This is a genomic window from Cellulomonas fimi ATCC 484 (assembly GCF_000212695.1).
GTDB lineage: Bacteria > Actinomycetota > Actinomycetes > Actinomycetales > Cellulomonadaceae > Cellulomonas > Cellulomonas fimi.
In genome coordinates this window covers 689,440-745,619 of the sequence record NC_015514.1, presented here as the reverse complement: position 1 = coordinate 745,619, position 56,180 = coordinate 689,440, and the positions used below count along the sequence as shown (strand labels likewise).

General features: G+C 75.4%; 56 protein-coding genes and 1 tRNA gene (2 of these 57 only partly in view). 23 read left to right on the top strand and 34 right to left on the bottom strand.

The window, feature by feature from the left end; all coding sequences use genetic code 11:
* From CELF_RS03370 to CELF_RS21355, 13 genes are all read right to left on the bottom strand, one after another.
* On the bottom strand, nt 1–422 hold the 5' portion of the coding sequence (locus CELF_RS03370; protein ID WP_013769844.1) for a flagellar FliJ family protein. It extends 4 nt beyond the left edge of the window; 422 of the gene's 426 nt are visible here — the first part of the coding sequence; the start codon lies at nt 420–422; its stop codon lies off the left edge, out of view.
* Nucleotides 419–1,753, bottom strand: coding sequence for a FliI/YscN family ATPase (locus CELF_RS03365; RefSeq protein ID WP_013769843.1), 1,335 nt, complete (start codon nt 1,751–1,753; stop codon nt 419–421). The genes CELF_RS03370 and CELF_RS03365 overlap by 4 nt, the downstream gene beginning before the upstream one ends.
* On the bottom strand, nt 1,750–2,592 hold the full coding sequence (locus tag CELF_RS03360) for a FliH/SctL family protein (RefSeq protein ID WP_013769842.1): 843 nt from the start codon (nt 2,590–2,592) through the stop codon (nt 1,750–1,752). Before CELF_RS03360 ends, CELF_RS03365 begins: the two co-directional genes overlap by 4 nt.
* The gene (fliG, locus tag CELF_RS03355) at nt 2,585–3,586 is read right to left on the bottom strand and encodes a flagellar motor switch protein FliG (protein ID WP_013769841.1); all 1,002 of its coding nucleotides are present in this window, start codon (nt 3,584–3,586) and stop codon (nt 2,585–2,587) included. Before fliG ends, CELF_RS03360 begins: the two co-directional genes overlap by 8 nt.
* On the bottom strand, nt 3,586–5,193 hold the full coding sequence (gene fliF, locus CELF_RS03350; protein WP_013769840.1) for a flagellar basal-body MS-ring/collar protein FliF: 1,608 nt from the start codon (nt 5,191–5,193) through the stop codon (nt 3,586–3,588). Before fliF ends, fliG begins: the two co-directional genes overlap by 1 nt.
* Nucleotides 5,193–5,501: a flagellar hook-basal body complex protein FliE gene (fliE, locus tag CELF_RS03345; protein WP_013769839.1), complete on the bottom strand. Its 309-nt coding sequence runs from the start codon at nt 5,499–5,501 to the stop codon at nt 5,193–5,195. Before fliE ends, fliF begins: the two co-directional genes overlap by 1 nt.
* Complete coding sequence (flgC, locus tag CELF_RS03340; protein WP_013769838.1) at nt 5,501–5,899, bottom strand: flagellar basal body rod protein FlgC; 399 nt, start codon at nt 5,897–5,899, stop codon at nt 5,501–5,503. The genes fliE and flgC overlap by 1 nt, the downstream gene beginning before the upstream one ends.
* The gene (locus CELF_RS03335; protein ID WP_041553754.1) at nt 5,899–6,240 is read right to left on the bottom strand and encodes a flagellar basal body rod protein FlgB; all 342 of its coding nucleotides are present in this window, start codon (nt 6,238–6,240) and stop codon (nt 5,899–5,901) included. The genes flgC and CELF_RS03335 overlap by 1 nt, the downstream gene beginning before the upstream one ends.
* Nucleotides 6,241–6,378: 138 nt before the next feature.
* Nucleotides 6,379–6,741, bottom strand: a complete 363-nt coding sequence (locus tag CELF_RS03330; protein WP_013769836.1) for a hypothetical protein — start codon at nt 6,739–6,741, stop codon at nt 6,379–6,381.
* A gap of 1 nt (nt 6,742) precedes the next feature.
* A complete protein-coding gene (locus CELF_RS03325) occupies nt 6,743–7,189 on the bottom strand; it encodes a flagellar export chaperone FliS (RefSeq protein ID WP_013769835.1) in 447 nt (148 codons plus the stop codon).
* Between the two features lie 23 nt (nt 7,190–7,212).
* On the bottom strand, nt 7,213–8,553 hold the full coding sequence (fliD, locus tag CELF_RS03320) for a flagellar filament capping protein FliD (protein ID WP_013769834.1): 1,341 nt from the start codon (nt 8,551–8,553) through the stop codon (nt 7,213–7,215).
* Between the two features lie 129 nt (nt 8,554–8,682).
* Nucleotides 8,683–9,858 carry a flagellin N-terminal helical domain-containing protein gene (locus CELF_RS03315; protein WP_013769833.1) on the bottom strand — a complete coding sequence of 392 codons (1,176 nt, stop codon included), beginning with the start codon at nt 9,856–9,858 and terminating at the stop codon, nt 8,683–8,685.
* Between the two features lie 117 nt (nt 9,859–9,975).
* The gene (locus CELF_RS21355; protein WP_013769832.1) at nt 9,976–10,866 is read right to left on the bottom strand and encodes a sigma-70 family RNA polymerase sigma factor; all 891 of its coding nucleotides are present in this window, start codon (nt 10,864–10,866) and stop codon (nt 9,976–9,978) included.
* 384 nt (nt 10,867–11,250) lie between these two features.
* Here CELF_RS21355 and flgN point away from each other — a divergent pair, with 384 nt between their 5' ends.
* The 5 genes from flgN (at nt 11,251) to CELF_RS03285 (ending at nt 15,846) form a co-directional block, all read left to right on the top strand.
* Nucleotides 11,251–11,730, top strand: a complete 480-nt coding sequence (flgN, locus tag CELF_RS03305; protein WP_013769831.1) for a flagellar export chaperone FlgN — start codon at nt 11,251–11,253, stop codon at nt 11,728–11,730.
* Between the two features lie 14 nt (nt 11,731–11,744).
* The gene (gene flgK, locus CELF_RS03300; RefSeq protein ID WP_013769830.1) at nt 11,745–13,187 is read left to right on the top strand and encodes a flagellar hook-associated protein FlgK; all 1,443 of its coding nucleotides are present in this window, start codon (nt 11,745–11,747) and stop codon (nt 13,185–13,187) included.
* Nucleotides 13,188–13,191: 4 nt separating this feature from the next.
* Nucleotides 13,192–14,103: a flagellar hook-associated protein FlgL gene (gene flgL, locus CELF_RS03295; RefSeq protein ID WP_013769829.1), complete on the top strand. Its 912-nt coding sequence runs from the start codon at nt 13,192–13,194 to the stop codon at nt 14,101–14,103.
* Nucleotides 14,100–14,531 (top strand): flagellar assembly protein FliW, encoded by a 432-nt coding sequence (locus CELF_RS03290; RefSeq protein ID WP_013769828.1) that lies wholly within the window; start codon nt 14,100–14,102, stop codon nt 14,529–14,531. The genes flgL and CELF_RS03290 overlap by 4 nt, the downstream gene beginning before the upstream one ends.
* Before the next feature lie 100 nt (nt 14,532–14,631).
* Nucleotides 14,632–15,846, top strand: coding sequence for an EAL and HDOD domain-containing protein (locus CELF_RS03285; protein ID WP_013769827.1), 1,215 nt, complete (start codon nt 14,632–14,634; stop codon nt 15,844–15,846).
* Between the two features lie 45 nt (nt 15,847–15,891).
* Here the strand turns inward: CELF_RS03285 and CELF_RS03280 are convergent, their stop codons facing one another.
* The 4 genes from CELF_RS03280 to CELF_RS03265 form a co-directional block, all read right to left on the bottom strand.
* Entirely contained in the window at nt 15,892–19,020 is a 3,129-nt protein-coding gene (locus tag CELF_RS03280) for a sacsin N-terminal ATP-binding-like domain-containing protein (protein ID WP_013769826.1), read from the bottom strand.
* Nucleotides 19,017–19,973: a DUF3027 domain-containing protein gene (locus tag CELF_RS03275; RefSeq protein WP_013769825.1), complete on the bottom strand. Its 957-nt coding sequence runs from the start codon at nt 19,971–19,973 to the stop codon at nt 19,017–19,019. Before CELF_RS03275 ends, CELF_RS03280 begins: the two co-directional genes overlap by 4 nt.
* 1 nt (nt 19,974) lies before the next feature.
* Nucleotides 19,975–20,355, bottom strand: coding sequence for a cold-shock protein (locus tag CELF_RS03270; RefSeq protein ID WP_013769824.1), 381 nt, complete (start codon nt 20,353–20,355; stop codon nt 19,975–19,977).
* A 156-nt stretch (nt 20,356–20,511) separates the two neighbouring features.
* Nucleotides 20,512–21,753, bottom strand: a complete 1,242-nt coding sequence (locus CELF_RS03265; RefSeq protein ID WP_013769823.1) for a M20 metallopeptidase family protein — start codon at nt 21,751–21,753, stop codon at nt 20,512–20,514.
* Nucleotides 21,754–21,889: 136 nt separating this feature from the next.
* On the opposite strand from CELF_RS03265, the gene CELF_RS03260 reads away from it, so the two are divergent.
* Both CELF_RS03260 and CELF_RS03255 read left to right on the top strand, forming a co-directional pair.
* Nucleotides 21,890–24,580 carry a helicase-associated domain-containing protein gene (locus CELF_RS03260; RefSeq protein WP_013769822.1) on the top strand — a complete coding sequence of 897 codons (2,691 nt, stop codon included), beginning with the start codon at nt 21,890–21,892 and terminating at the stop codon, nt 24,578–24,580.
* Nucleotides 24,577–26,223, top strand: coding sequence for a DNA repair helicase XPB (locus CELF_RS03255; RefSeq protein ID WP_013769821.1), 1,647 nt, complete (start codon nt 24,577–24,579; stop codon nt 26,221–26,223). Before CELF_RS03260 ends, CELF_RS03255 begins: the two co-directional genes overlap by 4 nt.
* 369 nt (nt 26,224–26,592) lie before the next feature.
* On the opposite strand, the gene CELF_RS03250 is transcribed toward CELF_RS03255, so the two are convergent.
* On the bottom strand, nt 26,593–27,081 hold the full coding sequence (locus CELF_RS03250; protein ID WP_126297657.1) for a hypothetical protein: 489 nt from the start codon (nt 27,079–27,081) through the stop codon (nt 26,593–26,595).
* Between the two features lie 366 nt (nt 27,082–27,447).
* Between CELF_RS03250 and CELF_RS03245 the strand changes: the two genes are divergently transcribed.
* The 3 genes from CELF_RS03245 to CELF_RS03235 all read left to right on the top strand — a co-directional run bounded on the left by CELF_RS03245 (nt 27,448) and on the right by CELF_RS03235 (nt 31,921).
* Nucleotides 27,448–28,929: an Ig-like domain-containing protein gene (locus CELF_RS03245; RefSeq protein ID WP_013769820.1), complete on the top strand. Its 1,482-nt coding sequence runs from the start codon at nt 27,448–27,450 to the stop codon at nt 28,927–28,929.
* A 138-nt stretch (nt 28,930–29,067) separates the two neighbouring features.
* Complete coding sequence (locus tag CELF_RS03240; RefSeq protein ID WP_013769819.1) at nt 29,068–31,059, top strand: TPM domain-containing protein; 1,992 nt, start codon at nt 29,068–29,070, stop codon at nt 31,057–31,059.
* An 85-nt stretch (nt 31,060–31,144) separates the two neighbouring features.
* Nucleotides 31,145–31,921, top strand: a complete 777-nt coding sequence (locus CELF_RS03235; protein ID WP_013769818.1) for a PspA/IM30 family protein — start codon at nt 31,145–31,147, stop codon at nt 31,919–31,921.
* 189 nt (nt 31,922–32,110) lie between these two features.
* Here CELF_RS03235 and CELF_RS03230 read toward each other — a convergent pair whose 3' ends face one another.
* Nucleotides 32,111–32,860 carry a type 1 glutamine amidotransferase gene (locus CELF_RS03230; RefSeq protein WP_013769817.1) on the bottom strand — a complete coding sequence of 250 codons (750 nt, stop codon included), beginning with the start codon at nt 32,858–32,860 and terminating at the stop codon, nt 32,111–32,113.
* A 117-nt stretch (nt 32,861–32,977) separates the two neighbouring features.
* On the opposite strand from CELF_RS03230, the gene CELF_RS03225 reads away from it, so the two are divergent.
* The 4 genes from CELF_RS03225 (at nt 32,978) to CELF_RS03210 (ending at nt 36,685) form a co-directional block, all read left to right on the top strand.
* Complete coding sequence (locus CELF_RS03225; protein WP_013769816.1) at nt 32,978–33,706, top strand: response regulator transcription factor; 729 nt, start codon at nt 32,978–32,980, stop codon at nt 33,704–33,706.
* A complete protein-coding gene (locus CELF_RS03220; RefSeq protein ID WP_013769815.1) occupies nt 33,703–35,328 on the top strand; it encodes a sensor histidine kinase in 1,626 nt (541 codons plus the stop codon). The genes CELF_RS03225 and CELF_RS03220 overlap by 4 nt, the downstream gene beginning before the upstream one ends.
* Nucleotides 35,329–35,331: 3 nt before the next feature.
* Nucleotides 35,332–36,123: an HD domain-containing protein gene (locus CELF_RS03215; RefSeq protein WP_013769814.1), complete on the top strand. Its 792-nt coding sequence runs from the start codon at nt 35,332–35,334 to the stop codon at nt 36,121–36,123.
* A gap of 271 nt (nt 36,124–36,394) precedes the next feature.
* A complete protein-coding gene (locus CELF_RS03210; protein ID WP_013769813.1) occupies nt 36,395–36,685 on the top strand; it encodes a WXG100 family type VII secretion target in 291 nt (96 codons plus the stop codon).
* Nucleotides 36,686–36,924: 239 nt separating this feature from the next.
* Here CELF_RS03210 and CELF_RS03205 read toward each other — a convergent pair whose 3' ends face one another.
* A complete protein-coding gene (locus CELF_RS03205; protein ID WP_013769812.1) occupies nt 36,925–37,509 on the bottom strand; it encodes a hypothetical protein in 585 nt (194 codons plus the stop codon).
* A 307-nt stretch (nt 37,510–37,816) separates the two neighbouring features.
* On the opposite strand from CELF_RS03205, the gene CELF_RS03200 reads away from it, so the two are divergent.
* Together CELF_RS03200 and CELF_RS03195 are read left to right on the top strand one after the other, a co-directional pair.
* Nucleotides 37,817–38,098, top strand: coding sequence for a DUF4031 domain-containing protein (locus CELF_RS03200; RefSeq protein ID WP_041553323.1), 282 nt, complete (start codon nt 37,817–37,819; stop codon nt 38,096–38,098).
* 42 nt (nt 38,099–38,140) lie between these two features.
* Nucleotides 38,141–39,364 carry a pyridoxal phosphate-dependent aminotransferase gene (locus CELF_RS03195; protein WP_013769810.1) on the top strand — a complete coding sequence of 408 codons (1,224 nt, stop codon included), beginning with the start codon at nt 38,141–38,143 and terminating at the stop codon, nt 39,362–39,364.
* Nucleotides 39,365–39,377: 13 nt separating this feature from the next.
* On the opposite strand, the gene CELF_RS03190 is transcribed toward CELF_RS03195, so the two are convergent.
* Both CELF_RS03190 and CELF_RS03185 read right to left on the bottom strand, forming a co-directional pair.
* Nucleotides 39,378–39,629: a hypothetical protein gene (locus CELF_RS03190; RefSeq protein ID WP_013769809.1), complete on the bottom strand. Its 252-nt coding sequence runs from the start codon at nt 39,627–39,629 to the stop codon at nt 39,378–39,380.
* 31 nt (nt 39,630–39,660) lie between these two features.
* Nucleotides 39,661–40,326: an SIMPL domain-containing protein gene (locus tag CELF_RS03185; protein ID WP_013769808.1), complete on the bottom strand. Its 666-nt coding sequence runs from the start codon at nt 40,324–40,326 to the stop codon at nt 39,661–39,663.
* 82 nt (nt 40,327–40,408) lie between these two features.
* Between CELF_RS03185 and CELF_RS03180 the strand changes: the two genes are divergently transcribed.
* A complete protein-coding gene (locus CELF_RS03180; protein ID WP_013769807.1) occupies nt 40,409–41,431 on the top strand; it encodes a S66 family peptidase in 1,023 nt (340 codons plus the stop codon).
* On the opposite strand, the gene CELF_RS03175 is transcribed toward CELF_RS03180, so the two are convergent.
* Both CELF_RS03175 and groL read right to left on the bottom strand, forming a co-directional pair.
* Complete coding sequence (locus CELF_RS03175; protein ID WP_212758471.1) at nt 41,432–42,169, bottom strand: hypothetical protein; 738 nt, start codon at nt 42,167–42,169, stop codon at nt 41,432–41,434.
* A 175-nt stretch (nt 42,170–42,344) separates the two neighbouring features.
* Nucleotides 42,345–43,970, bottom strand: a complete 1,626-nt coding sequence (gene groL / locus CELF_RS03170; RefSeq protein WP_013769805.1) for a chaperonin GroEL — start codon at nt 43,968–43,970, stop codon at nt 42,345–42,347.
* A gap of 309 nt (nt 43,971–44,279) precedes the next feature.
* On the opposite strand from groL, the gene CELF_RS03165 reads away from it, so the two are divergent.
* On the top strand, nt 44,280–45,773 hold the full coding sequence (locus CELF_RS03165; RefSeq protein WP_174302267.1) for a glycoside hydrolase family 15 protein: 1,494 nt from the start codon (nt 44,280–44,282) through the stop codon (nt 45,771–45,773).
* A 172-nt stretch (nt 45,774–45,945) separates the two neighbouring features.
* Here the strand turns inward: CELF_RS03165 and CELF_RS03160 are convergent, their stop codons facing one another.
* From CELF_RS03160 to CELF_RS03150, 3 genes are all read right to left on the bottom strand, one after another.
* Nucleotides 45,946–46,149 carry a cold-shock protein gene (locus tag CELF_RS03160; protein WP_013769803.1) on the bottom strand — a complete coding sequence of 68 codons (204 nt, stop codon included), beginning with the start codon at nt 46,147–46,149 and terminating at the stop codon, nt 45,946–45,948.
* A 134-nt stretch (nt 46,150–46,283) separates the two neighbouring features.
* Nucleotides 46,284–46,901, bottom strand: a complete 618-nt coding sequence (locus CELF_RS03155; protein WP_013769802.1) for a LytR C-terminal domain-containing protein — start codon at nt 46,899–46,901, stop codon at nt 46,284–46,286.
* 29 nt (nt 46,902–46,930) lie between these two features.
* Nucleotides 46,931–47,245: a DUF3263 domain-containing protein gene (locus CELF_RS03150; RefSeq protein ID WP_013769801.1), complete on the bottom strand. Its 315-nt coding sequence runs from the start codon at nt 47,243–47,245 to the stop codon at nt 46,931–46,933.
* A 235-nt stretch (nt 47,246–47,480) separates the two neighbouring features.
* Between CELF_RS03150 and CELF_RS03145 the strand changes: the two genes are divergently transcribed.
* On the top strand, nt 47,481–48,158 hold the full coding sequence (locus tag CELF_RS03145; RefSeq protein ID WP_013769800.1) for a uracil-DNA glycosylase: 678 nt from the start codon (nt 47,481–47,483) through the stop codon (nt 48,156–48,158).
* Between the two features lie 25 nt (nt 48,159–48,183).
* Nucleotides 48,184–48,996, top strand: a complete 813-nt coding sequence (locus CELF_RS03140) for an SGNH/GDSL hydrolase family protein (protein WP_013769799.1) — start codon at nt 48,184–48,186, stop codon at nt 48,994–48,996.
* Nucleotides 48,997–49,005: 9 nt separating this feature from the next.
* Here CELF_RS03140 and CELF_RS03135 read toward each other — a convergent pair whose 3' ends face one another.
* The 4 genes from CELF_RS03135 to CELF_RS03120 all read right to left on the bottom strand — a co-directional run bounded on the left by CELF_RS03135 (nt 49,006) and on the right by CELF_RS03120 (nt 52,580).
* Nucleotides 49,006–50,127 (bottom strand): hypothetical protein, encoded by a 1,122-nt coding sequence (locus CELF_RS03135; RefSeq protein WP_013769798.1) that lies wholly within the window; start codon nt 50,125–50,127, stop codon nt 49,006–49,008.
* 4 nt (nt 50,128–50,131) lie between these two features.
* Nucleotides 50,132–50,698, bottom strand: coding sequence for a signal peptidase I (locus tag CELF_RS03130; protein WP_013769797.1), 567 nt, complete (start codon nt 50,696–50,698; stop codon nt 50,132–50,134).
* Nucleotides 50,699–50,703: 5 nt separating this feature from the next.
* Complete coding sequence (locus tag CELF_RS03125; RefSeq protein WP_013769796.1) at nt 50,704–51,138, bottom strand: hypothetical protein; 435 nt, start codon at nt 51,136–51,138, stop codon at nt 50,704–50,706.
* Between the two features lie 224 nt (nt 51,139–51,362).
* Nucleotides 51,363–52,580, bottom strand: coding sequence for a sensor histidine kinase (locus CELF_RS03120; protein WP_013769795.1), 1,218 nt, complete (start codon nt 52,578–52,580; stop codon nt 51,363–51,365).
* Between the two features lie 103 nt (nt 52,581–52,683).
* Between CELF_RS03120 and CELF_RS03115 the strand changes: the two genes are divergently transcribed.
* The 3 genes from CELF_RS03115 (at nt 52,684) to CELF_RS03105 (ending at nt 54,834) form a co-directional block, all read left to right on the top strand.
* Nucleotides 52,684–53,352 carry a response regulator gene (locus tag CELF_RS03115; protein WP_013769794.1) on the top strand — a complete coding sequence of 223 codons (669 nt, stop codon included), beginning with the start codon at nt 52,684–52,686 and terminating at the stop codon, nt 53,350–53,352.
* A gap of 100 nt (nt 53,353–53,452) precedes the next feature.
* A complete protein-coding gene (locus CELF_RS03110) occupies nt 53,453–53,671 on the top strand; it encodes a hypothetical protein (protein WP_013769793.1) in 219 nt (72 codons plus the stop codon).
* 119 nt (nt 53,672–53,790) lie between these two features.
* Complete coding sequence (locus CELF_RS03105; protein WP_041553745.1) at nt 53,791–54,834, top strand: LacI family DNA-binding transcriptional regulator; 1,044 nt, start codon at nt 53,791–53,793, stop codon at nt 54,832–54,834.
* Nucleotides 54,835–54,882: 48 nt separating this feature from the next.
* Here the strand turns inward: CELF_RS03105 and CELF_RS03100 are convergent, their stop codons facing one another.
* The 3 genes from CELF_RS03100 to CELF_RS03090 form a co-directional block, all read right to left on the bottom strand.
* Nucleotides 54,883–55,449 carry a GNAT family N-acetyltransferase gene (locus tag CELF_RS03100; protein WP_013769791.1) on the bottom strand — a complete coding sequence of 189 codons (567 nt, stop codon included), beginning with the start codon at nt 55,447–55,449 and terminating at the stop codon, nt 54,883–54,885.
* A 61-nt stretch (nt 55,450–55,510) separates the two neighbouring features.
* A tRNA-Thr gene (locus tag CELF_RS03095) sits at nt 55,511–55,587 on the bottom strand.
* Between the two features lie 136 nt (nt 55,588–55,723).
* On the bottom strand, nt 55,724–56,180 hold the 3' portion of the coding sequence (locus tag CELF_RS03090; RefSeq protein ID WP_013769790.1) for a DsbA family protein. Its footprint extends 464 nt past the window's final position; 457 of the gene's 921 nt are visible here — the last part of the coding sequence; its start codon lies off the right edge, out of view; it ends in the stop codon at nt 55,724–55,726.

Sequence of the window (56,180 nt, the reverse complement as noted above, 5' to 3'; positions counted from 1 at the left end):
GCGTCCTCCCGCGCGGCGCGGCGGCCGCCGACCTCGTCGAGCACGACCTGCTCGGCGTGCAGCTCCTCGGCCCGGACGGTCGCGTCGTGCCGCTCCTCGAGCCGCTCGACGGCACGCGCCTCGCGGCGGGCCGCGGTCCACGCGCCGGTGCGGTCCTCGGTACGGGACTGCGCGACCTGCACGTCGGCGTCGTGCTCGTGCAGCAGCGCGGCGAGCGTCGCGCGGCTCGCGACGGAGGCGCGGAACGCGAGGTCGTCGGCGACGTCGGGCATCGACGCGCCCGCCAGGCGCTCCCTCGTCTCGCGGGCGCGCTCGGCGGCGGCCCGCTCGGCGCGGCGCGCGGCGGCGAGCTCGCCCGCGGCGCGCTCCTCGGCGAGCGCGCGCACGCGCAGCAGCCCGGCGAGCGGGAACTGTCGGGTCACGGCACCTCCCCCAAGGTCTGGACGAGCGCGGCGAGGTGCGCCCACGCCTGCGCGGACGGCACGACGTCCTCGATGTCCTGCCGCAGGAACGCGTCGATCGCGCGCCCGTGCGTGACGGCGGCGTCGACGAGCGGGTTCGAGCCCGCGACGTACGCGCCGACGTCGAGCAGGTCCTGCGCCTGCCGGCGCGCGGCCATGACGGCGCGCAGCCGGCGGGCGGCGTCGCGCTGCTCGGGGGTCGTCACGCGGGATGCGACGCGGCTGATCGAGCCCAGCGCGTCGACGCTCGGGAAGTGACCGGCGACCGCGAGCCGGCGGTCGAGGACGACGTGCCCGTCGAGGATCGACCGGGCGGCGTCCGCGATCGGCTCGTTGTGGTCGTCGCCGTCGACGAGGACGGTGTACAGGCCGGTCACCGACCCGGTCGCGCCCGTCCCGGCCCGCTCGAGCAGCTGCGCGAGCAGCGCGAACGTCGAGGGCGGGTACCCGCGGGTCGCGGGCGGCTCGCCGACGGACAGGCCGATCTCGCGCTGCGCCATGGCGACGCGGGTGAGCGAGTCCATCATGAGGACCGCGTGCCGGCCCTCATCGCGCAGCGCCTCCGCGATCCGGGTCGCGAGGAACGCGGACCGCAGGCGCACGAGCGGCGGCTCGTCGGACGTGGCGATGACGACGACGCTGCGCGCGAGCCCCTCGGGCCCCAGGTCGTCCTCGAGGAACTCGCGGACCTCGCGCCCGCGCTCACCGACGAGCGCGATGACCGACACCTCCGCGTCGGTGCCGCGCGCGACCATCGACAGCAGGCTCGACTTGCCGACGCCGGACCCGGCGAACAGCCCGAGCCGCTGGCCTCGGCCGACCGTGACGAGCGTGTCGAGGACGCGGACGCCCAGGTCGAGCGGCTCGTCGACGCGCGCCCGCTCGAGCGGGTGGGGTGCACGCGAGTCGAGCGGGACCCACGCACGGGCGCGCAGCGGGCCCTTGCCGTCGATGGGCCGGCCCAGCCCGTCGAGGACCCGACCGAGCAGGCCGGGTCCGACGGGCACGCGCAGCGGCTCGCGCAGCGGCCGCGCGGGCATCCCGGCGCGCAGGCCGGACGTCGGACCGAGCGGCATGCAGCGCGCGGTGGCGCCGGCGGTCGCGACGACCTCGGCCAGCACGTCGTCGCCCACGCGCACGAGCTCGCCGACCGCGGCGCCGGTACCGACGACCTCGATCGTGAGCCCGACGACCGCGCGGACCGTGCCGACACGCTCAGGCGCGGTCGCGGCGAGGGCGCGCGCCCAGGCCGCGGGCGAGGGCGCCGGAGCAGCGGGCGCGAGGGTCGTCACGCGTCCCCCCGCAGCGCGGCACGGGCACGCGCGACCGCACCGTCGAGGCGCGCGTCGAGGAAGCCGTCGGGCAGGTCGGCGACGGCGTCGCCGGGCGCCAGGGTCGGGTCGGCGACGAGCGTGACGCCGTCCGGGACGGTCGGGGCCACACCCGTCGCGTCGGCGGCCGCGGGCAGCGCGGCGAGGTCGGCGGGGTGCAGGCGGACCGTGACGGGCTCGGTCCCGTCGACGTGCGCGAGGACGCGCGCGAGCGCCGCGCGGGCGCCGAGCCCGTGGTCGGCGAGCTCGACGCCGAGCACCGCGGTCGCGAGGTCGAGCGCAGCCTCGTGCAGCCGGGCCTCGACGTCGTGCACGACGGGCACGGTCCGCGCCGCGGCCGCCGCGGCGGCCGTCGCCAGCACGGCGAGCGCGCGGTCGAGCGCGTCCTGCGCGGCGGCCCGGCGGGCCTCCTGGGCGGCGCGGGCCCGGGCGGCCTCCTCCTGCGCGACACGGGCGGCCTCACGCGCGCCGGCCGCGTAGCCGGCGGCGAAGCCCTCGGCGCGGCCCGCGTCGTACGCACCCTTGTCGGGCGTCACGACGGTCGCGAGCGGCGACGGACGGAACGCGACGGCCTCGCCCGTCACCGGGGCGGGTGCGGCGAGCGCGGGAGCGGCGGACGCGGTCGCAGGTGCGGGTGCCTGTGCGGCCGGGAGGCCGGGGGTCGTGACGGCGCCGGTCGCGACGAACGCGGACGGGGCCGCAGCGGTGCGCACGCCCGCCGTCGCGAGGACGGGCGCGGGGTCGGCGCTCGCGGCGCCCGGGGCGGGGCGCTGCGCGGGGACGAATCCGAGGTCAGGCAACGAGCTCGTCCTCCGAGTCGCGCCGGATCACGATCTGACCCGACTCCTCCAGGCGGCGGATGACCTGCACGATCGCCGCGCGCGCGTCCTCGACGAGCGACAGCCGCACGGGGCCGAGCAGCTCGATCTCCTCGACGAGGTTCTCGCGCGCCCGCTCCGACAGGTTGCGCATCACGGTCTCGCGCACGCCGTCGCTGACGCCCTTGAGCGCGACGGACAGCTGCGCGGTCTCGACCTGCCGCAGCACGAGCTGCATGGCGCGGTCCTCGAGCAGCGTGATGTCCGCGAAGACGAACATCCGGCTGCGGACCTCCTCGGCGAGCTCCTCGTCGCGGCTGGCGAGCCCCTCGAGAATGACCTTCTCGGTGCTCGGGTCGGCGCGGTTGATGATCTCGACGAGGGGCTGGACGCCGCCGACGGCGGCGAGCTCGCTCGACGCGAGCACGCTCGACGCCTTGCGCTGCAGGTTCTCGGCGATCATCTGCACGACGTCCGGGGACGCACGCTCCATGAGCGCGATGCGGTGCGCGATGTCGGCCTGGAGCTCGGGGTCGAGGCCCGCGATGATCGCGCCCGCGTGGTCGGGCTTGAGGTGCGCGAGGACGAGCGCGATGGCCTGCGGGTGCTCGCTCGACAGGAGCGAGACGACCTGACGGGCGTCGGCGTGCTGCAGGAACTCGAACGGCTGGCCCTGCAGGCTGGTCTGCAGCCGCTCCATGACGCCCGCGGCCTGCTCGGCGCCGAGCGACGCGACGAGCAGGTGCTGCGCGAGGCCCATGCCGCCGCCGACGCCGGGGCCGACGACGGAGACCGCGTGGAACTCCTCGAGGACCTCGTCGGCGAGCCGCTGGTCGACGCGCTCGAGCCGCAGGATCTCGGCCGTGAGCTCCTCGATCTCGTGCACCTCGAGCTGTGCCATGACGCGCGCGGCGCGGTCGCGACCGAGCTGCAGCAGCAGCATCGCGGCCTTCTGCGTCCCGGTGAGGGCGGCCATCAGCGACGTCCCGCCGGGGTGGCCGTGCCGAGCCAGCCGCGCAGGAGGTCCGCGACCTCCTGCGGCTGGTCGTCGGCCAGGGCGGTGATCTCGGCGCGCTTGCGGGCGACCGGGTCGGGCTCGCCGGGCAGCGGGCCCGGCGGGAGCTCGGGCAGCGCGTCCTCGGGCAGGCCCTCCAGGGCGCGCTGCTCGTCGGTGAGGACGGGCTGCAGCTCACCGAGGTCGATGGCCGTGCGACGGGCCTTGCGGGAGCGCCGGGTCATGGCGATCGCGATGGCGAGCAGCAGGGCGAGCACGACGCCGCCGATCGCGGCCTGACGGATGAGCGAGGTCTGCTGCGCGGCCTTCTCGGCCTCCTCGGCGGCGGCGAGCGCCGCACCGGCCTCCTCGGCCTGCGTGGTGTCGAACGGCACGGCCTGCACGGCGATGGTGTCGCCGCGCTCCGGGTCGATGCCGGCGGCGGCGGCGATCGTCTCGCGCAGCTGGGCGAGGTCGATCGGGGCGGCGGCCTTCTCGTCGAGGACGACCGCGACGGACTGGCGCTGGATCGCGCCGGGGCCCTGCGTGGTCCGCTCGGTGCTCTTGTTGACGGCGTTCGTGACGTCCTCGGTGGTCGACTCGTACGAGCCCTCGCCCGTCGTCCCGTCTCCGTTCGGCACCTGGATGTTGTCGGGGCCGAGGACACCCGCGGCGCCGGAGGCCGCGCCGCCGGTGTACGTCTCGGTCGTGGTGGACGACGCGAGCGGCGGCGTGTCGGGGGTCGCGGTGAACTCCTCGACGGTGCGGTCCGTCTGGCTCTGGTCGATCTCGGCGGTCACCGTGACGGCGGACCGGCCGGGGCCGACGAGCGGGTCGAGCAGCGCCTGCACGGACGCGGCGACGCGCGCCTCGTAGTCGCTGGCCTGCTGCCCGGCGACGCCGCCGGTCGTGCCGGTGCCGACGGCGGACAGCACCTCGCCGGTCGCGTCGACGACGGCGACGTCGGTGGGCGTCATGCCGTCGATGCCCGCGGAGACGAGGTGCACGATCGCCTGGACCTGGTCGAGGGACAGCGACGTGCCGGGCCGGGTGCGGATGAACACCGAGGCCGTCGGGTCGGCCTTCTCGGAGACGAAGACGCTCTCCTCGGGCAGCGCGAGCTTGACGCTCGCGGACTCGACGCCGTCGATCGCGCCGACGGTCCGGGCGAGCTCGCCCTCCAGCGCGCGCTGGTACGTCGTCTGCTGCTGGAACTCGCTCGAGGTCATGGGCATCTCGTCGAGCAGCGAGTAGCCGCCGCCATCCGCGTTGGTCGGCAGACCGGCCGCCGCGAGGCGGATCCGCTGGTCGTAGAGCTGCGCGTCCGGGACGAGGACCGTCGAGCCGCCGTCGGCGAGCTGGTACTGCACGCCCGCGGCGGTGAGCTCGTCGACGACCGCGCTCGCGTCGGCACCGGACAGGCCCGAGAACAGCGGGCTCATCGTCGGCCGGGACAGGTAGGTGGACAGCGCGAACGCGCCGAGGAGGAGCACCGCGACCCCGATGAGGCCGAGCGTGCGCTGCGCGATCGAGAACTGGCGGACGGCGCCGGTGAGCCGGTCGACCGCGGCCTGGACCTGGGCGGGCATCAGGCCTGCATCCGCATGATCTCGGTGAACGCGTCCACGGCCTTGTTGCGGACGGCCGCGGTCAGCTCGAGCGCGGTCGACGCCTGCGCGGAGGCGATCGTGTAGTCGTGCACGTCGTCGAGGTCACCGGTCACGGCGCGGACCGCGAGCTCGTTCGACGTCGACTGCATCTGCTGCAGGTTCTCGACGGCGCCGAGCACGGACGCGAACTGGGCGCCCGCGGCGGGGTCCGCGGCCTGCGTCGGGAGGGCGGCGCCGAGGGCGCCGGTGGGCAGGACCCCGGTCACGGGGGTCACGGCGAACGTCATCACGACCGTCCGATCTGCAGCGCGGCGTTGTAGGTCTCACGGGCCCGGTCGACGACGGCGGCGTTGGCCTGGTAGCCGCGCTGCGCCATCATCAGCTGGGTCATCTGGCTGGACATGTCGATGTCGGGGTAGCGCACGTAGCCGTCCTCGTCAGCCAGCGGGTGCCCGGGCTCGTAGACGAGCCGGCCCTCGGCGCTGCCCTCGACGATCCCGGCGACCTGCACGCCCTGGTTCTCCCCCGCGCTCTCCGCGGCGACGACGTACTTCGCGCGGAACGCCTCCTCGGAGGTCGGGCGCACGGTGCTGAGGTTGGACAGGTTGTCGCTCACGGCGTCGAGCCACTTGCGGTGGACGGTGAGGCCGGTGGAGGCGATCCCGATCGCTCCGAAGATCGTCATCAGCTGGTCCTCATGGCGGTGCGGACGGACGCGAACTGGCCCGAGACCGCCTGGGTCGCGAGCTGGTAGCGCAGGTTCGTGTCGATGTTGAGCAGCGTCTCGGCGTCGAGGTTGACGTTGTTGCCGTTCTCGCGCGTCGGCTCCAGCGACCGGGAGGTGCTCGCCTGCACGGCGCCGTCGCCGTGCGCGACGGCACGCGTCAGCTCGTCCTCGAACCGGACGCGGCGGGCGTGGAAGCCGGGGGTCTGGATGTTCGCGACGTTGTCCGCGATGGAGCGCTGGCGCAGCGCGAGGCCGTCGAGCGCGCTGTTGAGCGCGACGAAGCTCACGGAGTCGAACATGCCCATGGGCGGGTACACCTCTCCCTTGCGGGACGGGGCGGCCGATCCGTGGCCTGTTGCGCGAGCGATCCGTGCTCAGCCCTCCCATCGACCACGGCAGCGGGGCGATGAGAGGTTTCGGGGACGACGTGTGCGCCGTTACGCCTCTTGGTCGACGTAGACGGGCAGGTCGGACACGGGAGGGCGCATCGCGTCCGTCGCGGCGAGGTGCCGCCGGTTGGTCACGAGCGCCTCGGCCGTGCGGCGCGCGACCGCGAGCTGCCGGTCGAGCAGCGCCTGGCCGCGCACCTGCAGCGACAGGGGCAGCGGTCCGAGGTCACGCGGCGGCGCCCAGACGGCGGCTCGGGCCACCTCGGCGACGGGGGCGAGGTGCGCGGTGCGCAGCAGCTCCTCGGCGGCCGCGACGTCGACCTCGAGCGCGTCGAGCGCGTGCACCCAGGCGTCGTGGAACGCGGCCGGACCGGCCGGGGCACCGGCTGCGACGCCGGCCACGGCGGGCATGTCAGCCGACGCCGAGCAGGCCGACCGCCGTCGCGCTCTCCAGCGCGGGGGCGTCCGCCGGGGTGACGGGGGTCGGGACCTGCGCGAGGGAGCGGGCCGCCTCGTGCCAGGCCTCGGCGAGCGGCTCGACGAGCGACCGGCAGGCCCGCGTCAGCTCCACGTCGCCGCGCGAGCCGGCGCTGATGAGCTCGCCGAGCAGGTACCGGTAGATCGCCATGAGCTGCGGGCCGCCGGACCACGCCTGCTCGTCGAGGCTCACGATGAGCTCGGCGATGATCTCCTGCGCGTGCTGCAGGTGGCCGCGGCCCGTGACGACCTCGCCGGCCTCGAACGCCTCGACCGCGCGGTCGACGTCGAGGAGCATCCGGTCGTAGAGCATCGTGAGCAGACGCGCGGGGCCGACGGTGGCGACCGCGTCGGCGACGTACCGCGAGCGGATGTCAGACATGGGATGCGACCTTCCGGTGGGCGTCAGCTCGACGCGGACAGGGACGAGAGCTGGCCCGCGAGCCAGCTCGACTGCGAGTTGAGGTTGGAGAGCGTGACCTCGAGGGCCGAGTAGGTGCGCTGCAGGCTCTCCTTGCGGATCGCGAGGCGGCGGTCCCAGTCGTCGATCTGGACGCCGAGGTCCTTCACGAGCTTCTGCTGACCCGTGATCTTGAGCGTGAGCGTGCCCTCGACCGGGTCGGAGGCGCCGGTCGCGACGTCGGCGACGCGCTGCGCGAGCCCGGAGACGACCTTCTGCACCTGTCCCGGGTCGGCTGCGAGCGCGGCGGTGAACTTCGCCTGGTCGAACGTGAAGCTGCCGTCCTTGCCGATGACGATGCCGACCGTGGACGGCGAGACCCCGTCGACCCCGTAGGAGGCCGCCGACTGGAGCTGGAACTTGAGGTCACGCACGGCCGAGTCGCCGGACAGCAGCCCGCCGGTCACGACGGTCCCGCCGTCGGCGGCGGTCGAGGTGGTGGAGGCGGTCCGCGACGCGATGTCCGAGAGCACGACGTTGAGCGCGCCGACCAGGCCGGACGCGAGCGACGTGAGCGCCGCGGTGTCGGTCTCCACGGTGAGCCGGACGGCCTCGGTCTCGACCTTCGACACCGTGATCGACGTGCCGTCGAGGACGTCCGAGAACGTGTTGCTCGACGACGTCGCCGTCTGCTGGGCGGCGGTGCCCTTCCAGAGGGTGATGTGCGCGTCGCTCGCGTCGCGGATCGTCGCGGGGACGACCGCGGTCGCGGTCCCGGCCTCGACCTGCGCCTTGGTCCCCCGGAAGACCTCGAACGCGTGCGCCTCGCCGGAGGTCTTGCCGGTGAGCTGCAGGTAGGTCGTGCCGTTCGCGGTGACGACGGTGGCGTCGACGCCCGCGCCCGACGCGGACACGGCGCGGGCGGTCGCTGCGGCGTCGGTGCCGATCGCGACCTCGGTGACCTTGCCGTCGACGCGGAACGCCAGCGTGCCCGCGGCGGTGAGGTCGGAGTAGGTGGCGAGCGAGACCTGGCTCGCGGCGAGCGTGTCGACGGTGAACGAGAGCTGCGTCGGGGTGCTCGTGGCGGACGTCGTCGCGCTGACCGACGTGGCCGAGGACGTGGCCTTCGTCGCGGTCCAGGACGCGGGCGTGGTCGCCTTCGTCGCGGCCTCGGCGAGCGAGGCCACCTTGGTGTTGAGCGACTGCAGGGCCGTGGCGAGGTTGGTCGTCGCGGTCTGCTTGCTCTTGAGCAGAGTCTGCGGGGCCGACTCGACCTGCATGAGCTGCGCGATGAGGTCGGTGGTCTTGAGCCCCGAGATGAGGCCGTCGATGCCCAACGCAGCCATGCGCGCCGTCTCCGTTCGTGGAAGGTCGTCCGAGGGTGAGGCGCCGGTGGCGGGCGGCTGGTGGGCCGCCCGCCACCGGCGCGCTCTAGGTGGTGGCCGCCCCCGGTCGGGGGGACGTCACCGGGAGGATCACCGCAGGAGGGACAGGACGCCCTGGGGGATCTGGTTGGCCTGCGCGAGCATCGCCGTGCCGGCCTGCGACAGGATCTGCGCGCGGGTGAACGACACCATCTCGGAGGCCATGTCCGTGTCGCGGATGCGGGACTCCGAGGCCGAGAGGTTCTCGACCGAGACGTTGATGTTCTTGATGGTGTGCTCGAGGCGGTTCTGCATGGCACCGAGACCCGCACGAGCCGTCGAGACGGCCTCGATCTGCGCGTCGATCCGGCCGATGGACGTCTGCGCGGCGTCGGCCGTGCTGAAGTCCAGACCGGTGGTGCCCGGCACCAGCGCCACGGAGGCGGCGGCACCCGTACCGGCGGAGGCGTGCGTGCCGGCCGTGTTGCCGCCGAAGACCGCCGCGCCGTCCTTGGCGGTGACGACGAGCTGGTTGTCGGAGTTGACCGAGGCCGCGAGGTTCTTCGAGAAGTTCGTGTCCTTGTTCAGCGCGGCGGCCAGGTCGTCGACCGTCTTGATGGAGCCGGCGGCGCCGACGGAGGCCGTCGTGATGGTGGTGTCGACGTTGTTGCCGCCGACCGTCTCACGCGTGGTGAAGGTGAACGCACCCGTGACGTTCGTCGGGGTGAGGACGTCCATCGTCGAGCCGGTCGTCGCCGCGCCGAGCTGGTCGGCGATCGACGTGACGTTGGCGCCCGACAGGTCGACCGAGATGCGGCTGTTGCCGTCGCCGTCGGCACCCACCTGGAAGTGGAGCGTGCCGGCGGAGCCGTCGAGCAGCTTGGTCCCGTTGAAGTTGGTCGAGTTGCCGATGCGGCCGAGCTCCTTGACCAGGCTGTCGGCCTCGGTCTTGATGTTGGCGCGCGCCTTGTCGTTGTTCGAGTCGTTGGCGCCCTGGACGCTCAGGTCACGCAGACGCTGCAGGATCGCGTGCGTCTCGGTGAGGGCACCCTCAGCGGTCTGCACGACCGAGATGCCGTCCTGGGCGTTGCGGGCGGCGACCTTGAGGCCACCGACCTGCGAACGCAGACCCTCGGAGATGGCCAGACCGGCCGCGTCGTCCGCCGCACGGTTGATGCGGAAGCCCGACGACAGCTTCTCGAGCGACTTGCTCAGGTCGTTCTGGGTGTTCGAGAGGTTGCGGTACGAGTTGACCGCGGCGATGTTCTGGTTGATCGAGAGACCCATCGTTCTCTTCCTCCTTGAGTCGGGTCGAGGTGGCCCATCCGTGGGCGCACCCTTCACATCGGCAGCCGCCGACGGGTCTGAGAGGTTCCGTCGAAGATTTCTGCGACGGGTGGCGCGTCAGGCGCCGCGGGTCCGCGCGTAGGCGGGTGCGGCGTCGGCGGCGCCGGTCACGCCGCGCTGGCGCGGGACGGTGCCGAGCCGGTCGGCGGTGGGCACGGAGGTGACCAGGGCGGCCCGTGCGGCGACGGCGGCGAAGTACGACTGCCGGCGGCGCTCGGCGACGCCCTCGGCCCGCTCGGGCGTGGGCACGAGGTCGGGGTCGAGGCCGGCGTTCATGCCGTCGCGCAGCAGGCCGAGGGCCTCGGTGCGCAGCTGGCTGATGCGGGACTGCGTGACGCCCAGCTCGGCGGCGAGCTCCGCGACGGAGCGGTCGAGCAGGAACAGGCCGACGACGACGGTGCGCAGCCGGTCGGGCAGCGTCTCGACGGCGGCGCGCAGCCAGCGGTGCCGCTCGTCGTTCAGCAGGCTCTCCTCGGGCGTGGGCTCGGCGTCGACGACGAGGTCGGCGACCGTTCCCTCGGTGGCGTCCATGGACAGGACGCGGCGCTCGGCGTCGCGGGCGGCGTCGTCGACGGCGCGGACGTCGACGCCCATCGCCTCGGCGAGCTCGTCGCGCGTGGGCTTGCGGCGCAGGACGGCGGTGAGCCGCTCGGTCGTGGCGGCCAGCTCCCGGACGCGCTGCCGGGCGCCGCGGGACGCCCAGTCCATGGACCGCAGCTCGTCGACGAGCGCGCCGCGGATGCGCAGCGACGCGTAGCGCGCGAACGGCACCCCGGTGGTGGGGTCGTACGCCTGCGCCGCGAGGACGAGCGCGAGGCTGCCGGCGGACGCGAGCTCGTCGCGGGACACGGTGGGCGGGACGCGGTGGAGCATCTCGCTCACGGCGTACCCCACGAGGGGCAGGTGCGTGAGGACGAGCTCGTCGGTCGTCGCGGTGGTGCTGGTCACGTCCACTCGTTCGGCGGACGCGTCCGCGACCTTGAGTCACACGTCCACGACCGTCCATGACTGGACGGACGACCAGGTCCGGTTCGCACCGTTGGTTCACAGGAACTCCTGGGCAAACGTTTCATTCATACGTTTGAGCAGGTCGCGGTGTGATGTGCGTCACATTTCTACAGCCTGGTAGGAGTTTCCGGACGCTTCCCGACGCACCGGACGCATGCGTGTGACAAGCGCTTCGACGACTCGTCCCATGACAAGCCGTCATGACACCGCTCCCACACCTGCGTGGGAATCTGCCGCGAACTCGTCAGAATCACCCGACCCGTGCCGATGAAGGGGATCAGACGCCCGGACGGCGCCACCGCCGGGAGATGTGGAGGACCACCGATGCCCCTCAACGGGCTCTCCGACGCGCTGTGGCAGCAGCGCAACCTGCTCGAGCTCCTGCTCTTCAAGCTCGAGGAGGAGCAGCTCATCCTCACCAGCGGCCGCTCCCGCTGGCTCGCGCACGCCACGCGCGAGGTCGAGACCGTGCTCGACGAGATCCGCACCGCCGAGCTGTCCCGCGCGCTCGCCGCCGAGCTCGCCGCCGTGACGCTGGGCCTGCCCGCCGATGCGAGCCTCGCCGAGGTCGCCGCCGCCGCCCCCGCCCCCTGGGACGACCTGCTGCGCGCGCACCGCGACGCCTTCGCGACGCTCGCCGCCGAGATCGCGCACCTGTCCGACGGCAACCGCGAGCTGCTCACGCTGTCGCACCGCGCGACGCAGGAGACGCTCGCGACGCTCCAGGACGTGCACACCTACACCGGCACGGGCGCCACGGCGGCGAGCACGCCGACCGCGCAGCTCGTCGACCGGACCTTCTGAGGAGCCCCCGCCGCATGAGCACCTTCTCCGGACTCGGCACCGCGCTGAGCTCGCTGATCGCCCAGCGCCAGGCCCTGGACGTGGCCGGCCAGAACGTCGCGAACGCCAACACCGTCGGGTACACGCGCCAGCGCGCCTCGATGTCCGCACTGCCCGCCGCGCAGGTCCCGTCCATGTTCTCCGTGAACCACGGCGCCGGGGAGGGCGTCCGGGTCACCGGGATCGAGCGCCTCGGCGACGTCTTCCTCGACATGCGCCTGCGCACCCAGACGGGCGGCGCGTCCTACCTCGCCGCGCGCGCCGACGCGTACGCGACGCTCGAGAAGAGCCTCGGGGAGCCCGGCGAGACCGGGCTCGCGAGCCAGCTCGCGACCATGTGGGGCGCGTGGGCCGACCTGTCCAACACCCCCGACAAGGACTCCGCACGGGCCGTCGTGATGCAGGAGTCGACGGCGGTCGCCGACCGGATCGCGACGCTCTACACCGCGGCCCGGACGCAGTGGACGCAGGCGCTGTCCACCACGACCGCGCTCGTCGACAAGGTCAACACGACCGCGGCCGGCGTCGCCGACCTCAACGCCCGGATCCTCGAGATCACGAACTCGGGCGGCACCGCCAACGAGCTCGCGGACCAGCGCGACCTGCTGGTCATGGACCTCGCGTCGCTCGTCGGCGCGTCCGCCGTCACGCGCGAGAACGGGCAGGTCGACGTCCTCGTCGGCGGCAACGCGCTCGTGTCCGGCAAGCGCGCGCACGCCCTGGAGGTCCAGGGGGCACGGTCCTTCGCGCAGGCCACGGGCGACACCGCGACCCCCGGCCAGCCCGTCACCGTCGTGTGGGCCGAGCGCCCCACGCAGAGCGCGGGACTCGACGGCGGCCGCGTCGCCGGCCTGCTGTCCGTGCTCGCCCCCGCCGGGCCCGGCGGCACCGGCGGCCCGCTCGTCGAGGCCGCCGCCCGCTACGACGCGCTCGCGCAGACCATCGCCACGAAGGTCAACGCCTTCCACAGCACCGCGGTCACCACGACCGGCGCGGCCGGCGGCGACTTCTGGGCGGTCGACGGGCCCGAGCCGCCCGCGCTCGCGCTCCGGATCGCCGTCGCCGACCGGTCGGCCATCGCGGTCGCCGCCGCCGGTGCGGGCGCGCTCGACGGCTCCGTCGGCGACCAGATCGCCGCGCTCAAGACCGACGAGACCGGCCCCGACGCGCACTGGTCGGCCACCGTCGTCGACCTCGGCGTGCGCGCCGCGAGCGCGTCCGCCCGGTCCAAGGTCGCCGAGTCGGCGCGCGTCACGGCCCAGCAGCAGCAGCTCGCGGCCACGAGCGTGGACACCGACGAGGAGACCGTCAACATGCTGGCCTTCCAGCGTGCGTACGAGGGCGCCGCGCGCGTCCTGACCGCCGTCGACGAGATGCTCGACACCCTCATCAACAGGACCGGCCTGGTCGGAAGGTGACGCGATGATCCCCCGGGTGACCCATCTGACCGTGCAGCGCCAGACACTGGCGAACCTGCAGGGCAACCTCACGTCGATGGCCGACCTGCAGTCGAAGCTGTCGAGCGGCAAGAAGATCACCGTGCCGTCCGACGACCCCGCCGGGGCGTCCGACGTGCTGCGGCTGCGCGGCGAGCAGCGTGCGCTCACGCAGTACGCGCGCAACGCGACCGACGGCGACTCCTGGCTCACGACGGTCGACTCCGCGCTCCAGTCCTCGCTCACCGCGATGCGCCGGGCGCGCGACCTCACGATGCAGGGCGGCAACGGCGGGCTCGGCCAGACCTCGCGCGACGCGCTCGCCGCCGAGATCGAGGGCGTGCGCGGCACGCTCATGGACCAGGCGAACGCGACCTACGCGGGACGCACCGTCTTCGCCGGCACCTCGGCCGCGGGCTTCGCGTTCGACGCGAGCGCGGACCCCGCGCTCCCCGCCGCCGTGAGGTACGCGTGGCACGGGGTCGCCGGGGCGTCCGTCGAGCGGCGCGTCGGCGACGCGACCACCGTGCGGGTCGACGCCGACGGCTCCGCCGTCTTCGGCGACGGCGACACCTCCGTGTTCGCGCTGCTCGACCAGGTCGCCACGACCCTGCGCTCCGGCGGTGACCCGACGACCCACCTCGCGGCGATCGACGACCGCATGGAGGCCATGCTCGGCGAGCTCTCCGCGACGGGCGCCCGGCAGAACCAGATCGGCTCGGCGCAGCAGACCATCGTCGGCAGCCAGCTCACCACCAAGACGCAGCTGTCCGGGATCGAGGACATCGACCTGGCGCAGACCATCCTCGAGATCCAGATGCAGGAGGTCGCGTACAACGGCGCTCTCGGCGCGGCGGCCAAGGTCCTGCAGCCCAGCCTGATGGACTTCCTCCGATGAACCTCGCACCCACCACCGTGCCGGTCGCCGTCGGCGGCGACGTCCTCGACGTGCCGTCGGAGCTGCACCTCGTCGCCCCCCTGCCCGGGCTGCCGGGCCGCACCCGCTACGTCCTCGACGCGCTCGACGAGGCCGGTGTGCTGTTCGCGCTGCGCTCCGCCGGCGACGACGAGGCGCGCGACGTCCGCCTGTTCGTCGTCAGCCCCACGCTGTACTTCCCCGACTACCACCCGCGCACCGACGCGTCCGTGCTCGGCGACGGGACCGACCCGGCGGACGTCGTCGTGCTCGTCGTCGTGCACCCGGGCAGCGACGACGCCGCCCCGACCGCGAACCTGCTCGCACCCGTGCTCGTCGACCGCGCCCGTGGCACCGCCGTGCAGTGCGTGCTCGACGAGGACTGGCCGCTGCGCGCACCCGTCGGCTGACCCCGCACGCGGGTCCGTCACCCGCCGCCCCTCAGGTCCGGCCGCGCGCTGCCGATAGGAAGGCGAGCAGACGACGCACGAGGAGGGGATCGCGCCCGTGATGCACGACCTGGACCCTGCCGGCCTGCGCGTCGGAGCCGCGGTGGTGCACCGCCAGCCGATCGTGCACCCCGACCGGTCGGTGTTCGGCTATGCCGTCCGGGCCTCCGTCATGGCACCGGACGGGTCCGTCGAGCCCGAGCAGCGCGTCGAGCACCTCGTCGAGGCGCAGTACCGGATCCTCGACCCCGACCTCCTGAGCGGCGACAAGCTGCTCGTCCTGCGCGCCACCACCCGCGTCATGATGGGCGGCTACGACCTGCCCCCCGCGGGCGGCGGCGTCGTCGTCGAGGTGCCCGAGCGCATGTCGCTCGAGGAGCCCGCGTTCCAGCAGATCGTCGGCCTCAAGGAGCTCGGCTACGGCATCGCGCTCGGCGACTACCGGGGCCTCACGCTGCACGACGAGCTGCTGTCCGTCGTCGACTACGTGAAGATCGACGTCGCCGACCACCTGGACGACCTCGACCGCCTCGTCGCCCGCGTCCAGACCGCCGGCGCGCACGTCATCGCCGAGCGCGCCGACTCCCGCGACCGGATCCACGCCGCGCTCAGCGCCGGCGCCGACCTGCTGCAGGGCCCGATGTTCGAGCGGCACCGCTCCGACTCCACGCGGCAGCTGTCCGCGGGCGAGGTGCAGTGCTTCGAGCTCGTCCGCCTGCTGTCCGAGGAGTACCCCGACCAGGACGCCGTCGTGCGCGTCGTCGGCTCCGACCCCGAGCTGACGATGCGCGTGCTGCACCTCGTCAACTCCAGCGCAACCGGCCTGCGCCGGCACATCGACTCCGTCCGGCAGGCCGTCGTGCTCGTCGGCCCGCGCCAGCTCGGCGCGCTCGCGATGGCCTCGCTCGTCGACGCGCGCACCGCCGCCGTCGGCCCGCTGTGGTCCGTGCTGACCCGCGCGCTCACGTGCGCGCGCCTCACGGGGACCGACTCCGGGTACACCGTCGGGATGCTGTCCGCGGTCGCGTCGCACCTGCGGATGCCCGTCGAGTCCGTCATCGAGCGGTCCGGCGTCTCGGCGGCCATCGCGGACGCCTTGCGTGACCAGACCGGCCCGCTCGGCCCCGTGCTCGCCGCGGTCCTCGCGCACGAGGAGAACGACACGCAGGCCGTCATGGCGGCCGGGTTCGAGCCGATCGAGGTCGCGCACGTGCACCTCGCGGCCATCCCCGAGGCCCTGGCCACCGCGACCGCGCTCGCCACGGCCGTCGCCTGACCTCGCCGGCCGCCGTCGGGTGACCGGACCCCTGCAGGCGGTGCGTCAGACGCCGTCGAACGCCGCGTCGACGAGCGCCTCCGCCGCGCGCGCCGGGTCCACGAGCACCGCCTCGACCGCGTAGCGCGCGCCCCACCGGCCCGCGGCCTGCGCCAGGCCCGCCGCGAGCCCCGCGACGTGCACGGCGTGCACGACCGCCCCCGTGCCGTCGCCCTCGACCCACCACTCGACGGGTGCGCCGTCGACCGTCAGGTCCTCGTGCTCGACCCACGTGGCCGGGGCGCCCGGCAGGAGCGCGCGCACCGCGTCGGGTACGGGCGACACCTCGCCACCGCCCCCGACCTCACCGCCCGCGAGCTCCTCGACGAGCGGCAGGTCCAGCACCCGGGCCGTCGCGTGCGTCCCCGGCACGAGGGCCGCGACGTCCGTGCGCTGCCACCACATCGGCCGCGACGCGACCGCCGCGTCCTGCGCGTGGACGACCGCGACGCGCCCCGGCCCCACGAGCGCCGGGACCCGGCCCGGCGGCAGGTCGGGCGCGGCCGACCGCCACACCGCCGCCGCGACGTCCGGTTCGACCGCCGCACCGACCGGACCCCACGCGTCGAGCAGCGCGGTCCACGCCGTCTCGTCGAGCTCCGCGAGCGACGCCACGCCCCCGAGCGCCCGCTGGACCCCGACGTCCAGCCCCGCGAGCGCGTCCGGAGGTGCGGGCAGCAGCCGCGCGACGACCGGGTCGACGTCCGGCCCGCCGGCGGCGAAGGGCGACCCCAGCCCGAGGTCCCCGTGCGTCCGCAGCCACCACGCGGTGTACGACGACGCCGTCGCCCCCGCCTCGCCGCGCACACGCTCGACGAGAGCCCGCCGCAGCGCCGGCTCCGCACCCACGCGCGCCAGCACCTCCGGCCACGCCCCCTCGGCGACCGCGTCGAGGTCCGCGACCGCGACCGCCTCCCCCACGTACGCGCCGGGCCCGAGCCGCTGCGCGAGGTGGTCGAGGTAGTCCTCCCACGCGTCGAGCGACTGCGCCGCGAGCACCGACGGGTCCGCGGGATCCTCACCCAGGGACGCGGCGTCGGCGACGACGTGCCCCACGTGCACCACCACGAGGTCCGCCCGCACACCCGCCGCCACCAGGACGTCCGCACCCCACCGCTCGACCTCCGCGACCGCGACCGGGGCGAGCACGCGCTCGTCCAGCAGCCGCGCCGCGGCACCGCCCGGCAGCACGAGCCCGTCCGCGGGGGTCGGCTCCCCGTCCGCCGCCGTGAGCGTCAGGAGCCCCAGCCACGGGCGGCAGTCCGGCGGCGGCCCGCCCGGGAGCGTCGCGGCGACGACCGCGAGCACCGTCGCCGTCACCTCGTCGGCCGCGTCCAGGTCGTCGTCGTCCGCCTGCGCCAGCACCGCCGCCCGCACCGCCGGCTGCGCCAGCACACCCTCCGCGTCCGCCGCGAACGCCCCGAGACGCTCGAGCAGCGGGTGCTCGGCCGCCGGGTCGACGATCCGCAGCCCCCACCGCGCCAGCACGTCGAGCGCCGCCGGCCCGAGCCGGTCCGCGAGGTCGCCGTCCAGCACGAGCGTCCCCCGCGCGCCCCGCACCACCCGGCCGTCCGCCAGCGGGACCGGCAGCGCCCCCAGCGCCTCCCGCGCCCGCGAGTCGTCGGCGAGGTCCTCCAGCGCCGCGTACAGCCGCGGCCAGTCGCCGTCCGCGACCGCCGGCAGCTCCTCCACGACGTCCGCGAGCCCGCGCACGTCCACGCCGAGCGTCCGGGCCTGCGCCTCCCGTCCGGTCGGCAGCGCGACGAGGCCCGCCACGCGGCGGCCCAGCGCCGCGACCGCCTCCCCGCGGCCCGCCTCCCCCGACAGCGCGACCGCGTCCCGCGGGGTGACGAGCGCGCCGTCGTCCGCCGCGTCCCCGCCGTGGGGGCCCACCGGGACCGCCGGGGGTCCCGCTGCGTCGCGACGCCCCGCGCCGCCCGGCCGCACCTCGTCGGGCGCACCCGCACGCCGCAGCAGGGGCGTGCGGGCCAGGCGGTCGACCACGCGGGCCCGGAGCACCCCGTCCAGCTCCCCGTCGGGCAGGCCCGTCGGCACGAGCGCCAGCGGGTCGCCGCCGTCGGCCACGACGCGCCGGGCCAGCGCCGCGTACACCGCGGCCGCGTGGTCGAGCACCGCGTCCGTCAGCGGCCCCGGCGCCACGCGGCGCCGCGTCGGGTCGAGCGGCAGCGTCGCCACCAGCAGCGCAGGCAGCGTCGACGGCTCGTCCGTGGGCGTCGGCGCGTGCACGACCCGGGCGGCCGCAGGTGTGCCCGCGTGCGGCAGGGCCCACGTCACGCGCCAGTCCCGCGCCGCCCGCTCCTCGACCGGCCGGTCCGCGAGCAGCGCCAGCGGCAGCTCCCCCTCGGCGGACACGACCGTCCACCGCCGCCCCACGTCCGCGACCCGCCGCGGCGGGTCGGCCGACGTCAGGTCCTCGACCACGACTTCGACCAGGGCCGGGAGCGCCATGAGCAACGGGTCGCCGACCGCCCGCAGCAGCGCGCGCACCTCGTCCGCCGCGACCTCGTCGCGCAGCTCCAGCACCACCGCGGTGTCGTAGCCGGCGGGCGGGCGGCCGTCTGCGGGCAGCGGCAGCCGCAGCGCGGGCAGCGAGCCGTCCCGGCGCCGCACCTCCTCCGCGAGCGCGGGCACGTCCGCCGCCGCCTGCGCGAGGAGCTCGGCGGTGTCGCGCGCGCTGAACCGCACGCCACCCGTGGTCGACAGCACCGACACCTCGTCGGACACCGCCCGCACCGCGGCGAACCCGACCCCGAACCGGCCGACGACCCCCCGGTCGGGCGCCGTGCCCCCGTCGGGGCGCTTCGACGACGCCCGCATCGACGCGAGCGACGCCAGCCCCGCCTCGTCCAGCGGCGCGCCCGTGTTGGCCGCGACCAGCGCGAGCGTCCCGTCCTGCGCCCGGACCAGCCGCAGCAGCAGCCGCCCGGGGACGCCCGCGCGGGCGGCCGCGTCCGCGGCGTTCTGCGCGAGCTCGACCACCACGCGGTCGCGGTAGTAGCCGCGCGCGTGGTCCTCCTCGGTGTTCGCGTCCTCCCGCAGCCGGGCCGGGGACGCGCGCCACGCCCCCAGCACCGCGGCGCGCAGCGCTGCCGTGCCGAGGGCGTCGGCGGTCACGACGCCGGGTCGGTCCCGGGCTCGGCCGCGTCCGCGGCGCTCTCGTCCTCGACGGCGGCGCCGGCGTCGGCGGCGGCACTCTCGTCCTCGACGGCAGCGGCGGCGGAGCTCTCGTCGACGACGGCGGCGGCGCTCTCGTCCGCGACGGCAGCGACGGCGACAGCCCCGTCCACCACGCCCTCGTCCACCACGGGCGCCGCGGCGGGACGCGCCACGAGCTCCAGGCGGCCCTCGTCGATCAGCGGGTCCGGTGCCGGCCAGTCGCTGGGCGGCGTCTCGGCGTCCGTCTCGGAGTGCGCCCCGCACCCGTGGTCCAGGCTCACGACCGTGCCGTCGTCGGGCGACCACTCGTTCGCGCACACCCCGAACACGGTCCCGAGCGCGCCCTGCAGCGGCACCAGGAACCCGCACGACCAGCACGCGGCCTGCGACGCGACGGCGCCGGCGGCCGTCGGTCCGCGCGAGCCGCGGTACCAGCGCTCGGCGGCCTCGTCGCGCCCCTGCGGGGACAGCACACGTGCGCGAGCGAGCGCGAGCTCGTCGATGGCGACGGAGTCGAGCTCCTCGTCGCCGGTGGGCGTCCAGCCGGGCTCGAGCCGGGGGTCGTCGGCGCGGAACGGGAGCACGTCGCCGGGGCCGATGTCACCGGGGCGCAGGCGCTCCGACCACGGCACCCACGTCGCGGCGAGGATCGCGTCGTCACCGGGCAGCAGCTCCGCCTCGCACACCGTGGGCGTCCGGCCCCGCGGCACGCGGGCCACGGTGACGGTCCACTCCCAGCCGCGGTAGCCCCGGGCCGCGCACGCGAAGCGGTGCGACACGAGCCGCTCCCCCTCGACGACGTGCCCCAGGTACTCGCCGACGTCCGCGGGGTCCGCGGCGATGCCGATCGCCACCTCGCGAGCGAGGTCGACGGCGTTGCCGAGCACGGCGTCCTTGGTCGCAGCAGCCACGTCAGGCCTCGATGTCGTCCGCGACGCGACGCAGCAGCGTGGCGTACTGCGTGGCGCGGGCCTTCTCGGGGTACCGGCCGCGGCGCAGGTCGTTGCCGACACGGTCCAGCACCTTGATGAGGTCCTCGATGATGACGGCCATGTCGTCGGCGGGCTTGCGGGCCGCCTTCGCGACGGACGGCAGCGGGTCGAGGATCTTCACGGACAGCGCCTGCGGGCCGCGGCGACCGTCGGCGACGCCGAAGTCGACCTTGGTGCCGGGCTTGGGCGTGACGCCTGCGGGGAGCGCGGAGGCGTGCAGGAAGACCTCGCCGCCGTCGTCGTCGGCGATGAAACCGAAGCCGCGCTCGGTGTCGAACCACTTGACCTTGCCGGTGGGCACGGCAACCCCTGTCCTTCGATGGTGACGCGAACGTCCGGTGCTGACGGGTACTCGTCGTACTGCCGGTACCCGCCGACCGACGGGTACTGACCCTCCAGGTTACCGGCCGGAGCACCGGCTCGGCGCCTGCCGGTCCGGGGAGGCGTCGGGCGGGCGTCAGCCCTCGGCGAGGCGGTCGAGCGCGAGCGCCGCGAGCACGGCGGGCCCGGCCACGAGCGCGTCGTCGGCGAACCGTGCGTGCGCGGAGTGGTTGTACGCGGCGGTCGCCGGGTCGGCCCCGGCCGGTGTCGCGCCGAGCGCCAGGTACGCGCCGGGCACCTCCTGCAGCACGTAGGAGAAGTCCTCCGCGCCCGGCAGCGGCTGCGCGGCGTCGACCCACGCCGGTGCGCCCAGCAGGTCGGTGACGACGCGGGCCGCGCGGTCCACCTCGGCGGCGGTGTTGACCGTCACCGGGTAGCCGCGCTGGTACTCGACGGTCACGGTGAGGCCGTGCGCCGACGCGACGCCCTCGCAGACCTGCCGGACGCGCTCGGGCACGACGGCGTGCGTCGCCCCCGAGAACGTGCGCACCGTCGCCTCGAGCAGCGCGCTCGTGCCGATGACGTTGTCCGTGGTCCCCGCGGTGAGGTGCCCGACCGTCACGACGACGGGGTCGAACACGTCGAAGCGCCGCGTCACCATCGCCTGCAGGGCGAGCACGATCTCGGCGGCCACGGGCACCGGGTCGGCGGCGAGGTGCGGCATCGACCCGTGCCCGCCGCGGCCGTGCACCGTGACGCGCACCGTGTCGGCCGCCGCGAGCAGCGGGCCCGGGCGCGACATGAGGACCCCGCTCGGCAGCAGCGACGACAGCACGTGCAGCCCGTACGCCGCGACGACCCGTTCCCCGGCGGCGTCGAGCACGCCCTCGTCGATCATGAGCCGGGCGCCGTGGTCGCCCTCCTCGCCGGGCTGGAACATCAGGACGACGGATCCCGCAAGCTCGTCGCGTCGGGCGGCGAGCAGGCGTGCCGCCCCGACGAGCCCCGCGGTGTGCAGGTCGTGCCCGCACGCGTGCATGACCCCGGGTCGCTGCGACGCGAACGGCTCGCCCGACTCCTCGGCGACCGGCAGCGCGTCCATGTCGCCGCGCAGCAGCACCGCGGGCCCGGGGCGCGCGCCGCGGAGCACCGCGACGACCGACGACAGCGCGGTCCCGGTGCGCACCTCGAGGCCCAGGCCGTCGAGCGCGTCGAGCACGAGCCGCTGCGTCGCGGGCAGGTCCAGCCCGATCTCCGGGACGCGGTGCAGCGCGTGCCGCAGGGCGACGACCTCGTCGTGCTGCGCGCGGGCGTCGGCCAGCAGCGCGGCGAGCGCGGGCGACGGCGCGGTCGGGACGGGCGGGTCCTGCTCGGGCACGGGAGCCTCCGGGGCGGGCGACGGGTGTCCTCGCACGCTAGCGCCGCGCGTGGGCCGCCCGCCCGCTCGCCCGTCCGCTCGCCCGTCCGGGGGCGCGCCCGGCCCCGCGCGGTGCCGCGCACGTATCGTGGGACGGATGGCCACGTTCACCGGGTACCTGCGCTCGTGCGGGGACGACGACCTCGTCGCCCTCCTGCGGCTGCGCCCGGACCTGGCGTCGCCGTCCCCGTCGACGCTGTCCTCGCTCGCGGTCCGCGCGACCAGCCGCGCGAGCCTGGAGCGGGCCCTGGCGGCGGTCGACGCGGGCGTCCTGCAGGTCCTCGAGGCCGTCGTCGCGCTCGAGGACCCGGGGCCGGTGACGACGGACGACCTGCGTGCCGCCGTCGGCGGGCCCGACCCGGCGGCGCAGGCGCACGTCGCCGCGTCGCTCGCCGACGCGCACGCCCGGGCGCTGGTGCACCCCGCCGCGCCGCAGGACGTCGACGGCCCGTGGCACTCGGCACCGGGGCTCGCGGAGCTGCTCGGCCCCTACCCGGCGGGCCTCGCCCCGGCCGAGCACCGCCGCGCCGACGGCCACGCGCCCGCCCCGGCCCTGCCGGACGACCCCGCCGCGGTGCGGGCCCTGCTCGACGACGCCCCGGCCGGCGCGCGCCAGGTCGTCGACGCGCTCCTGTGGGGGCCGCCCGTGGGCCTCGCCCCGACCAACGCGACCGCGACGGCCGCCGCCGTCCAGTGGCTCCTGCGCCGGGGCCTGCTCGCGCACGGCGACAGCCGGCACGTCGTCCTGCCACGACGGGTCGCGCTCGTCCTGCGCGGCGGCCGCACGCACCGCGCCCCCGCGCTGCCGCCGCCCGCCCCCGACGCCCCGCACCGCAACCCCGGCCTCGTCGCCGCGGAGTCGGTCGCCGCCGGGGAGCACCTCGTCCGTCACGTGAGCCGCCTCGCGCACCTGTGGGAGCGCCAGCCGGCGCCGGTCCTGCGGTCCGGCGGGCTCGGCGTGCGCGAGCTGCGGCGCGTCGCGGCGGCGCTCGACGTCGAGGAGCAGGAGGCCGCGTTCGTCGTCGAGCTCGCGGGGGCGGCCGGGCTGGTCGCCGACGACGGGGAGGAGTCGCCCGCGTTCGCGCCGACCCTCGACCTGGACGACTGGGCGGCGCTCGACGTCCCGCAGCGCTGGGCCGTGCTCGCGCGCACCTGGCTGGCGACGCCCCGGACGCCGTGGCTCGTGGGCGGCCGCGACGAGCGCGGGACGGTGCGGGCCGCGCTCGACCCCGAGCTGCACCGCGCGTGGGCGCCGCGTCTGCGCCGTGCCGTCCTCGGCGTCCTCGCGGCGCTGCCGGAGGGCACGGCACCGTCGACGCACCAGGTCCTCGACGCGCTGCGCTGGCGGACGCCGCGCTCGGTCCCGCCGGAGACCGCGGTCGCGGCGGTGCTCTCCGAGGCGGGACGACTGGGCGTCGTCGGTGCCGGGGCGCTGTCCCCCGCGGGCCGCGCGCTGCTCGTCGCCGCGGAGGGCGAGGGCGCAGGCGGTTCGGGCGGGACGGGCCCCGGCGGCTCGGACCGGGTCGACGGCGCGCGCGACGACGGTGACGCGCCCGCCGCCGCGTTCGCCGCAGCCCTGCCCCCCGCGGTCGACGAGGTCCTGCTGCAGGGCGACCTCACGGGCATCGTCCCGGGCCGTCCCAGCCCCGCGCTGGAGGCGCTGCTCGACGCGACCGCCCAGGTCGAGTCACGCGGCGGCGCGCTCACGGTCCGCTTCACGCCGGACTCGGTGCGCGGCGCGCTCGACGCGGGGGCGACCGCGGAGCAGCTGCTCGCCGACCTGGGCGCGCACGCGCGGGGCGTCCTGCCGCAGCCCCTGGTGTACCTCGTGCGGGACGCCGCCCGGCGGCACGGCCGGCTGCGCGCGGGGACCGCGTCGAGCTACGTCCGCGCCGACGACCCGGCGCTGCTCGCGGGCCTCGCCGACGACCCGCGGCTGGCCGACCTGGGTCTCGTCCTGCTCGCACCGACCGTGCTCGCCGCGCAGGCGACGACGCGCGAGCTGGTCGACGCCCTGCGCGCGCACGGCCTGGCCCCCGTCACGGAGGGGCGCGACGGCGAGGTGCTGCACCTCGCGCCGGTGGTGCGGCGCGTCGGGCGGCGGGGTGCGGCGGCGGCACGCCGTCGTGCGGGCGCGGTCGCGGCGACGACGGCCACGCACGGCGTGCGCGACCCGCTGCCCGACGACCGCCTCGCCGCGCTCGTGCCGGAGCTGCGCCGCGCCGAGGCGGAGCAGGTGACGGCTCCCGCCACCCGGGCGAGCACCGGCCCGGCACGCGACCGTGACGCCCGTGACGCCCGGCGACCGGGCACGGCCGGCCACGCGGGCGACGCGCAGGCGACGCCCGGCCGGGCGGTGCGCGAGGCGGCGCCGTCCGCTCCCCCAGGACCCGCCGACGCGTCGCGCGCGACCACGCCCGCCCGGTCGGCGGGGTCGGCCCGGCCCGCGCCCGACGGAGCCGCGGCCCCGCGCCGGCCGATGGACCCGACCACGGCCGCGGGCGAGGGAACACAGGACCCGGTCGCGGCGTTGGTGCTCCTGCGCGAGGCGGCCGTCGAGCGCTCGACCGTCTGGGTCGAGCTCGTCGGGCCGCAGGGTGTCCCGGAGCGGCGGCTGCTGCGCCCGGTGCACGTCGAGGGTGGGCGGCTGCGGGCCGTCGACCCCGCGCGCGAGGCCGAGCTCACGGTCGCGGTGCACCGCATCGCGTCGGTGGCCCGCGCCGACGACGACCCGCCCGGCACGCCGGGCGGCCCCACGGACGCCGACGAGGCGGAGGAGACCACGTGACGAACGGCCCGCTGATCGTGCAGAGCGACAAGACGCTGCTGCTCGAGGTCGACCACGACCAGGCGGACGCGTGCCGGCGGGCCATCGCCCCCTTCGCCGAGCTCGAGCGCGCGCCGGAGCACGTGCACACGTACCGGCTGACGCCGCTGGGCCTGTGGAACGCGCGCGCCGCCGGCCACGACGCCGAGCAGGTCGTCGACGTCCTGCTCGAGTACTCGCGCTACCCGGTGCCGCACGCGCTGCTCGTCGACGTCGCCGAGACCATGTCCCGCTACGGCCGGCTCCAGCTCGTCCAGGACCCGGTGCACGGCCTCGTCCTGCACGCGCTCGACCCGGCCGTGCTCGCCGAGGTCACCCGCTCCAAGCGCACGGCCGGCCTGCTGGGCGCGCGTCTCGACGACACCGACGTCGTCGTCCACCCGTCCGAGCGGGGCCACCTCAAGCAGGTGCTGCTCAAGCTCGGCTGGCCCGCCGAGGACCTCGCCGGGTACGTCGACGGCGAGGCGCACCCCATCGAGCTCGCCCAGGACGGCTGGCACCTGCGCCCCTACCAGGAGCACGCGGTGGAGTCGTTCTGGCACGGCGGGTCCGGCGTCGTCGTGCTGCCCTGCGGCGCGGGCAAGACCCTCGTCGGCGCGGGCGCGATGGCGAGGTCGTCGACGACGACGCTCATCCTCGTCACCAACACCGTGTCCGCGCGGCAGTGGCGGGACGAGCTCGTCAGGCGCACGACGCTCACCGAGGACGAGATCGGCGAGTACTCCGGTGCCCGCAAGGAGATCCGCCCCGTCACGATCGCGACCTACCAGGTCCTGACCACGAAGCGGAAGGGCGTCTACTCGCACCTCGAGCTGCTCGACGCGCGCGACTGGGGCCTCGTCGTCTACGACGAGGTCCACCTGCTGCCCGCGCCGATCTTCCGCATGACGGCCGACCTGCAGGCCCGCCGCCGCCTGGGCCTGACCGCGACGCTGGTCCGCGAGGACGGTCGTGAGGACGAGGTGTTCAGCCTCATCGGCCCCAAGCGGTTCGACGCGCCCTGGAAAGACATCGAGGCGCAGGGCTACATCGCGCCCGCGGACTGCGTCGAGGTCCGCCTGACGCTGCCGGACCACGAGCGCATGCTCTACGCGACCGCCGAGCCCGAGGACAAGTACCGCCTCGCCGCGACCGCCGCCGGCAAGAATGCCGTCGTCGAGCGCATCGTCGCGCAGCACGAGGGTGCGCCGACGCTCGTCATCGGCCAGTACCTCGACCAGCTCCACGAGCTCGCCGAGCACGTCGGAGCCGACCTCATCACCGGCGAGACGCCGGTCCGCGAGCGCCAGCGCCTGTTCGACGCGTTCCGCGCCGGGGAGATCACGAAGCTCGTCGTGAGCAAGGTCGCGAACTTCTCCATCGACCTGCCCGAGGCCTCCGTGGCGATCCAGGTGTCCGGGTCGTTCGGCTCCCGCCAGGAGGAGGCGCAGCGGCTCGGCCGCATCATGCGCCCGAAGGAGGACGGCCGCACCGCGCACTTCTACACGGTCGTCGCGCGCGACACCGTCGACCAGGAGTTCGCGGCCCACCGCCAGCGCTTCCTGGCGGAGCAGGGCTACGCCTACTCCATCCTGGACGCGGAGGATCTCGACGCAGTGCAGTGAGCGGTGGGGGCCGCAGGCACCCGCCGCTCACCGGAACGGAGTCGAGATCCGACCACCAGCACAGCGATCTCGACGCAGTGCAGTGAGCGGTGGGGGCCGCAGGCACCCGCCGCTCACGGAACGGAGTCGAGATCCGACCACCAGCACAGCGATCTCGACGCAGTGCGGTGAGCGGTGGGGGCCGCAGGCACCCGCCGCTCACGGAACGGAGTCGAGATCCGACCACCAGCACAGCGATCTCGACGCAGTGCGGTGAGCGGTGGGGGCCGCAGGCACCCGCCGCTCACGGAACGAAAGTCGAGATCCGACCACCAGCACAGCGATCTCGAGCACCGCAGGGAAGCGCGACGGCCCGCTCGGCTGAGGCCCTCAGCCCGTCGCGACGTCCAGGTGCAGCACCTCGCGCACGCTCCCGCGCACCTCCTGCACCGTCTCGCGGAGCTCGCGCACGGCGCGCCCCTGCGCGACGACCCGCTGCACCCAGCGTGGTGCGGTCTCCTCCCACCACGACGACGCGGCGTCGCACCAGCTGCGCACGGTCACGACGACGGCGTCGACGGACTCCTCGACGACGGTCGCGACGATGTGCTCGACCCGCTGGGCGACGGTCCCGGCGTGCCAGATCCCGGCGTGGCCGGTCATCACCGGCGACGCGGCGGTCAGGAGGGTGTCGCCCGTCGGGGCCGGCGCCGGGGACGCGGGGTCGTCGACGGGGCCGTTCTCCGCACCGACGCTCCTCGGCTCCGCGAGGACGACGGCCGCGGTCAGGGCACGCCCGGCCGACGGTGCGACGGCGACGACACCGGCGAGCGCGAGGACCACGACCGTGACGAGTCCTGTCCGTCTGCTCGGCGGCACGCGCACTGCCCTTCTCGTCGTCCGGCGAGGACCTCGGCTCGCCCCTCGACGCTCCTGGGTGCTCCCTGGGCGTGGGCTGTGCGTGAAGGCTCCCACCCGCGCGGCGCCCAGGTCAACGCGAGACCCCCTCTGACCTGCGGATCGACCCGCTCCCGGTTGTCCGAGGAGCGGCGTCCTGAGGCCTCTCGCGGCCGGGTGCAGCCCGACACGTCGGCCCGGGGGCGTGACGCACCTCACGTCGGGACATTCCTCCCGTCGGTGACGTGACGGCACGGTTCGCCCTCGGCGACCGGGTGAGTCCGTTGCCGCAGCCGGTCGACGGCCAGAAAAGTTCGTCGCGGCAACTGTGCTGTCGAAAGGACCACCATGCATCTCGCCCCCGTGCGTCGAGCGGCCGCCGTCGCGACCGCTCTCGCCGTGCTCGCCCTCGCGGGCGCCCCCACGGTCGCCGCGACGACCGTCGCGCCCAGCGAGATCTCCGGGACGTGGCAGTCGCCCGTGGTCTCGGGCCAGGACGCGGGCCAGGCCGTCTTCGTGCGGCGCGCCGCGGGCGCGGCGTACGCGACAGGCAGCATCGCGGTGACGACGGCCGCCGGCGACCCGGTGACGACGCTCCCCCTCGACGCGTTCGGGGGGGCGTGGTTCGACCTCGGCACGCTCACCCCGGGCATCCACCGGCTGACGTTCGCGTACTCGGGCGACGCGGCCTACGCGCCGACGAGCACGGTCCGTGACGTCACGGTCCTCAGCGCGGACGACCCGACCGCGCCGCAGGCCGCCAGGGCCCGCGCGCACGTCACGCTCGCCGGGCCGGAGCAGGCGATCGCCGGCGCCCAGCCCGCGTACGAGGTGCACGTGACGGGAGCCGGCGCGACGCCGACGGGGACCGTCTCGGTGTTCTCGTTCGACAGCGACGAGCCGTACACCACGCCCTCCCCGGTCACGCTGCACGACGGGACCGCGACCGTGACGCTTCCCGCCGCGCCCCCCGGGACGTTCGCGATGACGGTCGCGTACTCGGGAGACGACTCCTACCTGCCGGCGAACCAGGCGCACAGCGCCGTCCCGCTCGTCGTCGCACCCGCGCCGGAGGAGCCCCAGCAGCCCACCCCCACCCCCACGCCCACGCCCACCGTCACGCCGACCCCGGACGCGGTCCCGGTGCTCACCGTCCCCGCGTCGGTGACGACCACCGTCGGCACGCCCGCCGTCGTCCGCCTCGGCCTCGGCGACGTCCGGCCGGCGTCGCCGGTGACGATCCGTGAGGGCGGCACGGTGCTCGCGAAGGTCACCGACCTGTCCGCCCGCACCTCGATCGACGTCACGCTTCCGGTGCTGGAGCCCGGGACGCACGTGCTGTCCGTCTCCGCTCCCGCGGCGCCGGGCGTGGCGGCCGTGGAGCGGACGCTCACCGTCGTGGTCACCGGCGAGCCGGAGCGCGCGACGACGCAGCCGTCCGGCACCGTCGCGACCGCGACGACGTCGCTCGCACCGGGCACGTCGACCGAGATGGTCGCCCGCGGCTTCACCCCGGGCGAGACGGTGGCCTTCTACCTGCACTCCGACCCGATCCTGCTGGGCACGGCGGTGGCCGACGCGGCCGGCGTGGCCCGGCTGGTCGTCACCGTGCCGGTGGGCGCCGCCGCAGGCGCGCACCACGTCCTCGCGATCGGCGGGACGAGCGGCTCGTGGTCGCAGCTGGCGGTGACCCTCGCCGCCCCCGCAGCCCGCGGCACGCTGCCCGTGACCGGGGCCGAGCCCTGGGCGCTGGCTGCCACCGCGGCCGTGACGGTGGCCGTCGGCGGTGCGCTCCTGCTGGCGCGTCGACGGAGTGCCACCGGCGCCTGACAGCACGACGGCGGGTGGCCCTGGACGACCGGGGCCACCCGTCGTCGTCTCCGGGCGGGGGCGGCCCCTCGGGTGCGGGGGAACCACGACCTGCCCGCCCTCGTTGCGAGGGGTACCACCCTGAGAAAGGATCGTCGCGTGCGCTCCCGGACTCGCGCGTCGCTGCTCGTGACCGCCGTGGCCGCGGTCGGCCTGGCCGCCGCCCCCGCGTCGGCGCTCGTGCTGCCCGCGGCCGACCCGCTGACCCTCACGTCGGACGTCACGGACGAGGTCGGCGCCCTGAGCGGCTCGCAGGGCGAGGTGCAGGCGGCGCTCGACGAGCTCTCGCAGGCCACGCCGTACGACCTGTACGTCGTGTACGTGGCGGACTTCGCGGGGCAGAGCCCGGTCGACTGGGCGCAGGCGACGGCCGAGCAGTCCGGGCTGGGCGAGTCGGACTTCGTGCTGGCGGTCGCGACCGAGGCGCGCCGGTACGCACTCGTGCCGCAGCAGTCGGGCGAGCTGTCCTCCGGCGAGGTGCAGGCGGCGGCGACGGCCGCGGAGGACCGTCTCGCGGCGGACGACTGGGCGGGCGCGGCGATCGCGGCCGCGGAGTCGCTGCAGCGCTCCGCGACGGGCGGCGGCGGTGGCGGCGGCTTCGTCTGGGTGCTGCTCATCGGCCTCGTCGTCATCGGTGCCCTGTTCGCACTGCCCGCGTTCCTCGCGCGGCGCCGTCGCGACAAGCAGCTCGGTCCGCCCCCGCAGCCGCAGGCGGCGGGACCGGTCGACGAGCTCGCGGCGCTCCCGACGGCGGAGCTCGACAAGCGCTCGTCGTCGGCGCTGGTCCGCATCGACGACGCGCTGCGCTCCTCGGAGGAGGAGCTCGGGTTCGCGCAGGCGCAGTTCGGGCCGGACGCCACGCGCGAGTTCGAGCAGGTCCTGGCGGGCGCGAAGCAGCGGGTCACGGAGGCGTTCCGGCTGCGCCAGACGCTCGACGACGACATCCCGGACACCGAGCCCCAGGTGCGGGAGACGGCGACGCGGATCATCCGCACGGTCGCGCAGGTCGCGGCGGACCTCGACGCGCAGAAGTCGGCGTTCGACGAGCTGCGGGACGTCGAGGCGCGCGTCGGCGACGCGCTCGACGCGCACGAGCGCGAGGCGACCACCCTGGCCGCGCGGGTCGACACCGCACGGGCGACCCTGCAGACGCTCGCGGCCCGCTACCCGGCGTCGGCGCTCGCGTCGGTCACGCTCAACCCGGACCAGGCACGCCTGCTGCTCGACGAGGTGACGTCGGCCCTGACGCAGGGCCGTGCCGCGCTCGGGACCGGGGACCGCGCGACGGCCGTCCGCTACGCACGCGCGGCCGAGGAGGCCCTCGGGCAGGTGCGCGTGCTGCTCGACGCGGTCGACCACGCGGGCAGCGACCTCGCGTCGGCCGGACCGCGGCTCGACGCGGCGATCGCGTCGATCACGTCGGACATCGCGGACGCGGAGCGCCTTGGCCCGGCCCGGCCCGAGGTCGCGCCGCGCGTGCAGGCCGCGCACGCCGCGGTGGCGACCGCCCGCGAGGCGCGCACGGGTGCGGGCGACCCGCTGGCCGCGCTGCGCACGATCTCGGAGGCGGAGGCGGCGATCGACGCCACGCTCGCCCCGCTGCGGGAGGCGCGCGAGCGTGCGGACCGCGCCCGCCAGCTCCTCGGCGAGACCCTCGGCCGGCTGCGGTCGGCGCTGCGGGCCACGAGCGACTTCGTCGCGACCCGCCGCGGCGCGGTGGGCCCCGAGGCACGCACCCGGCTCGCGGAGGCGGAGCGGCTGTACCGGCACGCCGAGGACCAGGCGGTCACCGAGCCGGAGGCGGCGCTGGAGTCGGCGCGCCGGGCGGAGCAGCTCGTCGCGGACGCGGGGCACCTGGCACAGGCCGACGTGGAGCAGGCGGACGCGTACCGGTACCAGTCGACGGGGCGTGGGCGCGGGATGGGCGACGCGGTGAACGGCGTCGGCGGGATGGTGCTCGGCGGCATCCTGCTGGACTCGATCCTGCGCGGCGGCGGCGGCTGGGGCGGCGGTGGCGGCTTCGGCGGTGGTGACGGCGGCGGGTTCGACGGCGGCGGCTTCGGCGACGGGGGCTTCGGCGGAGGGTTCTGACCGCCGGGGCACGGGACGCAGGTGAACGACCGGGGCACGCCCCGGGCACGCACGACGCAGGCACGACGAGAGAAGGCACGAGGCGATGACCGAGAAGCAGAGCATCTTCGGACGGATCACCCAGCTCGCGCGCGCGAACATCAACGCGCTGATCGACCAGGCCGAGGACCCGCAGAAGATGCTGGACCAGCTGGTGCGCGACTACACGAGCTCCATCGCCGAGGCCGAGAAGGCGATCGCGCAGACGATCGGCAACCTGCGCCTGGCGGAGCAGGACTACAACGAGGACGTCGCGGCCGCGCGGGAGTGGGGCGGCAAGGCGCTCGCGGCGTCGACGGCCGCCGACCAGGCGCGGTCCACGGGCGACACGGCGAAGGCCGACCGCTTCGACAACCTCGCGAAGGTCGCGCTCGGCAAGCAGATCCAGGCGGAGGGCGAGGTCCGCGAGGCGGAGCCGCTCATCGCGTCGCAGCGCGAGACCGTCGAGAAGCTCAAGTCGGGCCTCGCGCTCATGAAGGACAAGCTCGGCCAGCTCAAGCAGCGCCGCGACACGCTCGTCGCCCGGCAGAAGTCCGCCCAGGCGCAGCAGACGGTGCAGACCGCGATCAGCTCGATCAACGTGCTGGACCCGACGAGCGAGCTCGCGCGGTTCGAGGAGCGCGTGCGGCGCGAGGAGGCCATGGCGATGGGCCAGGCGGAGCTGGCCGCGTCGTCGCTGGACTCGCAGTTCGCGGAGCTCGAGGCCTCGGGTGCGCAGATCGAGGTCGAGGCGCGCCTCGCGGCGCTCAAGCAGGGCGGCGCACCGCAGGCCCTGGGCACGATCCCGGTCACGCCCCAGCTCGAGGCCCCGCCCGAGCAGTGACGCCGTGACGCCGCGGCCCACGGCCGGGCGGTGAGGCACGGACGGCCGGCTCCCTCACGGGGGCCGGCCGTCGTCGTCCGGGACGCGTCGCCGAGCGCCGGCACGCGCGGTCGGCGGCGCAGCGGCCGTGTCGAGCGGGTGCGCCTCAGGCGGGTGTGCGTCAGACGGGTGTGCGTCGGGCGGCGTGCCTCAGGCGGGGGTGCGCTGTGCGGCGCGCGCGCCCACGACGCCCGCGAAGGCCCGCGCGATGGTCGAGCCCGCCACGGCGACCGCGGCGTCGTGCTCGGCGGTCGCGGCGTCCACGGCCGCGGTGTCGACGTCGTCGTGCAGCTCCGCCCACGCGTGCAGCGTCGCGGGCGACGCCTCGGGGTGGAACTGGACGCCCCACGCCGAGCCGACCCGGAACGCCTGGTAGGGGTACTGCCGCGAGTGCGCGAGCCACACGGCGGCGCGCGGCAGGTCGACGATCGCGTCGGCGTGCATGCTCGGCAGCGGCGTCGAGCGGTGGTCCTCGGGCTCGCGGGTGTCGACGAGCGCGCCCACGACGGGGTCGCCGACGGCCTCGGGCCGCCAGCGGACGTCGACGACGCCGGACTCACGCCCGGGCGGTGCGGCGACGTGCACGCGACCGCCGGTCGCGACGGCGAGCAGCTGGGCGCCCAGGCAGATGCCGAGCGTCGGCACGCCCGCCTCGACGGCGTCCGCGAGCAGCGCGCGCGTGGCGGCCACGCCCGGGGCGTCGTCGAGCGCGGACATCTGCCCGCCCAGGACGAGCAGGCCGTCGAGCTCGCCCACCGGTCCGACGCTCTCGCCGAGGTACGCGCGCACGGTGCGCACCCGGAGGCCGTCGAGCCAGTTCGCGAAGCGGTCGAGCGGCACGCCGGCGTCCAGCTGGACGACGGTCAGCACGGGGTTCGTGAGGTCCGTGGCAGCAGTCACGAGGCAGCACCGTACCGGCTCCGGTCGGTCGTCCAGGAGGACGTCTGCCCTGGACGGACGAACGCCCGTGCAGGCGGCTCCCAGGCGACGCCCAGGCAACGGGCGGACACTGGGGGGATGACCGGTGCGCCTGCCCACCCCGAGGCCCGCCTGCTCGTCGTCGACGACGAGCCGAACATCCGCGAGCTGCTCGCGACGTCGCTGCGGTTCGCCGGCTTCGAGGTGCACGCCGCCGCGGACGGGGGTGCCGCGCTGCGGCTGGCCCGGGACGTCGAGCCGGACCTCGTCGTGCTCGACGTGATGCTCCCCGACATGGACGGCTTCACCGTGACGCGTCGGCTGCGGGAGAAGGGCCAGCACGTGCCCGTCCTGTTCCTCACGGCGCGCGACGACACGGCCGACAAGGTGCAGGGCCTGACGGTCGGCGGCGACGACTACGTGACGAAGCCGTTCAGCCTCGAGGAGGTCGTCGCCCGCATCCGCGCGATCCTGCGCCGCACGTCGGCGGGCCTCGACGACTCGTCCAGCGTGCTGCGGTACGCCGACCTGGAGCTCGACGAGGACAGCCACGAGGTCACGCGCGCGGGCCACGCGGTCGAGCTGTCGCCCACCGAGTTCAAGCTGCTGCGCTACCTCATCCTCAACCCGGGCCGCGTGCTGTCGAAGGCGCAGATCCTCGACCACGTGTGGCAGTACGACTGGGGCGGCGACGCGAACATCGTGGAGTCGTACATCTCCTACCTGCGCCGCAAGATCGACCAGCTCGCCGACGCGGACGGCAACCGCCTGCCCCCGCTGATCCACACCAAGCGCGGCGTCGGGTACCTGCTGCGCGAGCCGTCATGACGTCCACCGCCCCGACGACGGCGACCCGCCCCGCCGGCGGACCGGAGGCCACCGGCGCCTCCACGCCCCGGGCCGGCGTGCGGCGGGTGCGCGACGGCGTGCAGGCGTGGTGGTCGACCGTTCCGCTCGTCGGGCGGCTCGTCGGGATCATGACGGTCCTGCTCGCGTTCGGGCTGCTCCTCGCGGGCGCCGCGAGCGCGACCCTGCTGAGCCGTACGCTCGTCGCCCAGGTCGACGCCAAGCTCGTCACCGAGGGCGTCGGCCTCGCCAAGACGCTGGCCAGGACGGTCCTCACGGAGCAGCTGCCCGACGAGGACGCGTACCTGCCGACGGACTACGCGGTCGCGTTCACGACGACCGAGGGCACCCGCTGGGCGAGCGGCGGGTCCGCGGTGGACGCGCACGGGGTGCCGCGGCTGCCCGAGCTGACGCCGTCGCAGGCCGCCGAGCGTGCGGGCGAGCCGTTCACGATCGCGTCGTCGCAGGAGGACTCCCGCTGGCGTGCGGTCGCGTACCCCGTGTACCTGGAGCGCTCCGCCCGCGTCGTCGGCTCGGTCGTCGTGGCGCTCCCGCTCGGTGAGATCCACTCGACCGTCAAGAGCATGACGCTCGCCCTGCTCCTGTCCGGGGTCGGGATCCTCGGGCTCGGCGTCCTCGCCGGCGGCTGGGCGGTCCGCCGGTCGCTGCGTCCCCTGCGCCAGATCGAGGCGACGGCCGCCGCGATCGCGGCCGGCGACCTGTCCCGCCGCGTCACGACCGCCCCGCCGACGACCGAGGTCGGGCGGCTCGGTGACGCGCTCAACGGGATGCTCGCGCAGATCGAGCAGGCCTTCGGGGTGTCGACGGCGTCGGAGGCGCGGATGCGCCGGTTCGTCGCGGACGCGTCGCACGAGCTGCGCACGCCGCTGGCGACGATCCGCGGGTACGGCGAGCTGTACCGGATGGGGGCGCTCACCGAGCGCACGCAGGTCGACGACACCATGCGCCGGATCGAGGACTCCGCGACCCGGATGGGCACGCTCGTCGAGGACCTCCTCGCCCTGGCCCGGCTCGACGAGAACCGGCCGCTGCGGCACGACCCCGTCGACCTGACGGTCCTCGCCGCCGACGCGGTGAGCGACCTGCGCGCGCTCGACCCGTCGCGCACGGCCCGCCTCGTCCCGCTGGACGCGGGCGGCACGACCGGCGCGTGCGTCGTGCGCGGCGAGGAGGCGCGGCTGCGGCAGGTCGTCGCGAACCTCGTCGGGAACGTCGTGCGGCACACGCCGGAGGGCACGCCGGTCGAGCTCGCCGTCGGCGTGCGGGACGGCCGCGGCGTCCTCGAGGTGCGCGACCACGGACCCGGTATCGACCCCGAGCACGCGGCGCGGGTGTTCGAGCGGTTCTACCGGGTGGACGCGTCGCGGGGCCGCGACTCGGGGGGCGCGGGGCTCGGGATGGCGATCGTCGCGGCCATCGTGACGGCGCACGGCGGCACCGTCGGGCTGCACGAGACGCCCGGCGGCGGCACCACGGTGCACGTCGCCCTGCCGGTGGCGCCGGACCCAGGTGACGGACCCCACCACCCGGTGTCGCCGGCACGATCTACGATGGCGCGTCCCGACCATCGGCGTGAGGCTTGATCCATGGGCGTCCACGACGCACCGCAGTGGTTGCTTTCCGCGTTCCAGCGCAGTGCCCAGGGGGCTGGGGCGACGGCCACGACGGAGGAGATCCGTGACGTCGGCCAGTCGCTCGTGGACCGGTGGTCCGAGCCCGGCCGCGAGTTCCACAACCTGCGGCACCTGGTCGACGTGCTGGTCCGTGTCGACGAGCTCGTCGAGGAGACGCACGAGCCCGACCTGGTCCGCCTTGCGGCGTGGTACCACGGCGCGGTGTTCGACTCCGCCGAGCGCAAGGCGTACGCGAACCGCGGCGGCGAGGACGAGATCGCGAGCGCACGCCTGGCCGTCGACGAGCTCACGCGCCTCGGCGTCCCGGAGCCGCACGTGCGCCGCGTGCACGACCTGGTCGTGGCCCTCGTCCGGCACTCGCCGGACCCGGCCGACTTCGACTGCGCGGTGCTGTGCGACGCGGACCTCGCGATGCTCGCCGCGGAGCCGCAGCGGTACAAGTCCTACCTGCACGACGTCCGCGCGGAGTACTCGCACCTGCCGGTCGAGCATTACGTGCGTGCGCGGCTGAAGATCCTCGACAAGCTGCTCGGGCGGCCGTCGCTGTTCTCCAGCCCGCTCGGTGCGGCGTGGGAGGAGCCGGCCCGGCAGAACCTGTCCGCCGAGAAGCAGCGCCTCGAGAAGGAGCTCGCGAAGCTCGACGCGGAGACGCTGGCGAACCGTGCCGCCGAGGAGTCGACGCTCGCGGCGACGGACGGCGCGGCGGCCCAGGCGGCGGTCCGCGCGGCGGCGCAGGACCTCTAGCCGACCGCAACCGGTCGCGCGGCGTGGCCGTACGCCGCTGATCGCTCGGCAGGGCGTGGTCGTACACGCTGCTTGCTGGGCGGGGCGCGGCCGTACGCCGCTGTCACCGCAAGTCGTGCGCCGGGTGGTCGGCGAGCCGTCCACAGCCCCTCGGGCCGCGGGTCGCCGCACAGCTCCGGCGCGCACCCGGACCTCCCGACGGGCGGCCCTCCTACCGTCCTGGCCACGAGGTACCGCCACTCCCGGCGGGCCCGGGCGACGGGAGGTCCGCATGAGCAGGTACGAGGTCGACAGCGCGCACGTCGCGCAGGCCGCAGCCGGGGTGCAGGCGCGCGCGGCGACGATCCGCAGCGAGGTCGCGGCGATGCACCGGCAGCTCGCCGACCTGCAGGGCACGTGGCGCGGCTCCGCGGCCACCGCGTTCGCGGGCGTGCTCGCGAGCTGGTCGGCGACCGAGACGCGGCTCGAGCAGTCGCTCGACCAGATCAGCGCCGCGATGCACGCCGCGGCGCAGACCTACGCCGACGCGGAGGCGCAGGCGTCGCGCCTGTTCACCGCCTGACCGCGGCGCGGGTCGACGAGCCAGCGCGGCCGACCGGGCACCTAGGCTCGGTCGGGTGACCGTGCTCGTCGACCCGCCGCTGTGGCCGCGCCACGGACGGACGTGGGCGCGGCGCCGGTCAGCGCGCGCGAGCTGATCCGGGAGCGATCCGCGCCCCGCTGAGCATCAGTCAGCACCGCACGACGAGACACTCACGCAGCATCCGCGCCACCCACGGCGGAGGCGGGGAGACGCGTGCCCTATCTGTCGGGCATGCGACCTGTCGCGATGGCGAACATCGGCACGGACGGCCCGTGCCACATGTACAGCGGCTGTTCCTTGAGTCGCGCGTGCCGCGCCGACCCCAGCCGCCCGAGGCGTTGGCTCAGCGGCGCCACGTGCCGCGGCCACCGCACGGCCTGCCGCCACGCAACCGCGAGCTCGTCGTACGCTCGAGCGAACGTCGGCAGGTCCTTCCTGCCGGCCGCCTCGTCGGCGTCGGCGAGCGCGAGGTGTTCCTCGCACGCGTCCGCCATCGCGTTCAGGAACGTCTCGGAGCAGACCGACAGGCGTCCGCTCCCTGCCTCCTCGAGCACGACCAGCGCCCCCTCGGGCGCATGCCCGGTGAGTGCCGTGAAGAGAGCCGCACTCTGGGCCGGCGACTCGCCCAGGTCCTGCGCCAGCACGCCCTGCAGCGGTCGCTTGAGCCCGGATTGGGGAACGCATGGTCCGGTGGCGACGTCCATCCTGCGCAGTCGGTCGGGCTGGACCGTGAACACCACCACCGCGCGCCGGCCCCATGTCTTGTCGAGCCAGAGCTCGTACGCGGCGTCGAGGAGGGACACAGGGCACACCGTAGGGCAGCGCACTGCTGTCCGATCGAGAACGAGCGCGCCGGCAAGGACGTGTCACACAGGCGGCCGGGCAGGCCTGCCGGATGCGTAGCCGCAGAAAGGCCGCGGTCCGCGCAACCCCCAGCTTCCTAGCCCGGATGTCGCACATTCAGGCGGCACTCCGATGCTGCACATCGCCTGGCGCAGGGCACCGGCCGCGCAGAATCGTCACGCGCACCAGTCGTTCGACAGCTCGATCACTCCGACGCACTGGTCGCGCCACCACAGGAGCTGTGAGACGCGCCCTAGGCTCGGTCGGGTGACCGTGCTCGTCGACCCGCCGCTGTGGCCACGCCACGGGCGGATGTGGGCGCACCTCGTCAGCGACACCTCGCTCGACGAGCTGCACGCGTTCGCGTCGCGCGCGGGGCTGCCTCGACGCGGGTTCGACCTGGACCACTACGACGTGCCCGACGAGCGCCTCGACGAGCTCGTCGCGCTGGGCGCGGTGCCGGTCAGTGCGGGCGAGCTGATCCGGCGGCTGCGCGCGTCCGGCCTGCGCGTGCCCGCCCGCGAGCGCGGGGGCCGGCCGCACGCCTGACACCCCGCGAGCGCGCGCGTCGACCCGGCGTACGCTCCCGACATGCCGCTGCGCCCGCTCGACCAGTCCTCGAAGCTGAAGAACGTCCTGTACGAGATCCGGGGCGCGGCGCTCGACGAGGTCGCGCGGCTCGAGGCCGAGGGCCACTCGATCCTGCGGCTCAACACCGGGAACCCCGCGGCGTTCGGCTTCGAGGCGCCGCACCAGATCGTCCGCGACGTCATCGCGTCGATCCCGCACGCGCACGGCTACACGGACTCCCGCGGCATCCTGTCGGCCCGGCGTGCGGTCGTGACGCGGTACGAGACCGAGCCCGGGTTCCCCACGATCGACGTCGACGACGTGTTCCTCGGCAACGGCGTCTCCGAGCTCATCACGATGGTCATGCAGGCGCTGCTCGACGAGGGCGACGAGGTGCTCATCCCGTCGCCGGACTACCCGCTGTGGACCGCCATGACGTCGCTGTCCGACGGCGTGCCCGTGCACTACCGGTGCGACGAGACGAACGGCTGGCAGCCCGACCTCGAGCACCTCGAGTCGCTCGTCGGGCCGCGGACCAAGGCGATCGTCGTCATCAACCCGAACAACCCGACGGGCGCGGTCTACTCGCGCGAGGTGCTGCAGGGCATCGCGGACATCGCCCGACGCCACTCGCTGCTCGTGCTGTCCGACGAGATCTACGACCGCATCCTGTTCGACGGCGCGACGCACACCCCCATGGCGACGCTCGCCCCGGACCTGCTGTGCCTGACGTTCAACGGCCTGTCGAAGACGTACCGGGTCGCGGGCTACCGGTCGGGCTGGCTCGTCGTGACGGGTCCCCGGGAGCACGCGCAGGGGTTCCTCGAGGGCATCGAGCTGCTCGCGTCGACGCGTCTGTGCCCCAACGTGCCGGCGCAGCACGCGGTGCAGGCCGCGCTCGGTGGCGTGCAGTCCATCGACGCGCTCATCGCCCCCGGCGGCCGCCTGCACGAGCAGCGCGAGGTCGCGTGGCGCGGTCTGACGTCGATCCCCGGTGTCGACTGCGTGCGCCCCGACGGCGCGCTGTACCTGTTCCCCCGGCTGGACCCCGAGGTGCACGAGATCCACGACGACGCGCGCCTGGTGCACGACCTGCTGGTGAGCGAGCACATCCTGCTGGTGCAGGGCACGGGCTTCAACTGGCCGACGCCCGACCACTTCCGCATCGTCACGCTGCCCGAGGCCCGGGTCCTCGCGGACGCGGTCGAGCGCATCGGCAACTTCCTGGCGTCCTACCGGCAGTGACGCGGCGGGCTCGTCAGCAGGAGAACCAGCAGGTCGTGGCCGGCCACTCCCCCGTCGCCGCCCTCTCCTGCGCGGCCTTGCGGGCGACGCGCAGCGCCCCGAGCGGGACGTCGTCGCGGCCGTCCATGCGGCACGCGGACGCGTCGCCCGCCGGGACGACGAGGATGCCCGCGTGCGGGTCCGGCTCCCCGTCCGCACGCTCCTCGGTGTACCGGTAGCGCGCTGCGTGCTCGTCGACGCTGTCCAGGTGCCCCCAGAAGATCACGACGGCGCTCCCCGGCGCGGCGTCGGGCCGGTCACGTCGCCGCGAACCGCGCGTGCACGCGGACGGACACGACGATCTCGTCGGGCCGCAGGTCGAGACCGCCGCCGGCGTCCGGGGCCACCATCGACCTCGCCGCGAACAGCGGCTCGACGGGCGGGCGGGCGCCGTCCCCGAGCAGGCCCGGGTCGGCGACGGCGAGCGGCCGCACGGCGGTCAGGCCGAGGCTGCGCGCGTAGACGGAGGCCTTGGCCGCGGCGTCCTGGACCGCGCGCACCTGCGCGTCAGCGGTCAGCCGGGTGCGCGTCTCGTGCGCGAGGTCCCACTCGACGCCCTGCACCGTGACGCCGTCGCGGACGGCCGCGTCCTCGACCCAGCGTTCCAGCAGCTCGAGGTCGCGGAACGTCATCGTGAGGTCGGCGGCGGCGTGGTGGACGAGCGGCAGCTGGCGCCCGTCGGTGTTCCACGGCCGCTCGGCCCACACCCGCACGCGCCCCGACGACCAGGACGACACCGCTCCGGACGGCGGTGCGTGCAGCTGCTGCGCGACCTCGGCGAGCCACGCGTGCTCACCGGTGGTCCGCCGGACCACGGCCTCGCGGTCCGGCCCGTCGAAGCCGACCGTCAGGGTCACGGTGCCGCGCTCGGCCGGGTGGCGGTGCTCGCAGCACCCCTCGACGCTGACGACCGTCTCGTGCACGCCGCGAGCGTAGTCCTCGCACCACGCCCACCCGGGGACCTGTCGCCCGGATGCCGCGCCCGCACCTGCCAGACTCGGGCGCGTGATCCGCTACCCCCGTGCCCTGGGCGACGGGGACGTCGTCGCCGTCCCCTCCCCGTCCGCAGGCGTCGAGCCCCGCCACCGGGCCCGGCTCGACGTCGCCGTCGAGGCCGTGCGCGCGCACGGGTGGGACGTGCGGCTGGGCCCCCTCGTCGGGGGCGTCGGCATCGCGAGCGGCAGCCCGCGGGACCGCGCCGACGAGCTCACGGGGTTCCTCACCGACCCGGCGGTGCGCGCGGTCGTCCCGCCGTGGGGCGGCGAGATCGCGCTCGACCTGCTGCCGCTGCTCGACTGGGACGCGCTCGCCGCCGACCCCACGTGGTTCGTCGGGTACTCCGACGTCGCGACGCTGCTGCTCCCCCTCACGCTGCGCACCGGAGTCGCGACGCTGCACGGCCAGAACCTCATGGACACCCCGTACCGGGTCCCGGCGCCGCTCCTGCCGTGGACGACCGTCGTGACGGCCGAGCCGGGCGCGGTCCTGACGCAGGGCGCAGCCGAGCGTGTCCGGGAGACGGGCTTCGACGACTACGCGGACGACCCGCACGTCGCGCAGTACACGCTCGACGCTCCGGGGGGATGGACGCGCGTCGACGCGGAGGGCGACGTGGAGGTCACGGGACGGCTCGTGGGCGGCTGCCTGGAGACGGTGTCGCACCTCGCGGGCACGCCGTACGGGGACGTCGCGGCCTTCGCCGACGCCCACGCGCCCGAGGGGCTCGTCGTGTACCTCGAGGCAGCGGCCGCGGACTCCGCCGACGTGACCCGCCGTCTGCTCGGCCTGCGGTACGCGGGCTGGTTCGACCGCGCGAACGCCGTCCTGCTCGGCCGGACCCGCGGCGCCCGGACGCCGGGCTGGACGCAGCACGACGCCGCGCGCCACGCCCTGGGCGACCTCGGCGTCCCCGTGCTCGCGGACGTGGACTGCGGCCACGTCCCGCCGCACCTGTCCCTCGTCAACGGTGCGCTCGCGACCGTCACGCACGACGGCACGACGTCGCGCGTGGTCCAGCGTCTCGTGTAGTCACACGATCTTCGGGAACGCGAGCAGGAGCCCGGTCCCCACGACGACGAGGACCAGCGCCACGCCCAGCAGGGTCCACCGCAGGCGCTCGGCGCGGCCGCGCGTGGAGAGCGACGCGAAGAACAGGACGAGCGCGAACAGCACCGTCAGGAACGTGTAGCGGTCGCTGCGCTCGTCGAGAAGCAGCGCGCGGGCGAACCAGTCCTCCGCGCGCGCGTCGGCCTCGGCGGCGTCCGCCGCCCCGGGCGGCTCGTAGACGGGCAGCGCGAAGGGGCTGCGCGGCGCGTCGGGGTCCTGGAGCGGCTCGGTCGCGAGCCAGGCGTCCATGGCGGGTGCGAGCTGCGGGCTGAACCTCTCCCGGGCGAACGCCGCGAGAGGCTCGTCGCCCTGCGCCACGGCCTGCACCCACACGGCGAACGTCTGCAGGTCGTAGCCGCGTGCCGCGTCGGCCTCGGCGGCGTGCCGGCTCGCCTCGATGCGCGCGGAGGACGCCTTGGAGAAGGCGATCGACATCTCCCCGCCCCACTGGCTCGCCTCGAAGACGCTCCAGGCCGTGAGGACGGCGGTGACGGACAGCACGACGACCGTCACGACCTCCCGGACGTGCCCGGGTCGCGCCGGAGCGGGCGACCCGTGCGCATCCGCCGCGTCGCCCGCCTGCCTGGCCTGCGCTCGGTCGACCTGCCGCCCGACCCCCGTCATGTCGGCCTCCCGCCCGGCCCGCGCGTGCGGGCTCATCCCGGACGCTAGGCACCGCAGCCCTCTCGGACGTCACCCCGCGAGGGTGACCACCGCCCTCGGACCCGGCGACCGCCGGTGGCACGCCGAAGGGCCGGCCACCCGCAGGTGACCGGCCCCTCGTGCTGGGTCGTGCAGTGCGGCGGTCAGACCGCCGCGCGACTCACGTCGACGGTCAGAAGCCGCCGCCGAAGTCGTCGCCACCGCCGGCCGGGCCGGCCGGGGCCTTCTCCGGCTTGTCGGCCACGACGGCCTCGGTGGTGAGGAACAGCGCCGCGATCGACGCCGCGTTCTGCAGCGCGGAGCGGGTGACCTTGACCGGGTCGTTGACGCCCGCGGCCAGCAGGTCCTCGTACTCGTTGGTCGCGGCGTTCAGGCCGTGGCCGGTGGGCAGGTTGCGGACCTTCTCCGCCACGACGCCACCCTCGAGACCGGCGTTGACCGCGATCTGCTTGAGCGGGGCCTCGATCGCGAGCTTCACGATCGACGCACCGGTCGCCTCGTCACCCTCGAGCTCGAGCTTCTCGAACGCGAGCGCGCCGGCCTGGATGAGCGCGACGCCACCACCGGCGACGATGCCCTCCTCGACGGCCGCCTTGGCGTTGCGGACGGCGTCCTCGATGCGGTGCTTGCGCTCCTTGAGCTCGACCTCGGTGGCCGCGCCCGCCTTGATGACGGCCACGCCGCCGGCGAGCTTGGCGAGGCGCTCCTGCAGCTTCTCGCGGTCGTAGTCCGAGTCCGAGTTCTCGATCTCGGCACGGATCTGCGAGACGCGGCCCGCGATCTGCGCGGCGTCGCCCGCACCCTCGACGATCGTGGTCTCGTCCTTGGTGACGACGATCTTGCGCGCCGTGCCGAGGACCTCGAGGCCGACCGTGTCGAGCTTGAGGCCGACGGTCTCGGAGACGACCTGGCCGCCCGTGAGGATGGCCATGTCCTGCAGCATCGCCTTGCGGCGGTCGCCGAAGCCCGGGGCCTTGACGGCGATGGACTTGAACGTGCCCTTGAGCTTGTTCACGACGAGCGTGGCCAGGGCCTCGCCCTCGATGTCCTCGGCGACGATGAACAGCGGCTTGCCGGCCTGGATGACCTTCTCGAGCAGCGGCAGCAGGTCCTTGACGTTCGAGATCTTCGACTCGACGAGCAGGACGTACGCGTCCTCGAGGACGGCCTCCTGACGCTCCGGGTCGGTCACGAAGTACGCGGACAGGAAGCCCTTGTCGAAGCGCATGCCCTCGGTGAGCTCGAGCTCGAGGCCCAGCGCGGACGACTCCTCGACCGTGATGACACCCTCCTTGCCCACCTTGTCGAGGGCCTCGGCGATGAGCTCGCCGATCGCGGTGTCACCGGCGGAGATGGCGGCCGTGGCGGCGATCTCCTCCTTGGTCTCGACCTCCTTGGCCTGCGCGAGGAGCTGGGTCGTGACGGCCTCGACGGCCTTCTCGATGCCCTTCTTCAGCGCGATCGGGTTCGCACCCGCGGCCACGTTGCGCAGGCCCTCGCGGACGAGCGCCTGGGCGAGGACGGTCGCCGTCGTCGTGCCGTCACCGGCGACGTCGTCGGTCTTCTTCGCGACCTCCTTGACGAGCTCCGCGCCGATCTTCTCGAACGGGTCGTCGAGGTCGATCTCCTTGGCGATGGAGACACCGTCGTTGGTGATCGTGGGGGCGCCCCACTTCTTGTCCAGCACGACGTTGCGGCCCTTGGGGCCGAGGGTGACCTTGACGGTGTCGGCGAGGGTGTTGAGACCCCGCTCGATGCCGCGGCGGGCCTCCTCGTTGAAGGCAATGATCTTGGCCATGGGGCTGTGATCCTTCGCTCGGTTCCGGGTCGGCCGCTGGGGTGCCCGCGACGGACGGCGCGTCGCTCGCGGTCCTGTCCCGCGTCGCGACGCACCTCACCGGGCGGCCGGTGGTTCTGTCACTCTCCACCGGAGAGTGCTAAGTCAATGGTTAGCACTCGGCCCCTGCGAGTGCAAGGCGCGTTCGCCCACGGTGGAGCCGGCGGCCCGCTGCCCGACGACCGCCACGGGTCGCCACAGGCGGCCGGCAGCGTGACCTTCACCCGCGGTACGGCCCGACGCGGCCCCGCCGCCGTCTATCGTGCGCGTGTGCCAGGTCACACCGACGTGGTCGACGTCGTCGTCGACACGCGCCGCGGCGCGCCCGCGCACCGCCCGCGCCGGCGCCGTCCCGTGGCGACGGTCGTGCTGTGCGCGGTCGCCGCGGTGCTGCTCGCACCGGTCGCGCCCGGGACCGCGTCGGTCGCACCGCCCACGGGGAGCGTCCCGGACGAGGTCGCGTCGTGGGCCCGCATCGACCTGTACCAGGAGACGGTCGCGCTCCTGCCCGACGGCACCCGCACCGCCGTCGCGACCGGCACGCGTCCGACGTTCCTGGCCGGCACCCGGGTGCTGGACCCCGCAGCGGGCACCCTCGCGGGAGCGCTCGGCGGTGACACGGGTCCTGCGGGGCAGGGCGGCGTGCAGGCCGCGGACGGCGTCGCGGCCGAGCAGCGGGCCTGGCTCGCCGAGGGCCGGGTCCCAGGTGCCGGCGGGCCGTACGCGGACATGGCCGAGGCGGCGCTGCTCGACGTGCGCACGCTGCTGCTGCCCGGCGGAGCCGCGGTCGCCGGCTGGTCGGAGCGCTGGCGGTACGTGTGGCCGCGGGACGCGGCCTTCGTCGCGGTCGCGCTCGCGCGGACCGGCCACGTCGACGACGCCCTCGAGGTCCTGGGCTTCCTCGACCGGGTGCAGGAGGACGACGGCTCCTTCGAGGCCCGCTACCTGCCGGACGGGTCGGGCCCGCCGGACGACCGGGGCGTGCAGACCGACGGCACGGGCTGGGCGCTGTGGGCCGCGGGGCTGGTCGTCGCGGAGATCGCCGACCCGGCGGAGCGGGAGGCGGCGGCGCGCGAGCTGCGCCCGCTCGTGCTGCGCTCGGTGGGCCGCGCGACCGTGCTCGTCGCCCGCACGGGGCTGCCGCCCGCCTCCCCGGACTACTGGGAGGTGCCCGAGCGGGCCGTGACGCTCGGGACGGTCGCGCCGCTCGTCGCCGGCCTGCAGCAGGCGGAGGTGCTGCTGCGGCTCACGGGCGACGTCGAGCTGGCCGACGACGCCGCCCGGGCCGCGCGCCGCAGCGAGCTCGCCACGGTCCGCGAGTTCGGCGGCGCGGGCTACGCACGGTACGCCGCGGGCGGTCACGCGGACGCGGCCCGTGCGTTCCTGCTCGCCCCGTTCCTGCGGTCCGCGCTGCCGGGGGCGCACGACGCGTGGCGCGACTCGGTCCCGACGATGCTGCGGCCGGCGAGCGGTCTGGCGCCGGGCGCGGGCTGGCGCGACGACGGCGTCTCGTGGACGCCGCAGACGTCGCTGTACGCGTGGGTCGCGGCGGAGAACGGCGAGCGGGAGCTCGCGGACGGGTGGCTGCGGTTCCTGGACGCGCACCGCACGTCGGCGGGGTCGATCCCGGAGAAGGTGCTCGCGGACGGCTCGCCCGCCGCGGTCGCGCCGCTGGCCTGGAGCGCGGCGTGCGTGCTGCTCGCTCTCGACGCGATCGACGACGCGACGCACGTCCCCGGCCCACGCGGTCCGGCCGCGGTCTGACCCGCCGCCCGGGCGCGCAGCGTCCGCCCCGTGCGTGCACGACGTCGGGCCGCACCGGGCGCGGGCACGGACGCCGACGGGCCGCGCACCCGAGGGTGCGCGGCCCGTGCGGCAGTCGGTCCGACGAGGCCGTCCGTGACGAGGGCCGCAGGGACGGACGTCGGGGACGAGGTCAGACGGGGCGGACCTGCTCGGCCTGCGGCCCCTTGGTGCCCTGGCCCACCTCGAAGTCGACCTGCTGACCCTCCTCGAGGGTCCGGTAGCCGTCGACCTGGATGGCGCTGAAATGCACGAAGAGGTCCTGGCCTCCGCCGGTGGGGGTGATGAAGCCGTACCCCTTCTCCGCGTTGAACCACTTCACGGTGCCCTGGGCCATGCGTTGCTCCTGACGATCGGTGCGCCGGTGGCTCCGCCGGCCGCCGGTGCGCGTGACTCTAGTGGTCACGGGTGCGCCACGACCAGGGTCATCTTGCAGGTGACCAGGCCGCGGACGCGGTGCGGACCTGCGCGTCAGGCCTCGGGGTCGGTGAGCAGGACGACGCTGATGCCGTCCGGGGCGTCGTCCGCGGACAGGGTGACCGCCGCGATCCCGAGCGTCTGCCCGACGAGGTCCGCGGTCGCCTTGAGGTCCTCGGACGCGTAGAAGACGGTCGACCCGGTCAGCCCGTCGCCCTCGGAGTTGCCGGTCGTCACGGCCGTGAAGCCCGCGCCGGTCAGCTTCTCCTGCTGCTGCCCGGCCAGGCCGGCGATGCCGGCGGCGTTGAGCACGACGACGGGCGTGCTCAGCACGGGCTGCGGAGCGGGGGCGGCGTCGGGCTCGGTGGGGGTGCCCTCGCCCTCGGCGGGCTGCTCCCCCGTGCCGTCGTCCGTCGCGCCGTCGTCGGTGGTGTCGCCGGGGACCTCGTCCGCCGTCGAGGCGCCGGGGTCGCTCGAGCCGGGCTCGTTGAGCATGCCCCACACGGTCACGGCGCCGTACGCGAGCACGGGCGCGAGCACGAGGACGGCGACGAACGGCCACCACCGACTCCAGGCCGAGCGCGGTGCGCGGTGGACGCCGCGGGGCGCGTCGGGGTCCGCCGGGACGTCGAACTCGTCCTCGGGGTACGGGTACTCGTCGGCCTTGCTCACGGCCGCAGGGTATCCGCTCGACCTGGGGCTCAGGCGTCGGACGCGAGTCGACGCGCGGTACGCGCCCGCTGACGAGACGAGCGCAGACGCCGGAGCCGCTTGACGAGCATGGGGTCGTGAGCCAGCGCGGCGGGCTCGTCGATGAGGGCGTTGAGCACCTGGTAGTACCGCGTCGCGGACATGTCGAACAGCTCGCGGACCGCCTGCTCCTTGGCGCCGGCGTACTTCCACCACTGGCGCTCGAAGGCGAGGATCTGCTCGTCACGCTCGCTCAGGCCGGAGCCGGCGGGCGGCTGCTCGGCCTGCGGGTCGGTCCCGGCCGGGAGCGCGGTCACGAGGTCCATGCGTCCTCCACGGTGCGGGGCGGCGTCGGTCGTCGGCCATCGTAGGTCCGAACCACACCGGTGTCATTCCGCCTCGCGGGGCGGTCCCGCGCGACCCCCGACGGGCGCATGACCGGCGACCGCGCGCACCCGCGACGTCACCCGACCGGCCGCACCCGCGCGTCACCCGACCGACCGTCCGCGCGCACCGCCCGGGCCGCACCCGGCGCGTCCGCCGTCCGGGTACCCTCGCGCCGTGCACCCCGCCCCCCTCGACACGCTGGTCGCCCCCGACTGGGCGGCCGCCCTCGCCCCGGTCGAGCCGCAGCTGCGCGCCGCGGGCCGGTTCCTGCGCGAGGAGGTCGCCGCCGGGCACGGCTACCTGCCGGCCGGCGACGCGGTGCTGCGGGCGTTCGCCCGCCCGCTCGCCGACGTGCGCGTCCTGGTCGTCGGGCAGGACCCGTACCCGACGCCGGGGCACCCCATGGGCCTGTCGTTCTCGGTGCAGCCGGACGTGCGGCCCGTGCCGCGCTCGCTCGACAACATCTTCCGCGAGCTCGTGCAGGACGTCGGCGTGCCGCGCCCGACGACCGGGGACCTGACGCCGTGGGCCGACCAGGGCGTCATGCTGCTCAACCGCGTGCTGACCGTCCGCCCCGGCGCCCCGGCCTCGCACCGTGGCCGCGGCTGGGAGGCGGTCACGGACCGGGCGATCGAGGCGCTCGTCGAGCGCGGCGGCCCGCTCGTCGCGGTGCTGTGGGGCCGGGACGCGCAGTCGCTGCGGCCGGCCCTCGGGGCGGTGCCGCGCGTCGAGTCCGTGCACCCCTCGCCGCTGTCGGCGAGCCGCGGGTTCTTCGGGTCGCGCCCCTTCTCCACCGTCAACCGGCTGCTCGCGGAGCAGGGCGCCCCGGCCGTCGACTGGCGCCTGCCCTGACACCGCCCCGCCGGCACGCGCCAGAATGGGGCGTGTGAGCACACCTCCCGACGCCCCCCGCTGGTCCCGGTACGTCGCGATCGGCGACTCCTTCACCGAGGGGCTGTGGGACTCACCGGACGGCGTGGACGCCCCGCAGCGCGGCTGGGCGGACGTCCTGGCGGCGCACCTCTCCCGCCGCCGGGTCGACGCGGGTGTCGAGTCCCTCGGGTACGCGAACCTCGCGATCCGCGGCCGGCTGCTGCGCCCGATCCTCGTCGAGCAGGTGCCCGCGGCCCTCGCGCTCGAGCCGGACCTCGTGAGCCTCGTCGGCGGCGGCAACGACATCCTGCGCCCGGCCGCCGACGTCGACCGCCTCGCGCGCGACCTCGAGAAGGCGGTCGTCCGGCTGCGCGCGGCCGGGGCGGACGTGCTGCTCGCGACCGGGGTCGACGTCGTGGAGAGCCCGCTCGTGCGCGCCACGCGTGGCCGCGTCGGCGTCTACAACGCGCACATCTGGTCGATCGCGCGACGCCACGGCGCGCACGTCCTGGACCTGTGGGGCATGCGCAGCCTGCGCGACTGGCGCATGTGGGCCGACGACCGCATCCACCTGACGTCCGACGGGCACGCCCGGGTCGCGCAGGCCGCGCTCGTCGCCCTGGGCCTCGCGCCCGACGAGACGCGCTGGGACGACCCGCTGACCCCGCTGCCCCCGACGCCGCGGCTGGAGCAGATGCGGGGCGACGCGCGCTGGCTGCGCGAGCACGTGTACCCGTGGGCGACGCGCCGCCTGCGCGGCCGGTCGTCGGGCGACCTGCGCGTGCCCAAGCGTCCGGGGCTCGCACCCGTCGAGTGACGGCGGTGCTCAGCCGTCGACGACGCAGGTCTCGAACGTGAACGACTGCGTGCCGAGCAGGTTCGACGCGGTCCGCGAGCGCACGTCGAACACGAAGGGACCGGCCAGCGACGGCACGCCGAGCCGCTCGACCTTCCACTCGTCACCGCCGTACCGCCACGCTCCCGGCGTCCCGCCGCCGGACCGGATCCGCTGGACGGCGGCGGTCATGTCGACGGACGTCTGCCAGCCGACGTAGAACGGCGACGTCCCGTTGCCGGTGACGGTCGTGACGACGCATGCCCGCTGCGCGTTCCACGCGCCGTGCGAGGTCGTGACGGTGTACGCGGACGGTGTGACGGCCGCGCCCGGCAGCGAGTAGTTGCAGACCTCGACCACGCGGACCTGCCCGGCGACGACCGTGTCGTACGGCTGCCAGACGTCGGGGCGCCCGCTGATCCGGATGACGCCGACGGTGGGGGTGTCGGGCGTGAGCTGGTACTTCCACCCGTCGGACCCCTGCACGGAGTACCCCGTGCGGGCGCCGTTGAACGGGGCCTGCGCGGTGTCGACGTACGCCGACCAGACGATCGGCGTGGTCGACGTCGTGGTGACGCGGATCGTGAAGCACGCCTGCTGCCCGCTCGTGGCGTTCTTGAGGTCCCAGGTGACGGCCGTGTCGAACGCGGTGCCGCCCGGCGCGGGGTACACCGGCGACGTCGACGCGGGCGGCACCCAGGACGCGGCCACGGGCCACGACCCGACCGCCACGTACACGCGCGCCGCGCCCGCGGCGGGAGGCGTGAACGGCGTCGGTGCGACGGCGGTGACCGTCCCGGCCACGACCGGGGCGGTCGTGTCGAGGAGCACGGTGCCCGTGCTGGTCGCGAGCAGCACGCGCGCGTCCGTGCACGTGCCGGACAGGCCGGTGACGGTCACCTGCGGGTAGCGACCCCCGGTGGGGGTGCCGGACGCGGTGACGGTCGCGGGGCCGGTGGCGCAGCGCGCGACCGCGGTGGCGTACGGGCGCGACGGGCTCAGCAGGGCGAGGCTCGCGGCGTTCGCGACGCCGGTGCCGGCGACGAGCAGGACGAGCAGCAGGAGCGCGGCGACGACGCCGGCGGTGCGGGGCTGCAGCGGGTGGCGGCGCACGGCGTCACCCGGTGGGGGTGAGGGTGCGGTCCTGCGGCGCGCCGGCCAGGTCCGGGGAGGCGGGGTCGGTCTCGTCGTCGCGCGACGACGGCCAGACGAGCAGGCCGAGCGCGACGAGCATGCACGAGCCCCAGACCCAGGGCGACGTGAAGAGGCGCCCGACGAGCCCGACCTTCGGCACGTGCAGCGCGGCGACGCCGAGGATCTCCTCGTCGGTGGGCGTGAACGGGTCCGTCCAGTCGTTGTTGTCGCCCTGGACGACCCACCCCGTGGTGCCGTCGCCGCCGACGAGGCGGTGGATGATCCGGGCGCCGTCGAGCTCGTGCGGACGGTAGACGACGACGTCGCCGACCTGCGGCGCGCCGCAGCGCGACACGACGAGGTCACCCGTCACGTAGGTCGGCTCCATCGACGAGCCGGACACGACCGTGAGCGTCGTGCAGCCGCCGAGGTTCGTCGGCCAGACGAACCACGCGGCGACGGCCGCGGCGGCGTAGAACAGGACCGACACGAGCGCACGCAGCACCCGGCGCGCGCGGTGCGCACCGGGTGCCGGCGTGGTGTCGGTCATGGGGGTCAGCCGTCGATGCTGACCGCGAACGCGGCGATCGTGTTGTAGTCCGTCGCGGCGGGCAGCGCGAAGCTGACGGTGTCGGCCGTGGTGAGCGTCGCCGACAGGGTCTGCGCGGTGCCGAGGGCGGTGTAGGTGCCGGCCCCGGTCTTCCACGCGACACGGATCGTCTTGCCCTTGCAGTCGCCGTCGATGTTGCTGAGCTGGACCTGAGTCGGGGCGTAGCCGCTCGCGCCGAGCGCCGGCGCGTCGTACTTCACCTTGACGGTGCCGGTCGCGGCCTTCTGGCACGCGGCGTCGACGTCGACCGTGCCGGCCTGCGTCGTGCTCTGCCACTGCGAGGACAGCTGCGAGGCGGAGGCCAGCGACAGGCCGGCGACTCCGAGGACGGCCAGGCCGACGGCCAGGCCCTTGCGGGTCGAGAACTTCGAGGACGCCATGGTGGACTCCCGGGTCGGTGGCGACGCGGGTCGGCTGGTCGTCGCCCGCACGGTCGCCGTGCTGGACGACCGACCATGACGCTAGGGAGCGCGCCGGGAGCCGTCTGCGTGCGCCGTGGGTGCTGGCACCTGGCCCGCCGGGAACGTCGGTTTCTTTCACCCGCCGCGGACCGGCACGATCAGGACGTCCGGACAGCAAGCGGGCGGGGCGCGTGCGGCGTCGGTCACGCCCGTCCGGGTGACCCCTGCTCGCCCTCGCGGGGGCCCAGCGGTATGCGCGCGACGAGGCGCGCACCCCGCCCCTCCCCCGCCTCGAGCCGGATGGTGCCACCGACGAACGCCAGCCGCTGCCGCATCCGCGCGGTGCCCGACGCACGCCCGGCGGTGGACTCGTCGTACAGCTCGCCGTCGTTCTCCACGGTGACGACGAGGACGCCGTCGCGCACGTCCAGCGAGGTCGCGATGCGCGACGCCGGGCCGTGCTTGAGCGAGTTGGTCACGCCCTCCTCGACGACCCGCACCGCGAGCAGCCGCTCGGCGACCGTGAGCCGCGGGTCCGCGGGGTCGTCGTAGGCGCGCACGGCGTCGGTCGCGTCGAGCTGCGTCGCGATGCTCGCGGGCAGCCGCCCGAGCAGGGCGCGCACCGCCGGCACGAGGCCGAGCTCGAGGCGCTCGGGGTAGAGCAGCCGGCTCATCTCCCGCACGTCCGCGGCGCGGGCCTGCTCGAGCTCGGCGCGCACCCACCGCAGGTCGTCGGCGTCGGCGTCGTCGAGCTCGCGCCCCTCCTCGAGGCGGGCGACGACCCTGTCGAGCCGCGCCTCGACGAGCACGAGCTTGTTCTGCAGGGTGCCGTGCAGGCCCTCGGCGACCTCGCGACGGACCCGGACCTCCTCCTGCTCGAGCGCGCGCACAGCGTTCTCCACCTGGACGGCCTCGCGCTCCGCGGCCCGCACACGCGCGCGCAGGATCCGCCGCGCGGCCATGCCCCACATGCCGATCGCGCCGGAGATCGCGGCGATGACCAGGCCCGACGCGAGCTCGGCCTCGACGACGTCCGCGTCGGGGTCGGTGTAGACGCCGAACAGCTGCTGCGCCCCGATCCGCAGCACGGCGCTCGCGACCGCGGCGAGCGCGAGGGCGAGCGCCATCTGCCACAGGCGCGTCGCGCGGTGCGCCCGGACGGCGAGCAGCACGAGCACGAGCGCGACGACGGCGACGGCGTTGGCGGCGAGCCGGCTGCCCAGGCTGACCTGGTCCCACCCCTCGACGTAGCGGCTGTAGATGTACGTCGTCTGCAGCGCCGCGCCGCCGGCGTAGCCCGTGGCGACGATGGCCGTGGCGCGCAGCAGGCTCACCCGGTCGCTGCGCAGGTCCTGCGCGCGACGCAGGACGACGGCGGCCGGCTCGTCGTCGCCGGCGGCGGTGGGGCGGGTGCTGGACATCGGTTCCCTGCTGTGCGCCGGTCGGGTGGTCCCGGCTCCCCGCGGCGTGCGGGTGCGGCGCGTGTCCGTGCGGGCGGTCGGAGCGCCGACGATACTGGCCCGGATGAGCGCTGCCCCGACAGACCCGGTGCGCGTCGCCGTGGTCGAGGACCAACCCCTCTTCCGGTCGATGCTCGAGCGCATGCTCGACGACACGCCGGGCTTGCGCGTCGTCGCCGCGACGGGCTCGGTGACGGAGGCGACGCGTGTGCTGACCCCGGGCGCCGCGGACGTCGTCGTGCTGGACGTCGACCTGCCGGACGGCAACGGCATCGCGCTGGGCGTGACTTTGCGGCGCCGCCAGCCCGACCTGGGGGTGCTGCTGCTGTCGGCGCACGACGCGATGGACCTGCTGCTGGACCTGCCGCAGGACGTCGCGGCCGGCTGGGGCTACCTGTCGAAGACCTCCTCGACGAGCGAGGAGGTGCTGGTGGGCGCGGTGCGCGCCGCTGCGGTCGGCGAGACGGTGCTCGACCCCGCGCTGCTGGCGCGGATGGCGCCGCGCGCGGGCTCGGCCGTGTCGCGCCTGACGGACCGCCAGTACGACGTGCTGCGACTTCTCGCCGAGGGCCTGTCGAACGCGGGCATCGGTGCGCGTCTGGGGATCACCGAGAAGTCGGTGCAGAACCACGTGAACGCGATGTACGCGACGCTCGGGATCGACACCGACCCGAGCCGCAACCCCCGGGTCAGCGCGGCCCTCCGGCTGCTGGCGGAGACCGGCCCGGTCTGATCCCGCACGAATTCTCCTGGATCACTTGACCGGTACAGCGCGCCGGTCTACTTTAGCGGTACAGAGGCTCTGTATCGGTACAGAGCCGGGAGGGATCACCATGCTGGACCAGTCGATCGGCCTGCTCCTCGCCCGCGACGCGTCGGTGCTCGAGTCCCAGAGCTCGCGCCCCTGGGCACCCGTCGTCGAGGAGCGCGAGCGCCGCCCGCGCCCCCCGCGCGTGCCCCGCACCCGCCGGGCGCTCGCCCGCAGCCTGCGCCGCGTCGCCGACGCCGTGCAGCCCGCGTGCCACTGGGAGGCCGGTCAGGCGGCGCGATGACCACGGCCCCCGCGTCGACCGTCGACGCACCGTCCGCCCACCCGTCCCCCGGGCGGGGCGCGCCGTCACCCGGCGGCACGACCTACCCTGTCCCGCATGCCGCGGAACAGGGTGGCGTCGTGCCCCGGGTGACGCTCCAGACCATCGCCGACAAGGTCGGTGTGAGCCGGATGACCGTCTCGAACGCCTTCTCGCGCCCCGACCAGCTCTCCGCCGACCTGCGGCGCACCATCCTCGACGCTGCCGCCGAGCTCGGCTACGTCGGCCCCGACCCGTCCGCGCGCGCTCTCGCCCGCGGCACCACGGGCGCGATCGGCCTGCTCCTGACCGCGTGGGTCGGCGACGCCCTGCGCGACCCGATCGCCGCGTCGTTCTTCGGCGCCATCGCCGAGGAGCTCTCCCCCACGGGCTACGCCGTCGCGCTCCTGCCGGGCGAGAAGGCCGCGCGCGACATCCCGCTCGACGGCGCCCTGGTCTACGCGTGCGGCGGCGACTCCGCGGCGCTCGACTGGCTCGTCCGCCGCAAGCTCCCCCTCGTCTTCGTCGACCTCGAGCCCCTCACCGGCTACCCGTCGATCCTGCTCGACGAGCGAACCGGCAGCCGCCTCGCGGCCGAGCACGTCGTCGCCCTCGGCCACCGCCGCGTCGGGTTCTTCACGTGGGGCCACCAGCAGCGTGGTGCTCTCGCCGACGGGCGCGACGCCGGCTCCGACTTCGTCGCCCGCAACCGTGTCGCCGGTGCCGTCGAGGTGCTCGACGCCGCCGGGATCGTGCCCAGCGCCTACGAGGTCGCCGACAACACCCCCGAGTACGTCAACGCCGGCGCCCGCGCCCTGATCGCCTCCCCCGACCGGCCCACCGCCGTGCTGTGCTTCTCCGACCTCATGGCCACCGCACTCCTCGACGCCGCCGCCGAGGCCGGCCTGCGCGTCCCCGAGGACCTGTCGGTCGTCGGCTGGGACGACAGCCCGCTCGCGACCCGTACCCGCCCCGCGCTCACGACCCTGCGCCAGGACCTCACCGTCAAGGGCAGCACCGCGGCCCGCACCCTGCTCGCCGCGATCGAGGGCGCGCGCCGAGGCGAGAAGGCCCCCGCGACCCGCACCGTCCTGCCCGTCGACCTCGTCGTCCGCGGCTCCACGGGCCCCGCCCCGCGGGACTGACACCGACGCCGCCCGCGTCGACGGTCGAGGACCCGTCGGGCCGACCGCTCAGGGCGCGCCGGACACGACCGCGAGCGCCGCGGGCGCCAGCGCGCGGTCGGCCAGCACCAGGCGGACCTGCGTCGGGTCGGAGTTGCCCGCGTCCGGGCCCTGCCAGACGAGGCGCAGACCGAGCCGCTCGGCGACCCGGCGCGACGGCTCGTTCGTCCGCAGCAGGTAGGCCACGACCGGCAGGTCGGGGCGCACACGCCGGGCGGCCTCGACCGCCGTGCGACCGAGCTCGCCGGCGTACCCGTGCCCGTGGGCGGCCGTCGCGAACCGGTAGTACACGTTCCACACCGCGCCGTGCCGCACCGTGCACCCGCCGATCCCGAGCACCGCGCCGCCGTCCAGCGGCCGGGCGACCCAGTACCCGAGCCCGTCGGCGTCCCACGCGGCGGCGAACTGCTCGACCTGCGTGCGCGTCTGCTCGCGGTCGGTGTGGCGCCCGGACGGGAAGACCGTCCACAGCGCGGGGTCGCTGTTGAGCGCGAACACCTCGTCGACGTCCCCGGGCCCGACGGCGTCGAGCCGCAGCCGCTCCGTCCGCACGTGCCGCAGGTCCTCGTCCGCCACGCCGCGACCGTACGACGCCGGGTGTCCGGGCGCGCGGTGACGCACAGGCGCAGGTCAGGTCTGGAGCCCCCTGTCGGATTCGAACCGACGACCCCCTGTTTACAAGACAGGTGCTCTGGCCGACTGAGCTAAGGAGGCGGGCGGGGACAGCGTACCCAGCGCCCCGGGCGCGCGAGGGGCACGTCCGCACCGCGGGGCCGGGTGCCGGCCGGCACGGGACGCCGACGGGCGGGCGCGGGAGACTCCCCGCACCCGCCCGTCGGGCGTCGTGACGTCAGGCGCCGGCGGCGTCCTCGACGGCGGCCTTGAGGACGCCGGGGGTCTGCCAGTCGCCGGTCCACTTCTCGCCGTCGATGAGGATCGTCGGCGTCGTGAGCCCCGGCATCTGCTCGCTGGCCGACGTGTACGCCGCGGCGACCCACGGCGCGAACGTCCGCCACTCACCCTCACGCTCCGTCGTGCCGTCGCTGTCCTGCACGGTGTACGAGCCCTGCACGGTGTCGGTGAACGCCGCGGCGACGTCCTCGGGAACACCCACGCCGGTCGCGAGGTCCGCGATCTCCTCGTCGGTCAGGCCCTCCGTGCCCTCCGCGGGCTGCGTGTCCTTCGCGTACAGCGCGGTGATGAACTTCTGCACGTGCTCGGGCGACCGGTCCGCGACGACGGCCAGCGCGTTCGCGGCGCGGGTCGAGTACGACGTGCCCTGCGACGCCTCGTCGAGGAAGGACAGC

Coding starts and splice junctions, on each gene's coding strand:
- CELF_RS03115 (WP_013769794.1), top strand. CDS start 52,684: ATGAGCGCTGCCCCGACAGACCCGGTGCGCGTCGCCGTGGTCGAGGAC.
- CELF_RS03195 (WP_013769810.1), top strand. CDS start 38,141: ATGCCGCTGCGCCCGCTCGACCAGTCCTCGAAGCTGAAGAACGTCCTG.
- CELF_RS03110 (WP_013769793.1), top strand. CDS start 53,453: ATGCTGGACCAGTCGATCGGCCTGCTCCTCGCCCGCGACGCGTCGGTG.
- flgK (WP_013769830.1), top strand. CDS start 11,745: ATGAGCACCTTCTCCGGACTCGGCACCGCGCTGAGCTCGCTGATCGCC.
- CELF_RS03325 (WP_013769835.1), bottom strand. CDS start 7,189: ATGTCTGACATCCGCTCGCGGTACGTCGCCGACGCGGTCGCCACCGTC.
- fliF (WP_013769840.1), bottom strand. CDS start 5,193: ATGCCCGCCCAGGTCCAGGCCGCGGTCGACCGGCTCACCGGCGCCGTC.
- CELF_RS03160 (WP_013769803.1), bottom strand. CDS start 46,149: ATGGCCCAGGGCACCGTGAAGTGGTTCAACGCGGAGAAGGGGTACGGC.
- CELF_RS03215 (WP_013769814.1), top strand. CDS start 35,332: ATGGGCGTCCACGACGCACCGCAGTGGTTGCTTTCCGCGTTCCAGCGC.
- flgC (WP_013769838.1), bottom strand. CDS start 5,899: ATGACGATCTTCGGAGCGATCGGGATCGCCTCCACCGGCCTCACCGTC.
- CELF_RS03225 (WP_013769816.1), top strand. CDS start 32,978: ATGACCGGTGCGCCTGCCCACCCCGAGGCCCGCCTGCTCGTCGTCGAC.
- CELF_RS03130 (WP_013769797.1), bottom strand. CDS start 50,698: ATGACCGACACCACGCCGGCACCCGGTGCGCACCGCGCGCGCCGGGTG.
- CELF_RS03245 (WP_013769820.1), top strand. CDS start 27,448: ATGCATCTCGCCCCCGTGCGTCGAGCGGCCGCCGTCGCGACCGCTCTC.
- fliE (WP_013769839.1), bottom strand. CDS start 5,501: ATGACGTTCGCCGTGACCCCCGTGACCGGGGTCCTGCCCACCGGCGCC.
- CELF_RS03260 (WP_013769822.1), top strand. CDS start 21,890: ATGGCCACGTTCACCGGGTACCTGCGCTCGTGCGGGGACGACGACCTC.
- flgL (WP_013769829.1), top strand. CDS start 13,192: ATGATCCCCCGGGTGACCCATCTGACCGTGCAGCGCCAGACACTGGCG.
- CELF_RS03290 (WP_013769828.1), top strand. CDS start 14,100: ATGAACCTCGCACCCACCACCGTGCCGGTCGCCGTCGGCGGCGACGTC.
- CELF_RS03315 (WP_013769833.1), bottom strand. CDS start 9,858: ATGGGTCTCTCGATCAACCAGAACATCGCCGCGGTCAACTCGTACCGC.
- CELF_RS03120 (WP_013769795.1), bottom strand. CDS start 52,580: ATGTCCAGCACCCGCCCCACCGCCGCCGGCGACGACGAGCCGGCCGCC.
- CELF_RS03330 (WP_013769836.1), bottom strand. CDS start 6,741: ATGCCCGCCGTGGCCGGCGTCGCAGCCGGTGCCCCGGCCGGTCCGGCC.
- CELF_RS03220 (WP_013769815.1), top strand. CDS start 33,703: ATGACGTCCACCGCCCCGACGACGGCGACCCGCCCCGCCGGCGGACCG.
- CELF_RS03210 (WP_013769813.1), top strand. CDS start 36,395: ATGAGCAGGTACGAGGTCGACAGCGCGCACGTCGCGCAGGCCGCAGCC.
- CELF_RS03235 (WP_013769818.1), top strand. CDS start 31,145: ATGACCGAGAAGCAGAGCATCTTCGGACGGATCACCCAGCTCGCGCGC.
- CELF_RS03150 (WP_013769801.1), bottom strand. CDS start 47,245: ATGGACCTCGTGACCGCGCTCCCGGCCGGGACCGACCCGCAGGCCGAG.
- flgN (WP_013769831.1), top strand. CDS start 11,251: ATGCCCCTCAACGGGCTCTCCGACGCGCTGTGGCAGCAGCGCAACCTG.
- fliD (WP_013769834.1), bottom strand. CDS start 8,553: ATGGCTGCGTTGGGCATCGACGGCCTCATCTCGGGGCTCAAGACCACC.
- CELF_RS03125 (WP_013769796.1), bottom strand. CDS start 51,138: ATGGCGTCCTCGAAGTTCTCGACCCGCAAGGGCCTGGCCGTCGGCCTG.
- groL (WP_013769805.1), bottom strand. CDS start 43,970: ATGGCCAAGATCATTGCCTTCAACGAGGAGGCCCGCCGCGGCATCGAG.
- CELF_RS03140 (WP_013769799.1), top strand. CDS start 48,184: ATGGGGCGTGTGAGCACACCTCCCGACGCCCCCCGCTGGTCCCGGTAC.
- CELF_RS03335 (WP_041553754.1), bottom strand. CDS start 6,240: ATGTTCGACTCCGTGAGCTTCGTCGCGCTCAACAGCGCGCTCGACGGC.
- CELF_RS03175 (WP_212758471.1), bottom strand. CDS start 42,169: ATGAGCCCGCACGCGCGGGCCGGGCGGGAGGCCGACATGACGGGGGTC.
- CELF_RS03285 (WP_013769827.1), top strand. CDS start 14,632: ATGCACGACCTGGACCCTGCCGGCCTGCGCGTCGGAGCCGCGGTGGTG.
- fliG (WP_013769841.1), bottom strand. CDS start 3,586: ATGGCCGCCCTCACCGGGACGCAGAAGGCCGCGATGCTGCTGCTGCAG.